This window comes from Litorivita sp. NS0012-18 (assembly GCF_040371945.1).
Taxonomy (GTDB): Bacteria; Pseudomonadota; Alphaproteobacteria; order Rhodobacterales; family Rhodobacteraceae; genus Litorivita.
Genome location: NZ_BAABWS010000001.1, coordinates 1,186,292 through 1,240,462, shown reverse-complemented (window position 1 = coordinate 1,240,462; position 54,171 = coordinate 1,186,292). Strand labels below are relative to the sequence as shown.

Here is a 54,171-nt window from a genome sequence, read left to right as displayed (position 1 = left end):
CGCATGGCGATGATCGACTACGGGCTGCGCATTCTGGCGCTCTCTGCGGTGATCTCTATCTTTACGGCGGTGTTGTTGTTTTTGGCGGTGCGGGCCTTTTTGGTCAAACCGATCAAGCGCTTGGTCGGCGATATGCAAGCCTATGCCGCCGCGCCCGAAGATGCGCGCAACATCCATGCGCCGCGCGCGGGGGTGACCGAATTGCGCGAGGCGGAGGAGGCGCTGTCGATGATGCAAACGCAGCTCACCGGCGCGCTCAAGCAAAAGGAGCGTTTGGCGCAATTGGGCGCGGCGGTTGCCAAAATCAGCCATGATTTGCGCAATATCCTGACGTCTGCGCAGCTTTTTACCGACCGGATCGAGATGAGCGAAGATCCCACTGTTCGGCGCATGGCGCCCAAGCTTGTCGGCTCGATCAGCCGTGCGGTCAGCCTGTGCGAAAGCACGTTGAAATTTGGCCGCGCCGAAGAGCCCGCGCCGAGCCTGAGCGAGATCAAGCTGTGGGATCTGGTCGATGATGTCTTCGAGGCAGAGCGCCTTGCAGTGGGCGAAGCCGAGATCAGCTTTGCCGAAGACATCCCCGCAAGCCTGATGCTGCGCGCCGATGCGGAGCAGCTTTACCGCGTGATCTCGAATTTGGTGCGCAATGCCCGTCAGGCGATCGAGGCGACGCGGCAGGCCGGAGAAATCGCCGTGCGCGCCCGCGAGGCCGATGGTCAATGGCTCATTGATGTGGCCGACACGGGGCCAGGCCTGCCGCCCAAAGCGCGCGAGCATCTGTTCACCGCCTTTCAGGGCGGCGCGCGCAAGGGCGGCGCTGGGCTGGGTCTTGTGATTTCCGCCGAACTGATCCGCGGCCATGGCGGGCGGCTTGACCTGCTCGAGACGGGCGAGGCGGGCACGACCTTTCGCATATGCCTGCCGATGGGCGATGCGGGCGATCCATAGCCCCCTAGCTCCGTGGCTTCCGGCAAACTCTGCGCAATTTGACGCCGTATTGCGGCCATGATCGCTTGATAATCTCGCGCAAAGCCTCGGGTTCGGGGCGTGGATGCGATTGCGCTATGGCGCAGGTGAGATCGCGAAGAGAGGGCGCAGATGTCTTTCGTTGTAAAACTTCTTGGCGCGGTGATGTTTCGCATCCTGACGCGTTTGATGATGATGCTGGTCTTGCTGGGCGCGCTGTCTTTTGCGGTGCGCTACGTGCCCGGGATGCAGGGGCGTATGCCCGATTTTGGCGCATTACTGGCCAATTACCGCATGATGATGACCGAACCGGAGGCGCTGAACTTCGGGCAAGATCCTGCGATGCAGGCCAGTGATGCACTGGCCTCGGCGCAGCACCTGCTCCTTGGGACGGGCGATGCGCCCTCTGCCGCCCTGCCGCAGGCCGCGCCTTCTACGGTTGGCGAGGGCGCGCCCGATGGCGGCGCGATGGCTGGGATCATGCAAATGGTGCTCAAGCTGGGCGCCGCAGGTGGGGTGCCCAGCGGCGCACCCAGCGGCGCGATGCCGGACTATGGCGCGGCTTTGGCCGCAGCGGCTGCCGGTTCGCAACAGATGCAAGCGGCGCCCGCGCAGGCGAAGCCTCTGACCGAGTTGCAAAAGCTGCGCCAGCGCAATTATCCGCGAAACGGGGTGAGCAATACGGTGCCGAGCACCACGATGAAGCGCGTGCGTGCGGTTCCGTCAGGTCATTGACGCGATCCCCTCCATAGAATGCGGGGAGGCGACGGGCTTCTTCGGCGAAAGCGGACTTTTTGCCAAAATAGCCCTTGCAAAGGCGCAGCGTGCCGACTACATCACGCCGCAACGGATTGGTAGCTCAGTTGGATAGAGTACTTGACTACGAATCAAGGGGTCGGGGGTTCGAATCCTCCCCAGTCCGCCACCTACCACTTTTGGTAATTTGCATCGGGCCGCTTTTAGCGGCCCTTTTGCATTTGTGGCGCAAACATTGCGTGGCCTTTTGAGTTTCGTTCGATGGTGCCTTGACGCATTCGAGGTGCGCAGCGTCGCGGCATGCGTCGAATGCGGATTTGTTCCGCTAGATGCAAAACCGACTTGTTTTCTCTACCTTCGACCTTTCGGCAGCTATCGCCCGCATTGCGGTTGCGTTAGGTATCAAGAAATTCTGGGAAGTGAGGACGAAACCTATGCAAATGAATGACCAACGCGATATCCGCGCCGATCGTGCCACCGTTTGGGCAGCTTTGCTCAACCCCGAGGTTCTGGCGCAATGTGTGCCGGGCACGCAATCGCTGACCGGCTCGCCCGAAGAGGGCTTTGAGGCCACGGTGGTGCAAAAAGTCGGCCCCGTGAAGGCGACGTTCAAAGGGGCGGTGACCCTGTCGGACATGGTGCCGCTTGAGAGCCTGACCCTGACGGGTGAGGGCAAGGGCGGCGCGGCCGGTTTTGCCAAGGGCGGCGCGAATGTGCGGTTGGAGGAAATCCCCGAAGGCACGCGGCTCATCTATGACGTCGAGGCCAAGGTCGGCGGCAAGCTGGCGCAATTGGGCAGCCGCCTGATCGACGGGTTTGCAAAGAAAATGGCGGATCAGTTTTTCTCCGATTTCCAAGCGGCCGTTGAAGGGCCAGAGGCGGCTGAGGCCGAAGCGCCCGCCGAGGCCGCAAGCGAGGAGGCTCCGGCCAAGAAGGGCTGGGTCAAGCGGTTGATTGGCGGCTAAGCCAAACCCCAGATGATGATGCGAAAGGGCCGTCCTCTTGGGGGCGGCCTTTTGCGTTCGGGGGCGAATTGAGGGTGCTTTTGGCCGCGATGTTTTGCCTGTGCGGTGGCGCAGAGGGGCTTGCGCGGGCGATGGCGCTGGCCCAATGGCGCGCGGCGCGGTAGTTTGCCTGCCTAACCAGAGCTTTAAAGGGCGCGCAGATGGCAGCGATTGTATCGGTAAAGGATCTTCGGAAAACCTATGAGGGCGGTTTCGAGGCGCTCAAAGGGGTGACCTTGGACATCGAAGAGGGCGAGATTCTGGCCCTGCTTGGGCCCAATGGCGCGGGTAAAACCACATTGATTTCAACGTTATGCGGCATCACCGTGCCCACAGGCGGCGCGGCCGCGGTGGGCGGGCATGACATCATCACCGCCTACCGTGATGCGCGGCGGCTGATCGGATTGGTCCCGCAAGAGCTGTCTTTGGAACCTTTTGAAAAGGTGATCAACTCGGTGCGCTTGAGCCGCGGCTTGTTCGGCTTGCCGCGCGATGAGGCGATGATTGAATCCATTCTGCGCAAGCTGTCGCTTTGGGACAAGCGCAACGAGCAGATCAAGGCGCTGTCCGGCGGGATGAAGCGGCGGGTGCTGATCGCCAAGGCGCTCAGCCATGAGCCGCGGGTCTTGTTTTTGGACGAGCCGACAGCGGGCGTTGATGTCGAATTGCGCCGAGACATGTGGCAGATCGTTGCGGATTTGAAAAAGCAGGGCGTGACCATCATCTTGACCACCCATTACATCGAAGAGGCCGAGGCGATTGCCGACCGCGTCGGGGTGATCACCAATGGCGAAATCCTGCTCGTCGAAGACACCGCGATCTTGATGCGCCAGATGGGCCGCAAGGAATTGCGCATTGATCTCAAAACGCCGGTCGAGGCGGTGCCACCCGCGCTGGGCGGTTATGATCTGGCGCTGGCGGCCAATGGCGCGGCGTTGATCTATAGCTATGACACAAACGCCGACGGCACGGGGATCACGGCGCTTTTGGGCGATCTGTCCAAAGCGGGGCTTGCCCTTGCCGATATCCAGACCAAACAATCCAGCCTCGAAGAAATCTTCGTCGGGCTTGTCCAACAGGAGGGCGCACAATGAACCTCAACGCTGTTCGTGCGATCTATTTCTACGAAATGCACCGGTTTTTCCGCACCATTTTGCAAAGCTTCATCTCGCCGGTGATCTCGACCTCGCTTTATTTCGTGGTCTTCGGCGCGGCAATCGGCAGCCGGATCGACCAAGTCGAAGGCGTCTCTTACGGGGCCTTTATCGTGCCGGGGTTGATCATGCTGTCGGTGATGACCCAAGGCATATCCAACGCCTCTTTTGGCATCTATTTCCCCAAATTCATCGGCACGATTTACGAGCTGCTCTCGGCGCCGGTGAATTTTCTGGAGATCGTTTTGGGATATGTCGGCGCGGCGGCGACCAAAGCCTTGTTCATCGGTGTGGTGATCTTGGCGACGGCCAGCCTTTTTGTCGATCTGCAAATCCAGCACCCGATTGCGATGATGGCGTTTTTGGTTCTGACCTGTGTTTCCTTTGCTTTGTTCGGCTTTATCATCGGGATATGGGCGCAAAATTTCGAGCAGTTGCAATTGATCCCGCTGTTGGTGATCACGCCGCTGGTGTTTCTGGGCGGCTCGTTCTACTCGATCAAGATGCTGCCGCCGATCTGGCAAACGATCACCTTGTTTAATCCGGTGGTCTACCTGATCTCGGGGTTCCGCTGGGCGTTCTTTGGCGTGCAGGACGTGGATATCGGGTTGAGCCTTTTGGCGATTGCGGGCTTTACGGCGATCTGCCTCGGGCTGATCTGGTGGATTTTCAAAACCGGCTACCGTATCCGCAGCTAATTGATGCGAATTGGCGGCGGGCGGCGGGTTTCTTTGGCCTGCTGCCCGCCCGCGTCTTGTTTGTCCTAGGGATGCGCTCTACATCCGAAGACATGAAACGTTTTCTTCCCTTTGTAAAAACGCCGCCTGTGGTGTCGCTCCTGCGCCTGTCGGGATCGATTGGCACGGGCAATCGCAGCGCGCTTTCTGACGAGGCCTTGGCCCCGATGATCGAGCGCGCGTTCCGGCGCGGTAAGCCAAGCGCTGTGGCGCTTTTGATCAATTCGCCTGGCGGCTCGCCGGTGCAGTCATCCTTGATCGGCGCGCGTATCCGCCGTTTGGCCGAAGAGAAAAATGTGCCGGTTCTGGCCTTTGTCGAAGATGTGGCCGCCTCGGGCGGCTATTGGCTCGCGGCGGCGGCAGACGAGATTTATGCCGACGAAAGCTCGATCCTCGGCTCGATCGGGGTGATCTCGGCAGGGTTTGGCGCCCATGTGTTTTTGGCCCGTCAGGGCATCGAGCGGCGCGTCTACACCGCAGGGACCAGCAAATCCATGCTCGACCCGTTCCGCCCCGAAAACCCCGAAGATGTCGAGCGGCTCAAATCCATGCTGCAACAAATCCACGGCAATTTCATCACCCACATCAAGACCCGTCGCGGCAGCAAGCTCAAAGAGGGCGAGGACCTGTTCAACGGGGATATCTGGGTGGGCGCGCAGGCCGTCGAGGCCGGATTGGCCGACGGGATCGCCCATATGATGCCGCATCTCAAGGAGCGGTTCGGCAAGGATGTGCGCCTGCGCCGTTACGGCCCGCGGCGCAGCATCATGCAACGCTTTGGCGCGCGGATCGTTGGCGATGCGCTTGGCGCGATAGAAGAGCGTGCCGATTTCGCGCGCTTCGGGCTTTGACGTGATTTTCAAGATTGTCACTCTGTTTTTGGTGGTCATGGGTGTGCTAGCCATGTTCGGCAAAGCGCGTTTTCCCGGTCAAAAACGGCTGGCGGCGGCGCGTTGTTCTAAATGCGGGCGCTACTCGATCGGCAAAGGCCCTTGTGGCTGCGAAAAGAATAAGGGCTAACGACGAATGGAATGGCTGCTCTCCGGTCTTGGATTGGTGATCTTGCTCTTGGCTGGCGACGCGTTGGTCAAAGGTGCGGTGAACATGTCGCTGCGCATCGGGATACCGGCATTGATTGTCTCTTTGACGATTGTCGCATTTGGCACATCCGCGCCCGAGCTTTTGATCGCCATCAGCGCCATTTTGGAGGACAAACCAGGCTTGGCTTTGGGCAATGTCGTGGGCTCCAATACGGCGAACATCTTGCTTGTTCTGGGGATTCCGGCGCTTTTGGCGGTGATGCATACCTCGCAATGCAATACGCGAAAATCCTTTGTTTTCATGATCGCAGCGACGCTCCTCTTCATTGGCCTGTGTTTCACGGGGACATTTACGGCCGTCTCGGGGCTAATCTTGCTCGGGGCTTTGTCCTTGGTTTTGCTTGACGCCTTTCGCGAGGCGGGTGCGCATCGCAAAGCGGGGGCGGCTGCGGCGCTTCTGGCCGAGCCGGAGGAGGACGTCGAGGGCGCCGATCCCGACATGCCGTGGTGGAAGATTGTGGTATTCTTGGTGCTAGGCCTGATCGGTTTGCCGCTTGGCGCGGATCTGTTGGTCGAGAATGCATCGATCATCGCGCGCGATTTTGGCGTCTCCGATACGGTCATCGGCTTGACCTTGGTGGCGATCGGCACCTCCTTGCCCGAACTGGCGACCACGGTCATGGCGGCGCTGCGCAAACAGGCGGATGTCGCTTTGGGCAATGTGATCGGCTCGAATATGTTCAACCTCTTGGCCATCATCGGCATCGCGTCCTTGGTCGGCCCGATCCCTGTGCCGCGCGAATTCCTCACATTCGATTTGTGGGTGATGCTGGGCGCGTCTCTTCTGTTGGTGCCCTTTGTCTTTTTCGGGCGTGATATCACGCGTATTTGGGGCATTATCCTGACGGCGCTCTATCTGGCCTATGTGGTGATCATTCTGGTCTGAGCGGCGAGCGGAGGAGGTAGAGATGACAACACAGGCGCAGCCAAGGGCTCTTGTCACGGGGGCAGGCAAACGGTTAGGCCGCGAGATGGCGCTCTATCTGGCGCGGCGCGGGTTTGATGTAGCGGTGCATTACGCCCGCTCGCGCGCCGAGGCCGAAGATGCGGTGCGCGAAATCCGCGATCTGGGCCGCCACGCCATTGCGATCAAGGCGGATTTGCTTGTGGAAGGCGAGATGCAGCATTTGCTGCCTGCGGCTGCGGCGGCCTTGGGCGGGCCGGTGACCTGCCTCGTGAACAATGCTTCGATTTTTGAGTATGACAACACCATGACCGCGACGCGCGCGGGGTGGGACCGGCATTTCGAAAGCAATCTACGCGCGCCTTTCGTGCTGACGCAGGCTCTCGCCAAGGCGATCCCTGACCCGATCAAGGATACGCATGGCGAGCCGGTGGCGCAGGGATTGGTGATCAATATGGTGGATCAACGGGTGCGCAAGCTGACGCCCGAATTCATGACCTATACTTTGGCCAAAATGGGGCTTTGGGCGATGACGCAGACCACGGCGCAGGCTCTCGCGCCGCGTGTGCGGGTCAATGCCATCGGTCCGGGGCCGACCCTGCGCGGCGCGCGTCAGAGCAAGGCGCATTTCGAAGGGCAGCGCGCGGCGACGGCGCTGCAGCGCGGCGCAAACCCCTCCGATATCAACGCCGCTTTGGGGTATTTTCTCGACGCGCCCGCGGTTACCGGACAGCTCATCTGCGTTGACGGCGGGCAGCATTTGGGATGGCAGACGCCCGATGTGTTGGGCGTCGAATAGCGATGCGGCGCAAAGGGCCGCGCAAAGTTGTGCACCTGCGGCCGGAAAGTTAATAAAGTGTTACAAAAACTTCAATGTTTTCAGTGTTTTGGCTGTCTTGAAATTATTTTCCGTTTGCTTTCAAGCCCCTAAGTAACTGCCTGTTTTTTGTGCAGGACGTGAATCTTGCCGAAAAAGAAGGGAAAATCCTCTCTCCCAGAGGACTGCACACAGAGTTATCCACATAAAACGTGGACAGGTTTATGGTTGCCCTTGAGGTGCGAAGATTGCAGGGGGGCCGCAAGAATCATATCTAGGATCACATGAGCGACCCATCAAACCATACGCCTGCGCCCGCATTGACCGGACATGAGCTGATTGCGGATTATCTCAAGCGGCTCGATAGCTCGCCGGGGGTTTATCGCATGCTCGATGCGCAGGCGCGCGTGCTCTATGTGGGCAAAGCGCGCAACCTCAGGGCGCGGGTGTCGAATTATGCGCGCATGACCGGCCACTCGGCCCGCATCGCACGGATGATCACCGAAACCGCCTCGATGATGTTCCTGACGACCAAGACCGAGACCGAGGCGCTCTTGCTTGAACAGAACCTGATCAAGCAACTCAAGCCGCATTACAACGTGCTGCTGCGCGACGACAAAAGCTTTCCAAATATCTTGCTGTCGCGCCATGACTATCCGCAGATCAAAAAGCATCGCGGCGCGAAACGCGAGAAGGGCGACTATTACGGCCCATTTGCCAATGCGGGGGCGGTGAACCGCACGCTGACGCAGTTGCAGCGGGTGTTCTTGCTGCGCAATTGCTCGGACAGCGATTTCGCCGGACGCTCGCGGCCCTGTTTGCAATATCAGATCAAGCGCTGCTCCGGCCCCTGCACGGGCAAGATTTCCGATGCGGATTATGCGCAAAGCGTGGCGGATGCCAAAGACTTCCTGTCTGGCCGCTCGTCGAAAATCCAAGGCCGCCTTGCCAAGGATATGCAGGCCGCGTCGGATGCGATGGAATTTGAGCGCGCGGCGGCATTGCGCGACCGGATCAAGGCGCTAACGGCCGTGCAGACGGTGCAGGGGATCAATCCGCGCACCGTTGAAGAGGGCGATATCATCGCGCTGCATATGGAGGGCGGGCAGGCCTGCGTGCAGGTGTTTTTCATTCGTGCCCATCAAAACTGGGGCAACCGCGATTTCTACCCGCGCATCGGGGCCGATATGGAGGCGCCCGAGGTCTTGGAAGCCTTTATCGGCCAGTTTTACGACGGCAAGGAGCCACCCAAACAATTGATCCTCTCGCATCCGATCGAGGATCTGGAATTGATGCAGGCGGCTTTGAGCGAGCGGCTTGGCCGGAAGGTCGAGATTTTGGTGCCGCAGCGGGGCGAGAAGGCCGAATTGGTCGACGGAGCGATGCGCAATGCGCGCGAAAGCCTCGCGCGGCGTATGGCCGAAAGCGCCACGCAGACCAAGCTGCTCAAAGGGCTGGCCGAGGCCTTCGGTCTGGACGCGCCGCCGCAGCGGATCGAGGTCTATGACAACAGCCATATCCAAGGCGCCCATGCGGTCGGTGCGATGATTGTCGCGGGGCCTGAGGGGTTGATGAAAAACCAATACCGCAAGTTCGACATTCGCGGCGATGACCTGACCCCTGGCGATGATTTTGGCATGATGAAAGAGGTTCTGTCGCGCCGGTTCAAGCGCCTCAAAAAGGACGACCCCGACCGCAGCGGCGGGCTTTGGCCCGATCTGCTGCTCATTGACGGCGGCGCGGGGCAGGTCTCGGCGGTGGCGGAGATCATGCGCGCGCATGGGGTTGAGGATATTGCGATGGTGGGCGTGGCCAAGGGCGTCGACCGCGATCACGGCAAGGAAGAATTCTACCGCATCGGGGCGCGGCCCTTTGCGCTACAGCGCAATGATCCGGTGCTCTATTTCGTGCAGCGCCTGCGCGACGAGGCGCACCGTTTTGCCATCGGCACCCACCGCGCCAAGCGCAGCAAAGCCATCGGCGCCACGCCGCTTGATGATGTGCCAGGGGTGGGCGCGGCGCGCAAACGCGCGCTTTTGGCGCATTTCGGCTCGGCCAAGGCGGTGAGCCGCGCGGGGCTGGCCGATCTCAAGGCGGTCAATGGCGTCTCGGCGGCTTTGGCCGAGACGATCTATGCCTTCTTTCACGAAAAGGGTTAGCCGCGCGGCGCAAGCTCGTCGGCAAAGCCGCGCTGTTTCAAGGTGCGGTCCTTGTTGCGCACCGCGAAGCCCTCTTGCACAGGCCATTCGGCATAGGGATCCTCGACCCCGCCAAGCGCCATGCGCGCGTGCAGCGGCCAATTCGGATCATCCATCGCGATCCGCCCAAGAGCGATCATATCGGCGCGTCCCGAGGCGATGATCTCTTCGCCCTCTTCGGGGGTGGTGATCAAGCCGACGGCCATGGTCGCCACATCCGCGCCCTTGCGCACCCCTTCGGCCAGCGGCACTTGGTAAAGCGGGCCCAGTTCGAACCGCGCGCCGACCATGCCGCCCGACGAGCAAACCACCATATCCGCGCCCAGCGCCTTGAGCCGTTTGGCGTATTCGACCGAATCCTCAAGGGTTACGCCGCCTTCGACCCCGTCCACCGCCGAGATGCGCACAAACATCGGCTTGTCCTCGGGCCAGACCGCGCGCACCGCCTCAAAGACGCTCAGCGGAAAGCGCATGCGGTTCTCGAAACTTCCGCCATACTCGTCGGTGCGTGTGTTGGCGATGGGCGAGAGGAATTGATTGAGCAAATAGCCATGGGCGCTGTGCAGCTCCAGCACATCGAACCCCGCTGCATCGGCGCGTTTTGCGCTGGCGACGAAGGCGTCGCGGACGGCGTCGATATCGGCGTGGGTCATGGCGCGCGGCTGTTTGAAGCCGGTGTCCACGGGGCCAATCGCCTCTTCGCCGGGGCCAATGGGTTGCCATTCCTCAAACGCCGCCTCGGCTTTCTCGGCCTCGGTTTCGTTAAAGCCGCCGCGCCACCAGACCGGCGTCGAGCCTTTTCGCCCCGCATGGGCGATCTGGATGCTGGCGGCGGCGCCTTGGCTTTGGATGAAACGGGCGATGCGGGCCAAGGGCGCGATCTGCTCGTCCTTCCACAGGCCGATATCACCATAGGAAATCCGCCCCTCGGGGGTTACGGCGGCGGCTTCGACGGTCACCGTGCCAAAACCGCCCATGGCATAGCGCGCCAGATTGGCAAAATGCCAATCATTGGGCATGCCATGGCGGGCGCTGTATTGGCACAGGGGCGACAGAACGAGGCGGTTTTTCATGGTCAGCCCGCGCAGGGTGATCGGCGATAGCATTTGGCTCATGGGTCTCCTCCCGCCCTCTTGGTAGAGGGCAAACGGGGCCGCGCAGCGTGCGATGCGCCTGCGGCCCCAATGTGTATCGCCCGCCAGCTTGCGCCATCTTCCCTCCGCCCGCAAGACGGGTTAGGAATGGGCTATGACATGGAACCTGCCCAATATCCTGACCGTGATACGGTTGCTGGCCGCCCCCGGGGTCGCCGTGATGTTTTTATATTTCACAAGGCCTTATGCCGATTGGTTCGCGCTGCTGCTTTTTGCGGGGGCGGCGATCACCGATTACTTTGACGGCTATCTGGCGCGCGCTTGGGGGCAGGAAACCAAGCTTGGCGCGATGCTGGATCCGATTGCCGATAAGGCGATGGTGGTCATCGCGCTGATGGTGATTGTTGGCTATTCGTCTATGTCGCCGTGGCTGGTGCTGCCTGCTACGGTGATCTTGTTCCGCGAGGTGTTTGTCTCGGGGCTGCGCGAGTATCTGGGCGATACGGCGGGCACGTTGAAGGTCACGAAACTGGCCAAATGGAAGACGACGGCGCAGATGCTGGCGATTGCGGTTTTATTCGCGCAAGGCGTGTTCGAGCATTATTTCGGCATGTCGATCTTTGGCATGGACAGCGCGATGGTGCGCGACATTCTGGACGGCCACGAAGAGGACCTGCTTGGCCTCAAGTGGAAAATGACGGGTATGATCTGGGCCGGTCATGCGGGGCTGTGGCTCTTGTGGATCGCGGCGTTTCTCACCTTTGTGACGGGGGTGGATTACATGCGCAAATCCCTGCCGTATTTGAAGGATTGAACGATGGACGTTCTTTATTTTGCATGGGTGCGCGAGCGCATCGGCCTGCCCAAAGAGCAGGTGGATACCGATGCCGCGACGGTGCGCGATCTGGTGGCCGAACTTACGGCACGCGAAGAGCGTTACGCGGCGGCCTTTGCCGATCTGAGCGCCTTGCGGGTGGCGCTGGACCAAGAGCTTTCGGATTTCGATGCGTCTTTGGCGGGCGTGCGCGAAGTGGCGTTTTTCCCGCCGATGACAGGCGGCTGAGCCATGAGCGAACAAGTCAGTGTGAAGGTGCAGGAGGCCGATTTTGATCTTGGCGCCGAGCTGGACGGATTTGGTGCGGGCTTTGCCGATATGGGCGCTGTGGTCAGCTTCACCGGCATTGTGCGCGACGTTGACGGCGGGCTTGAGGCGATGGAAATCGAGCATTACCCCGGCATGACCCTCAAGGCGCTCGAAGAGATCGCGGCGCAGGCGATGGCGCGCTGGAGCCTTGGCGGGGTGAAGGTCATTCACCGGTATGGGCGGCTCGTGCCGAGCGATCGGATCATGATGGTCGCCACCGCGTCGCGCCACCGCAAGGATGCGTTTGAGGCGGCGGAATTCTTGATGGATTACCTCAAGTCGCGTGCGCCGTTCTGGAAGAAAGAGCACCTCAAAAGCGGCGCGCAATGGGTCGCGGCGCGCGATGAGGACGAGGCGGCGCTGGAGCGCTGGTAGCGCGCGCCCTGCCACACGCCCTGCCGCGAGGGCAGGCTTTTCCGACCTGTTAACTTACCTGCGATATTGCTAGTTGCCCAAAGGCGGCGCGTGGCCGCATAGGACCGGATCGGAGCAGGACATGAACCCCGTTTTACAAGAGGCGATCGAGCTGTTGACCCCCAAGGTGAGCGGCATCCTTGAGGGGCGCGTGCGCCTGATCATCAAGGACGAGGGCGCGCTGTTGTTGACCCGTGAGGGCGCGAGCGTCGATGCCGATCCAGATGCCGCCGTTGATGTCACGATGACCGCCTCCGAGGCCGTGTTTCGCGGCATTTTCAGCGGCGATACCAATCCGGTGGTCGCGGCCATGACGGGGCGATTGAAGCTCAATGGGTCAATGGCGCGGGCGCTCAAGGTCGGCGAGATCATGACCGGCTGACAGGCGGCGGTGCCACAACCCAATCCGCAATGAGGTCGCCGGACCGGCGCAGGCCTGCCGCTTTGGGGCGGTTAGCCCATATTGTTCTTCTCGATCCACGCGCGCAGCTCTTCGGCCTCATGGCGCGCATCGCGCAGGCCTTCCATTGCGGCGGACAATTCGGCTTCGGTCTGTGCCAACTGGTTGCTCAGTTCCGCTTCGCGTTGCTGCAAATACAAGATCGCCTGATCGCGGGTCTCTTCGGCTTCATGCAGGTCTTGGGCCATTTTCTCCAGCTCGCCCATGTCGGATTTCGACACGCGGGTAAAGCGGTGGATCACCCAATAGGCAAACCAGCCCATGCAAAAGGCCACAAAAAGAATGATCGCGGTGGCGATGATGAATTCGGTTCTGTTCATGTCTGACCCTTGGTCCTGCCTGATCTTGCCCTGACTGCGCCGCCCAATACGAGCGAAAACTGCGCCTCAGAGGTGTTTTCTATGTGCCTGTGGCGCTAATTTCCGCCGCTGGCTTGGGCCTCTGTGCTGTCTTCGCTGGTCGGGGCATCCTCGTCGCCAGAGCCGTTATCGTCCAGCCCGTCGTCTTGGGGTGTTGCTTCCTCGGCGGCGTCGCTTGCGTCGGGCGTGTCTTGCGCACCGGCTTCGGCGGCCTCAAGCGCGGTTTGCTTGGCGACAACGGGTTCGGGGCGGATCAGGCGGAATTCGATCCGGCGGTTGGCCTCGCGCCCCTCTTCGGTGCCGTTGTCGGCGATGGGGTTGGTTTCACCGTAGCCTTTGGCGGAAAAGCCGGAGGTGAGCAGGCGCCGCGCGCGCAGGTCATTGAGAACCGCTTGCGCGCGCTGTTGCGACAATTGCTGGTTCATCGTCTCGCGCCCTTGGCTGTCGGTATGGCCGCCGATTTCCATTTTAATCTCGTCGCCGCAGCGCTCGAGCACGGCGGCGATATCTTGCATGATCGCGCTGGCCGAAGCGTCCAAAGTCGCCGATCCAGGTTCAAAGTTGAGCTTGCGCGCGGCAAGGATGTCTTTGATCTCGGTTTCGCATTCGTCCGGCGTCGGCAGGCCAAGCACGGGATCGAGCTGTTTTTTGTAGGTCACGTTGATGGAAAAATCGCCGCCCTCGCCGATCTTGTCGGCCAAGAGGCGCGAGATTTCATCGCTGGCGGTCTGGTTGCCGGTGTTGCCCGACACGGTGATGGTTTGCGGGGTGACCGTGACCGCGCCGTTCGACAGTTTCGACAAGGCTTCGATCCCTGCCAACACGCGCAGCGCCCAGCCGCGCGGCAGGCTGTCGTCAAGGCGGGCGGCGGAATAGACCGAGGCCGAGCCAAAGCGCGCCTTGGCGAAACTGTCGGCGATGGTGCGGGTCTGTTCGTCGCTGACGCGCCCGCGCAGTTGCACAAGGCCCTCTGGGCTGCGGGTGGCGACAAATTCGGGCGGGCCTTGATCGCCTGCATTCGGGGTCGGCGTCAATGTGGCATTGAGCGCAAAGACCTCCGGCAGGGCGGCTTCCATTTCGCCAACGATGCGGTCAAAGGCGGCTTGGTCCGTGCCCTGCGCAGCGATCAACGAAATATCCGCATCCGCCATGGTCAGGCTGCCGCCGCCCAATTCGGCCAAGGCCTTGATGCCGGTTTCGGCCGCACGCGCCCAGCGCGGCGATGGCACGCCAAGGCCGATGGTGCAATCGGGCGTGCCGGAGATGCCCGCCTCTTTGGCGGCGCGCAGGATACGCTCTTTGGCTTCGGCGGTGTCGGCGGCGCAGGCGTCAAAGCTCGGGCCGGTCTCGTCGATCAGGAAGCGCAAGGTGAAGGGCGTGATCACGGGGCGCGGCGCGGAAATCGCCAGATCAAGCTTCAATCCGCTGGGTAAACGGCGGCGCAGATCGGTTTCGATCTTGCGTTTCTCGATGGCGCTGTCGGACATGGCGGTGATCGCCACACGGTCCGCATTCACCGAGATTTTCGCGCGCGGCAAGCTTTTCAGCGCCCGCTCGGCATAGCTCAGCGCATCGTCCCATCCGTCCGGCGTCGGGTAATCGGCGGTTTCGAGAAGGTCGGTGACGGTGCCCTCGACCCCTGCAAGCGTGGTCACGGTTTTGACCAAAGCGTCGCGATTCGTGCCCGCCGGAACGAGGCCGATCAGCGACACGCCGCTATCGTTGCGCAATATCTCGATCGAGAAATGCGGCGCGGCGAGTTTGCGCGTTGCCGTGACCTCGATATTGTTGATCACACGGGCGGCATCCACGACGCCCGAAGCCGCAGTTTGCGCGCTCAGGCGGGAGACCTCGGACGGGGAGGTGCCGGTCAGATAGACCTGCAACCCGTCCGCATGCACCTCGGCCCAAGACATATTCGCCCCGTCAAGCGCATCGCGCACGCCGATCTCGGAACTGTCTTCGATCAAGGTCACGGCAAAGCTGGCCGCGACCAGACATGCACCAGCCGCCACAGCAAAGGCGGAGGAGAAGACAATCATCGAAGATAGGCGCATCAGATCAGGCTTCCAAATTGATATATCGTTACTTACGCCGCGGGCGGGCGGGTTTCAATCACACGACAAGCGCAGCGGCGAAAAACAGCACGGCAATCAGCCCCGCGTCGCGGTTGGTCCGAAACAGCATGAGCAGCACGGCGCTGTTGTCGGCGTCGAATTTGCGCATCTGCCACACCATATGCCACCCCATCGCCCAAGGCCCGCCAAGCGCGATGATCAGCGCCAGCGGGCTGAGCGAGGCCATGCCGGCAAGCAAGATCGCCAACCCCATCAGGGCGACGGTGAGGACCAAGAACCGCGCCAGCCAGCGCGGGGTTTGCCCGCCAAACAGCCGCGCGGTGCTTTTGACCCCGATCAAAGCGTCGTCTTCGGTGTCTTGATGGGCGTAGATCGTGTCGTAAAACAAGGTCCACGCCATGCCCGCAAGGTAGAGGATCACCGCAGGCAGGCCGAGGGATCCGGTATGGGCCGTCCATGCGAGCAGCGCGCCCCAGTTGAAGGCAATCCCGAGGAAAACCTGCGGCCACCATGTGAACCGTTTGGCAAAAGGATAGATCGCCACCGGCAAAAGCGACAACACCCCCAAGGCGATGGCCGCGCCGTTGAAACTCAGCAGGATGGCAAAGGAGATGAGCGCCTGCGCGCCCATATAAAGCGCGGCGGCTTTGGCGCTGACCTGCCCCGATGGGATCGGGCGCGAGCGGGTGCGCTCGACGCGGGCGTCGATCTCGCGGTCGGTGATGTCATTCCACGTGCAGCCCGCCCCGCGCATCAACCACGCCCCCAGCGCGCAGCCAAGGGCGATCCATGCGTCTTCCCAGCGCGCTTGCCCGTCGTGCAGCATCGCCAGCAGCAGCCCCCACCAACACGGCAGCAGCAAAAGCCATGTGCCGATGGGTCGGTCCGCACGGCTGAGCCTCAGGTAGGGGCGGGTGGCGGCAGGGGCATAGCGATCCACCCAATTGCCGCGCACCGCATCGGCGACTTGGCCCTTCGGCGCGGCCGCGGCCTGATCGGCTGCGTGTTTGTCGTTCAACTCTGGCATCTGCCCCGCCTCGCTCTTACATTGCGCCTCATGACAGACGCGAAAATCAGGCTCTATGTAGAGCAAGCCCTAAGCGAGGGGCAATCGGTTCCTTTGACGCGGGAGGCGGCGCATTACCTTTTTGGCGTGATGCGGCGCGGGGTCGGGGACGGCGTGCTCTTGTTCGACGGGCAAAACGGCGAATGGCTGGCCGAAGTGGTCGAGGCGGGCAAACGCGGCGGCACGTTGGAAGTGCGCAGGCAGACCAAGCCGCAACAGATGCCGCCGGACCTGTGGCTGGTCTTTGCACCGATCAAAAAGGCCCGCACGGATTTTATCGTCGAAAAGGCGGCCGAAATGGGTGCGGCGAAAATCCTGCCCGTGCAAAGCGAGTACACCAATTCCGAGCGTATCCGCCAAGACCGCTTGCAAGCCCATGCGGTCGAGGCCGCCGAGCAATGCGGCGGCACCTATGTGCCCGAGGTGAGGGAATTGACCAAGCTCTCGGCGCTGCTTGATCATTGGCCCGCCGAGCGGCAATTAATGTTTTGCGACGAGGCGATGGTCGGGCAGGCCTCGGTTTTGCACAGCGCCGCGCAGGCGGGGGCGCCTTGGGCCATCCTTATCGGCCCCGAAGGCGGATTTTCGGAGGCCGAGCGCAAGCGCCTGCACGCCTTGCCCTTCGCCCATCCGGTCAGCCTCGGCCCGCGCATTTTGCGCGCCGACACGGCGGCGGTGGCGGCGATGGCCCTGTGGCAAACGGCGATGGGGGATTGGGGATGAGCCTTATCCGGCCGGAGGCACAGGCGGTTTTGACCCGCTGGCGCGATGTGATCATCGGCGGGGCGATGATGGTTTGTGCTTTGGTCTGGGGGTTCGGCGCGGCGGGGCTGGTCTGGCTTATGGCGGCGCTGTTGTTTGTGTTGGGCGCGGGATTGGCCATCACGGGGCTCCAGCGGGCGCGGATCGCGGCGCGCGGGGGGGATGGCCATGCGCCGGGTCTGGTGGAACTGGACGAGCGGCAGCTGAGCTATTACGCGGGCGAGGGCGGCGCGATTGTGATCCTCGCCGAGGTCAGCCGGATCGAGATCGAGATTTCGGGCGCGAGCGAGGACGCGCGCGTCGACGACATGCGTTGGGTGTTTCACCGCGCGGGGCAAGCGCCGGTGCGTATTCCCGCCGATGCTTTGGGGGCGGACCGATTGATCGATGCGCTGGCCGGATTTTCGGGTGCGTCTTACGAAAACGTGATCCGCGCCTCGCATAGCGCGGCCCCCGCACAGGGCAAGGCGCAGTTCCTCGTATGGCAGCGCCCCGCGCCGCAAGCGCCAAAATCCCGCCCGACCCTGCATTGACAGTCGCGATTTTTCGCGGCACCTCTTTACGTTCCGGAGCGGTTAGCCACATGGCCGACGCTTCGCGATGATGATGACGATTGCCTGACGTTCAACGGATCAACACCCCCAGCGCCCCAATACGGAGACCTGCCCCATGTCCATTCCACAATCCGGTGGCGGCCTCATCGAGGATCGATCGCAGCTTGCTGAATACCTGTCGTCGGGGTGCAAGCCCAAGGACGATTGGCGCATCGGCACCGAGCACGAGAAATTCGGCTATTGCAAGGACAGCCTTCTGCCGATCCCCTATGAGGGCGAGCGCTCGGTTCTGGCGGTGCTGCAAGGGCTGCGCGACGGGCACGGATGGACCCCCGTCGAGGAAGGCGGCAAGCTGATCGGGCTGGAGAAAAACGGCGCCAATGTCAGCCTTGAGCCAGGCGGGCAATTGGAGCTTTCGGGCGCGCCGCTCACCTCGATCCACGAGACCTGCGACGAGGTGAACGCGCATCTCAAGGACGTCAAAGACATCGCCGATAAGGTCGGTGTCGGTTTTATCGGCCTTGGCGCAGCGCCCGTGTGGACGCATGAGCAAATGCCTCTGATGCCCAAGGGCCGGTATAAATTGATGGACAGCTATATGGGCACGGTCGGCACCATGGGCACCTCGATGATGCGCCGCACCTGCACGGTGCAGGTGAACCTCGATTTCGCCTCCGAGGCCGATATGGTGCAAAAGCTGCGCGTGGCTTTGGCCTTGCAACCCGTTGCCACGGCGCTTTTCGCCAATTCGCCCTTCTTTGACGGCAAGCCCAACGGGCATAAATCATGGCGCTCGCGCATCTGGCGCGATCTGGACGACAGCCGCACGGGCACCTTGCCCTTTGTTTTCGACGAAGGCTTCGGCTTTGATCACTATGTCGATTACGCCCTCGATGTGCCGATGTATTTTGTCTATCGCGACGGAAAATATATCAATGCGCTGGGCCAGTCGTTCCGCGATTTCCTGCGTGGCGCATTGCCCGCATTGCCGGGTGAAAAGCCAACGCTCAGCGATTGGGCCGATCATCTGACCACCTGTTTCCCCGAAGCGCGGATCAAGAAATATATGGAAATGCGCGGCGCGGATGGCGGCCCGTGGCGGCGGCTTTGCGCGCTTCCGGCGCTTTGGACGGGGCTTATGTATGACCAAAACAGCCTTGATGCGGCTTGGGATCTGGCCAAGGGCTGGGATCTGGAGACGCGCGAGGCGCTGCGGATCGCGGCCTCTGTCGACGGGCTGCAAGCGGACACGCATGGCGTCAATATGATGGATCTGGCGCGCGAGGTTGTCGCCTTGTCTGACGCGGGGCTGAGGGCGCGGGCCAAGCAAGGCGCGGGCGGGTTGATCCCCGACGAGACGCATTTCCTCAACACGCTGAACGAAAGTCTGGACAGCGGCAAGACGCCCGCTGATGAATTGCTGGATCATTATCACGGCGATTGGAACGGCGATTTGAGCCGGATTTACGCCGAATATTCTTACTGATCCACCGCCCGATAATATGAAAAAGGCCCCGATGATCTTCGGGGCCTTTTGCGTTCTCTTCGGGGCTCGCCCGGGCGCTTATGCGGGCGCTTTATCGGGGGATTGACCGGATGCGGGGGCATTGGCGGGCGCGTCCCACGGACCTTTGGGATGGGCGGTTTGGGCGGGTGCGGGCATCATCAACCCGCGCAGCAAAGTCACCGCATGGGTGAAGCCCAGCCCGAGGCAAAGCGCGCCGAGGCCAAGCGCCGACAGCAACGCCACAACATGCGGCGCATTCACACCAGCCAGAGCGCCGCCGATCGCCATCAATCCGCCCAAACCAATGGCGATGAAACCGGTCGAGATCGACAGCGCCGCCGCGCGCAATCCGGCGCGTTGTCCGGCCTCCATATCGGGGCAACCGGCCAGGGCATTCGCGACGCGGGTGATGGCATGGGCCAGCCATCCCAAAAGGGCGAGGCTCACGGCAGTGTAGATGGCAATATAGATCAACATTTGATGTCTCCTTTCAAAGAGGCGGGTGGGCTATTGCATGGCGTCGCGGTAGAGCGGGTTCATGAAGGCCCGATAGAGATGGGCAAAGGTGGCGCCCCAGATCGGGGCAAAGATCAGGCCAAAGGCGAGCAGATATGGTATGCTTTCGTCTATGGTGCCTCGCGGCGCGAACTGTTTGAGGCCAAAGGCGAGGATCAAAAGGGCGAGGTCAGCTGCAAAGGCGAGGCAGGCGATGTCGCCGGCACGGGCGGGGCGGCGCGACAGATGCCAAAGCAGCAGGGGCGTGCCGACCATCACGTAGACCGGCGCGCCAAGGATCAGTGCGAAAACGGGCACCACCAGAAAGAAGCTAAGCACGGTCACGAGCAGCGGCGCCGCGATCAGCGCTCCGAAAAACGCGATGATGTCCACGGCGTAGTGCGGGCGAGTATCTGTATGTTCGATGTTTTCTGTCATGAGAGAAATCCTTGGGCAAATTTTTTTTAGAGCATCACCCGTCCTTGCCCGATTTGGGCAAGAAGCGCGCGATGCGGGCGCCGAGCTTGAGCATCGCCAATTGCGTGCCGCGCGGCAGGCGAGCGATTTCGCCATACCAGTGGTCAAACATCTCCATCGTATCGAGCGTTTCCTTGAACCGCGCTTTGACGGCGGCGGGGGTGGCGTCGGCCTCGGCCTCGGCTTGCACGTCGCGCAGGGCGGCGATGGTGGGGGCGAATTCGCGCTCGCGGCGGCTTTCGACCACGGTATTGACCAAATCGAACATGTCGCGGATCGAATGGAAGTGATCGCGGCGATCGCCCAGCTTGCGCGAGGATTTCACCATGCCGAGGCTTTGCAATTCCTTCAGGCCGGTCGAAACGTTGGAGCGGGCCAGCGACAGCGTCTCGCTGATGTCTTCGGCGGTCAACGGATCGGGCGAGATATGCAAAAGCGCGTGGATTTGCGCGACCGAGCGGTTGGTGCCCCATTTCGCGCCCATCTCTCCCCAGTGGAGGATAAAATTCTGCATGGCGGGGGTCAGGTGCATGGGGTGACTCGCATCATTAATTTCTGTATAGACAGAAATAGCAGAAATTGATGTCTTGTCAATTCGTAGCCTTCGAGGATTTGACAGGCCAGCTGCGATTGGCCATGTAGCGCCGATGGTTAATATGTAAGGAGTTCATACCATGAGAAATTTCTTTATTACTTGGTCGGAAAAGCTCGTTGCGGTTTTGATGGTGCTCTTGATCCTCGGGGTGATCGCTGGCGCGGTTGCGATGTCTCTTTCGCCCGAGCCAGGTGCGATGATCGCGGCCGTCGCGCTTTTGGCTTTCGGTGGGCTCTATGTCATCATGATCGGCGGGGTGCTCTATTTGGGCTTCGGGATCTACCACAATACCCGCCGCACGGCAGAGGCGCTTGAGGCGCAAAACCAAACCGGCGGCGGTCTTTAACGAAGGCAGCTTTGCGCAAGATAAGCCGCTCCCTTGGGGCGGCTTATCTTGGCTCTGGGGCGTCTGCGGCGTTACTTTTTTCCGATCTTCGGCTCCGTGCCTTGGCGCAGGCGGGCGATATTGGCGCCGTGGCGCCAAAAGATCAGCGCCGCCAGAACTGCGGCCAGCGCTGCCCCCTCGGGCGCGCCCAAAAGCGCCATCCAAACCGGCCCGAGCAGCGCCGCGACCAAGGCCGACAGAGACGAAATCCGCGAAAGGATCGCGGTTGCCAGCCATGTCGCACAGGCGGCCAGCCCCGCAGGCCAGAACAGCGCCAGCAGCAAGCCAAGGAAGGTCGCAACGCCCTTGCCGCCCTTGAAGCCGAGCCAGACCGGAAAGCAATGACCGATGAAGGCCATAAGGCCGGCCAGTTGCGCCGCATCCTCGCCCGCGAGGGCGCGCGCCAAAAGAACCGCCACCGCACCTTTGCCCCCGTCCAAGATCAACGTCGCCGCCGCGGCTTTTTTCGATCCGGTGCGCAACACATTGGTTGCGCCGATATTGCCCGATCCGATCTCGCGCAGGTTTCCCAGCCCCATTACCCGTGCCAGAACCATGCCGAAAGGGATCGAGCCAAGCAGATAGCCCAGCACCGCCCATAGGCCCAAAATGCCGATTGTGCTGGTCAGATCAGGCAACATCACAGGTCTCCAAATACAAGGGCACCGCCGACCAATGTGGCCCGAACGCGGCCTTGCATCCGCTGTCCGTCAAAGGGGGTGTTTTTGGATTTCGAGTTGAGGTCGAAGCGGTCGAGGACAAAGGGCGCATCGGGGTCGAAGACGATCAAATCCGCAGGCGCGCCTTTGCTCAAACGGCCCGAGGCCAACCCCAGCCGCTTGGCCGGATTGAGCGCCATGGCGCGGAACAGTTGCGGCAGGCTCAATTGCCCCGCGTGATAAAGGCGCAAAGCGGCGGGCAGGAAGGTTTCGAGCGCCACCGCACCGGAGGCGGCCTCCTCGAAGGGCAGGCGTTTGCTTTCCTCGTCTTGCGGCGTGTGCATCGAGGAGATGATATCGATCAACCCTTCGCCCACCGCTTCGACCGTGGCGATCCGGTCCTCTTCGGCGCGCAGCGGCGGTTTGACCTTAAAAAAGGTGCGGTAATCGGCGACGTCCAATTCATTGAGCGTCAGGTGATGGATCGAGGTGCCCGCCGTGATGTCGAGCCCGTTGGATTTGGCGCGCGCCAAGGCGGGCAGGGCGCGGCGGGTGGTGATTTGATCGGCGTGATAGCGCGCGCGGGTCATCTCCAGCAGGGCAATGTCGCGGTCCAGCCCCATGCGCTCGGCCATGGGCGAGACGGCGGGCAACCCGCGCAGCGAGGCGAATTTGCCGGAGGTCACACAGGCGCCTTTGGACAGGATCGGCTCTTGCGGGTGGGCGATGACCAGCGCGCCGAGGCTGCGCGCATAGGTCAGCGCGCGGCTCAGAACCTTGGTGTTGGTGGTCACGCGGTCGCCATCGGAGAACCCGACCGCCCCCGCATCCATCAAGAAGCCGAACTCGGTCATCTCCTTGCCGTCGCGCCCTTTGGTGAGGGCGGCGAGGGAATGCACGCGCACGGGGGCGGCCTCATTGGCGCGGCGGGTGGCGAATTCCAGAACTTCGGGGCTGTCGATGACGGGCAGTGTGTCGGCGCGGGTGACCATTGTGGTGATGCCGCCCGCCGCTGCGGCCATGCCCGCCGAGCGAAAGCTCTCCTTGTGCCGCTCGCCAGGCTCGCCGACTTTGACGCCGATATCCACAATGCCGGGGGCAAGGCATTTGCCGCCCAGATCATAGGTGGTCTCGGCCTCGGGCGGCTCGCCCGTGCCCGTGGCCGCGATGGTGCCGTCCGCCGCAATCAACAGCCATCCGGCAGCGTCAGTTTGCGCATCGGGGTCGATCAGGCGGGCATGGGTCAAAAGCGTGGTTCGGGCGGGCGTCATGGGGATGGGGTGTCCTCTTGATGGGGGCGCGGCGCGGCGGTGACTGCGGCGATAGAAGGCTTGGCAAAACAGGTCATGTCAGGCTCCAGATCAAGGCCGTGACCGCCAGCCCGCAGATGACCAAAAGCCCCAGCCACCGGCGCAGCAGGCGCAGGTTTTCGCCCCATTGCGCGACGGTGCCTGAGGCATCGGCGGCGGCGGCGGGGGTCAGAATGCCTTCGGTGGAACTGCTGTAGATTTTCTCGAAACTCAACTGCGCGCGCTCTTCGTGTAGCAAGGCGGCAAGGCGCAGGCCTTCGATGGGGGCAAGCTGCGCCGGTCCTGCGACCGCACCTGCGCGCAGCAGCAAAACATAACCCGCTATATTGCCAAGCGCCTTGCTGTTCTCCGCGATCTGCTCCTCGGCGATGCCCAGCCCCTCGTGCAGGTAGCGGCCAAGGCCCAGATCGCCAAGGCTGGCCACGTCGAACATCTCGGTGCGCGCGGCGTCGGCCAAGGGCACGCCGAGGGCGCTTTCGCGTTCAAAGGGCAGGCTGGCGAGTTTGGTCGCCAAAGCGTCCGGCAAATCCACGTCGAACACCCGCAGCGTGCCGTGCTCGCCGGCTCTGATCTGCAAGGGATCGGGCGCTATGGGGGCGGTTGTCATCAGACCAGAGTGCCCATCGCGGCGCGGGCGTTGAAGCGGCGCGCGCGCAGGTTGCGCGCCAAGGCGTCCATCGCGGCCATGCGCACCGCGACGCCCATTTCGACCTGTTCTTGGATCACCGAGCGGTTGATGTCATCGGCGATGGTGCCGTCAATCTCGACCCCGCGGTTCATCGGACCGGGGTGCATGACGATGGCGTCTTCCTTGGCATAGGCGAGCTTTTCCGCGTCCAATCCGTAGCGGTGGTAATATTCGCGCTCCGACGGGATGAACCCGCCGTCCATACGCTCTTTTTGTAAGCGGAGCATCATCACAACATCGACGCCGTCGAGCCCCTCTTTCATGTCCTCATAGACCTCGACCCCGAATTCGGAGATTTGCGAGGGCATCAAGGTGGGCGGGCCGATCAGGCGGATGCGGTTTTCCATTTTGCCCAAAAGCATGATGTTGGAACGGGCCACGCGGCTATGGGCGATATCGCCGCAAATCGCGATGTTGAGCCGGTGAAGGCGGCCCTTGGCGCGGCGGATGGTCAGCGCATCAAGCAGCGCCTGTGTGGGGTGTTCGTGCCGCCCGTCGCCCGCGTTCAACACCGCGCAATTCACCTTTTGCGCCAAAAGGTCCACCGCGCCGGAATGCGGGTGGCGCACGACCAGAAGATCGGGGTGCATCGCGTTCAGCGTCAGCGCCGTATCGATCAAGGTTTCGCCCTTTTTGATCGAAGAGGCCTGCATCGACATGTTCATCACATCCGCGCCCAGCCGTTTGCCCGCAAGCTCGAAAGAGGCCTGCGTGCGGGTGGAATTTTCAAAGAACATATTGATTTGCGTTAGCCCCGCCAGAACGTTGGAACGCTTTTCTTCGGAGCGGTTGAGATCGACGTAGGTATCGGCAAGGTCGAGAAGGGAGGTGATGTCGGATTGGCTCAGCGGCTCGATCCCGAGAAGATGCGATTGCGTAAAGCTCATGTTCCGCCCCCATGTGGTTGTGCCACGCTTATAAGTAGGCGGCGCGCGGGGGGCAAGCTGGGACATGGCGCGGCGATAGGGCCTGCAAAGCCGTTTGCCCAAGGGGGGCGGGCAAGGGTAGGGTGGCGCTTATGGAATCGGCACTAGAATATGATATCGCATTGGCGCAATTGGCGTGGCAGGTCGAGATGGGCTGCGCCGAGGCGACTTGCGAGGCGCCCGTCGACCGGTTTGCCGCCGAGATCGAGGCGCGCGCGGCAGCGGCGGCCCGCGCTCAGGCGCCTGCCGCCAGTGCTCATGCGCCTGCCGTAAAGGGCGGCGGCGCACCCGCGCCGGTCATGGCCGAGCCGCAGATCGATCCCGTTGCCGAGGCCGCGGCCTTGGCCAAGGGCTGCGCCGATCTGGCCGCTTTGGAAGCGGCGATGGCAAGCTTTGCCCATTGCGATTTGCGGCGCGGCGCGCGGCGCATGTGTTTTGCGGCGGGCCATCCGGCGGCGCGGGTCATGGTGATCGGCGAGGCGCCTGGGCGCGAGGAAGACCGCAGCGGCGCGGTCTATGAGGGGCCAGCGGGTCGGCTTTTGGATAGAATGCTGGCGGCGATTGATTTGAGCCGCGATGCGCAGGTTTCGGCGCAGGGGGCCTATCTGACCTATGCTTTGCCGTGGCGGCCGCCGCAGGGCCGCGATCCGCATGAGGGCGAGATTGCCTGTATGGCCCCTTTCGTGCGGCGTCATGTCGAGCTTGTCGCGCCTCAGGTGTTGCTTTTGCTCGGGGATGTCGCGGTGCAATCGCTGTTTGGCGCGGCGCGAGATAAAGGGATCGGCAAAGGCTGGGCCGAGGCCTGCGGGCGGCCCGCTTTGGCGATCACCGCACCGGAGTATCTGCTCACCCATCCGGCGGGAAAACGCGGTGCGTGGCATGATCTGTTGACCTTCAAAGCGAGGCTCGCGGCGCTATGAGGGCGCGCGCGCGCGCCCTTTGCACGTCCCTTTTCATGATACTTTGCGCGGGCGCGGCGCAGGCCCAAGGCGCGGGGGGCCTGTCAGGCCATGACTATGCAGGGCTGTTTGAACGCTATGTGGATCAGGTCGAGCAGCCTGCGCCGGATCAACGTATCCTCGAACTTGACGGGCCGGTGATCCTTCGCGAAGTGCGCCGCGCGGACGGGCGCCTGCGCTACACGGCGGTTGATCAAAGCAGCGGCGGCGCGGCCGGATGTTTGCTCAGGGTCTTGGCCGAGGCAAGCGCAGTGGTCAAATCCTGCCCCGATGTCTTGCCCAAGGCGGCAGGCTTGCGGCTCAATGCCTCCTTGCGGCGCGCGGCGCAGTTTTATGCCGAGAATGCCTACCCCAAACGCGCACTTCCGGTGCTTGAGGCGCAGATCGCGGCATTTATCGACGGGCGCACATCCGCTTCGATCTGCAGCGCGCTCAAAGACGACCAGATGCAATTTCTCGAGGCCTTGTCGAGCCCGTCGTCACAGCGCAGCATTGAAAAATCGCTGGCGCAGCCGCGCCTGCCGGTGATGGCCCCTTGCCTTTGAGCGCGGCCATCTGCCCTCTGGACCTTTGAGGCGCGTGCTGGCAGCGTGGCGCAAACAGCCAAAGGAGCGCAAATCATGGCCGGTATCGACGAGAGCAAAGAGTTTTTGGCGCTGCGCATCGCGGTTATGGCCGTTTCGGACAGCCGCGGATTGGCCGAGGATCGCTCGGGCGATACGCTGGTCCAGCGGATCGAGAGCGCGGGGCATAGTGTGGCGGCGCGGGTGATCTTGCCCGACGAGCGCGGCGAGATTGCCGATCAATTGCGCGTATGGATCAATGATGCCGAGATCGACGTGGTGATTTCCACCGGCGGCACCGGATTGACGGGGCGCGATGTCACGGTCGAGGCGCATCGCGACGTTTATGAAAAAGAGATCGACGCTTTCGGCACGGTGTTCACCATGGTTTCGATGCAAAAAATCGGCACATCGGCGGTGCAAAGCCGCGCGACGGGCGGCGTGGCGGGGGGCACCTATCTGTTTGCCCTGCCCGGAAGTCCCGGCGCCTGCAAGGATGCTTGGGACGAGATCCTGCGCTATCAACTCGATTACCGGCACCGCCCGTGTAATTTCGCCGAGATCATGCCGCGGCTCGAAGAGCACAAACGGCGCAAATAAGAGCCGCCGGCGCGATTTATGCGACGGAAATCGCGCCGCGCTTCGTATCATTGCATAACGCCATTGTGGCTTGTCCATTCGCCGCGCGCGGATAGAGTGCTATGTTGGAGAGATAACGCGCGTGGCGGCGCCGCTTGGGGGATGGGCGGGCGCTGCGCGGTGATCAGGAAGTGAGCGAACATGCGGTTTTTGCGCCGAGGGCTGACCGGCCTGTTTTTGATGTCTGTAACGCTGGGGCTGATGCTTTGGGCGGGGGTGATTGTGTTCTCGGCGGTCCAAGAGCGCCTGGGCCGCGAGGCCCAAGACACGCCTGCGCGCGAGCGGGTGTTTGCGGTCAATGTCGTGACCGCACGCGCGGCCGATATCGTGCCGGTGCTAGAGGCCTTTGGCGAGGTCACAAGCCGCCGCTCTTTGGAGGTGCGCGCCGCCGTGGGCGGGCGGGTGATCGAATTGGACGAGGCTTTTGTCGAGGGCGGGCGCGTGCGCGCGGGGCAGCTTTTGGCGCGGATCGATCCGGCGCAGGCGCAATCGGCGCTGGAGCGGGCGCGCTCTGATCTGTCGGACGCCGAGGCCGAGGCGCGCGATGCGGCGCGCGGGTTGGAACTGGCCCGCGACGAGGTGGCCGCCGCGCAGCAACAGGCCGATCTACGCGCCCGCGCTTTTGATCGTCAAAGCGATTTGCAATCGCGCGGCGTGGGCACGGCGGCGGCGGTCGAAGCGGCCGAACTGACCGCATCGTCGGCGCGCCAAGCGGTGCTTTCGCGCCGTCAGGCATTGGCCACCGCCGAGGCGCGTGTCGATCAGGCGGCGACCGCCCTGTCGCGGGTCAAACTGGCGCTCGCGCAGGCCGAGCGCGATCTGGTCGATACCGAAATCACCGCGGCCTTTGACGGCGCGCTCAGCGCGGTCAATATTGCGCGCGGCGGGTTGGTGTCGGTCAATGAACGGCTGGCCACTTTGATCGATCCCGAGGCTTTGGAGGTCTCGTTTCGTGTCTCGACCGCGCAATATGCGCGATTGCTGGACCGTGACGGGCGGCTGGCCGATACGCCGGTCGAGGTGCGCCTTGATCTGGGCGATGCGGTTTTGACCGCGCGCGGGCGGATCGTGCGCGAAAGCGCCGCTGTTGCCGAGGGGCAAACCGGACGTTTGATCTATGCGCAGCTGGACGGGGCGGGCGGCTTGAAACCCGGTGATTTCGTGTCGGTCCATATCGAAGAGCCGCTTTTGACCTCGGTCGTGCGCCTGCCGGCTTCGGCGATGGACGCCACGCGCACGGTTCTGGCCGTGGGAGCCGATGACCGGCTTGAGGCCATTTCGGTCACGCTTTTGCGCCGCCAAGGTGATGCGATCCTCATCGCCGCGACCGGTGCGGAGGGGCAGGCGCTGGACGGGCGCACGATTGTGGCCAAACGCTCGCCGCTTTTGGGCGCGGGCATCAAGGTGCGCGCTCTGGCCGCGCCCGACGAGAGCGGCGCCGCGCCCGAGCCGCAGGGCGATGCGATGCTCGCGCTGACCGACGAGCGGCGCGCGCGGCTGATGGCCTTTATCGAGGCCTCCGAGCGTTTGCCCGACGAGATGAAAACCCGCATTCTGGGCAAGCTCAGCCAGCCGACCGTTCCCGCCAGCATGGTGGAGCGGATCGAAGCGCGTATGGGGGGCTAGGCCATGGTGCGCGCCATCCCTCCGGCGGCGGGCGGTATCCTGTCCTATTTCACCCGCCACCGCACGGCGGCGAACCTGCTTTTGGTGGTGCTCTTGGTGCTGGGCACCGCTGCCGCACCGCGTATGCGCGCGCAATTCTTTCCCGATGTGATCGTCGATACGGTCTCGGTCAGCGTCGCGTGGGACGGGGCGGGGGCCGAGGATGTGGATGCCGGTATCGTGCAGCCATTGGAGCCTGCGCTTTTGGCGGTGGAGGGGGTCGAAAGCGCTTCGAGCACCTCGCGCGAAGGGCGCGCCACGATCAGCCTCGAGTTCGAGCCGGGTTATGAAATGAGCCGCGCCGCCGATGATGTGCAATCGGCGGTGGATGCGGTCACGACCTTGCCCGAAGAGGCCGAAGAGCCTTCGGTCGTGCGCGGCGCGTGGCGCGACCGTGTGACCGATGTGGTGATCACGGGACCTGTCGGGACGGCGCAATTGGGCCTCTTCGCCGATGAATTGGTCACGCGGCTGTTTGCCGAAGGCGTCACCCGCACCACCATACGCGGCGTCGCCGCGCCGCAAACCATTATCGAGGTCACCGGCGCCAGCCTGATCGAGCACCGCATCACCATGGCCGAGATCGCCGCTGCCATCGCCGAAGAGGTCGATGCCGATCCGGCGGGCGATGTGGACGGGGCCAATGCGCGGCTGCGCACCGGCGTCGAGAAACGCACGCCCGAGGCCATCGCGGGCATTATCTTGCGCACGGGCGCGAACGGATCGACCCTGACGGTGGCGGATGTCGGCCATGTGCGCCTTGAGGGGATCGACCGCAACCGCAGCTATTTCGTCGGGGACAATCCCGCCATGTCGGTGCGCATCGACCGCTCGGCGCGCGGGGATGCGATCGGGATCCAGCACACCGTCGAAGAGGTGGCCGCCGAATTGGAGAGCACCCTGCCCGAAGGGGTGAGCATCGATTTGATCCGCACGCGGGCCGAAGCGATTTCGGCGCGGCTCAATATCTTGCTCGACAACGGGTTGATGGGGCTGGGGCTTGTGGTGGTCTTGCTGTTCCTCTTCCTCAATGCGCGCACGGCGTTTTGGGTGGCGGCGGGGATCCCCGTGTCGATGCTCGCCGCGATTGCGATGATGTATATGATGGGGATGACGATCAATATGATCTCGCTGTTTGCGTTGATCATCACCCTCGGGATCGTGGTCGATGATGCCATCGTTGTGGGCGAACATGCCGATGCGCGGGTGCGCGATTACGGCGAGGGGCCGGTCGTGGCCGCCGAGACGGCTGCCAAACGCATGGCCTTGCCGGTGTTTTCCGCCACGCTGACGACGATCATCGCGTTTTTCGGGCTGACGGCGATCGGCGGGCGCTTTGGCGATTTGATCGGCGATATCCCGATCACCGTGATCGCCGTTCTGGCCGCGAGCCTTGTGGAATGTTTCCTCATTCTGCCCAACCACATGAGCCACGCTTTGGTCTCGGCGGGAAAGGATCATTGGTATGACTGGCCCTCGCGCACGGTGAACCGCGGCTTTGAATGGGCGCGCTCGGCGCTGTTTCGCCCTGCGATGAAAGCCGTGGTGATGTTTCGGTATCCGGTGATCGGCGTGGTGCTTTTGCTGCTGGCCAGTCAGGTGTCGCTCCTGATCGGCGGCGAGGTGAAATGGCGGTTCTTCAATGCACCCGAGCGCGGTTCGGTCACCGGAAATTTCGCCATGCTGCCCGGTGCGACGCGCGATGATACTTTGGCGATGATGCGCGAGATGCAGCGCGCCACCACGCAGGTTGCCGCCGAATATGAAGAGAAATACGGCACCAGCCCGATTGATTATGTGATCGCCGAAGTGGGCGGCAATTCGGGCCGCCCCTTGGCCAGCGCGGATACCAAGGATGCCGATTTGCTGGGCGGGATCGCGATTGAACTGATCGATGCGGACCTGCGCCCCTATTCGAGTTTTGTCTTTGTTGCCGATTTGCAGGACGCGGTGCGCAATCACCCGCTTGCCGAAGAGGTCAGCTTTCGCGGCTGGCGCTCCGGTCCGGGCGGCGAGGCTTTGGACGTGCAATTCTACGGGGCCAGCGCCGAGGCGCTCAAATCCGCGGCAGAGGCCTTGAAAGAGGCGCTTTTGCCCTTTGCCGAAGTCTCGGCGGTCGAGGACAACCTTGCCTATGACAAGGAAGAACTGATCCTTGATCTGACCGCGCAGGGGCAGGCCTTGGGCTTTACCATCGACGGGCTTGGCCGGGTGCTGCGCGCCCGCGTCGGCGGCATCGAGGCGGCGACCTACCCCGACGGGCCGCGCTCGGCCTCGATCCGCGTGCAATTGCCCGAGGGCGAATTGACCGCCGATTTCTTGGAGCGGATGCAAATGCGCACGGCGGCGGGCGAATATGTGCCCTTGGCCGATATCGTCAAGGTCACGCGGCGCGACGGGTTTTCCACGGTGCGGCGCGAAAACGGGCTGCGGCTGATTTCGGTGACGGGGGATATTTCCGAGGATGATCCGGCCCGCGCCGAAGAGATATTGCGGCAACTGGAAACCGAGATTTTGCCCGAGATTGCCGCCAAGCATCAGGTCGATTGGCGTTTGTCGGGGCTGAGCGAGCAGGAGGACGAATTTCTCAACGATGCGATGCTGGGCCTGACGCTGACCTTGACGGGGATTTACTTGGTGCTGGCTTGGGTCTTCTCAAGCTGGACACGGCCGGTGGTGGTGATGGCGATCATTCCCTTCGGCCTTGTCGGGATGATCTGGGGGCATTGGATTTGGGAGGTGCCTTTGTCGATGTTCTCGGTCGTGGGGGCATTGGGCATGACGGGAATTATCATCAATGATTCCATCGTCTTGGTTACCACGATTGACGAATATTCGGAGAAACGCGGCCTTGTTCCGGCGATCATTGACGGCGCGGCCGACCGCTTGCGCCCTGTGATGCTTACGACGATGACGACGGTTCTGGGCTTGGCGCCCTTGCTTTACGAGCAATCGCAGCAGGCGCAGTTTCTCAAACCCACGGTGATCACCTTGGTCTATGGCCTCGGCTTTGGCATGGTTCTGGTGCTTTTGGTGGTGCCGGCGCTGATGGCGATGCAATCGGATCTGCGCCACCAGATCGACGCTTTCAAACGGGCGCTGCGCCTGCGGCGCGCGGGCATGGCGGGGCTGCGCGGGGCGGCGGTTTTGGGCGTCGCGGTGATGGCCATATGGCTGGGCGCGACCATGGGCGCGGTGGCGGTTTGGGGGCAGATGGCAGGGCCGTTGGGCGGGCTGCTTCCGGTCTCGGGTCTGGGCGGGGCCTTTATGGTGTTTATCGCCGGTATGGCGCTGTTCTTGCTGCTGGCCTATGCGGTGATGGCCCTGCGCACGCTGGGGCGGCATCGGGCATAAGATATTGATTTAAATCAGTTTCCGGCGCAGCCTTGGATGTCCACCGCGCGCTCGCGGCCCAGAACGGTAAAGCGCAATCCCGCACGGTCCAAAGCAAAAGCCGCGCCGGTCATATGGATCAAATCCGCCGTGGCAGTCAGCGTGGCCCCATTGCGTTTTGTCTGCGCCTCGGAGACCCAGATTTGCGGATCGCGGCTTTCGATAATCGCATGTTCGGGCGCGCCGGTGGAGGGCAGCGGCATTTGCGCCGTCAGCCGCAAACCGCCGTCGATGACCTGCACGGCGCAGCGCACCTTGCCCGCGCCCGCGCGTTTGGCGCTGAGCGGTTGGTCGGCGATGGCGGCGTGAATGCGCGGATCGGAGTTGCCAACGGCGGGCAGATTGGCGCGCAGCTTCAGCGTGACCGGCACGCAGATATCCTTGCAAACGCCGATCTGCAGCGTGCCGTTGATCTGTGCCTTGCCGCCCTCTTGGACCTTGATCCGCAGCGGTAAAACCACATCACCATGATAGCCGATGGAGGTCATGCCGTTTTGGTCGATCACCTCGGGTGTCGGCCAAATGATTGATATTGTGTCAATATTTTGGGATTCTTGCCAATGCAGCACGGGCGGCAATCCCGCATCCCCCGGTGCGCGCCAATAGGTTTTCCACCCCTCGGCCAGTATCAATTGCAAGGCGGCGATATGTTCGTTTCCGTCGCTGCGCCAGCCGCGCAAAATCCGCAGTTCGACGTTTTGCGCATAGGGGTTTGCGGGGGCGGGCAATGGTGCGAGCGCCGCGCAGCCGGCGGCGATCACAACACTCAATGCGGTCAGGGACGGGCGTTTTATCATAGAAAACACATGCCTTTTGCTGCACGGATTGCCAACTCACTTTGTGGCGAGGGCGGTGAAATATCCCCGAGCCGCGCGGGATTTTCAGGCAAAGTGCCGCGATTTGGGGTGCAATTTTATTGCGGGGCTTGCCGTGGCGCATCTGGCGCTACATTCTATTAAACATGCGCAGGTATAAGAACCGCTAACACGAGCGCGCGCAGCGACTTGGGCCAATAAAACAAGGGTGTTGATCCGGATATGACGATCCGAATGGAAGAGAACCTGACGGGTAAACTGCTGATCGCCATGCCGGGCATGGGGGATCCGCGGTTCGAGGGCAGCGTGATCTATCTTTGCGCCCATTCCGACGAGGGGGCGATGGGGTTGATCGTCAACAAACCCACCCCCGATTTGCGGCTCGAAGACCTGCTGGAGCAGCTGGGCATCGATGCGCCCGCCGGATCGTCGCGGCCCAAGATGATCCGCCTTCCGGTGCATTTCGGCGGCCCTGTCGAGCATGGGCGCGGCTTTGTTTTGCACTCTGCCGATTACGGCACGGACGAGGGCACTTTGGAGGTCAACGACGAGTTCGGCATGACCGCCACGATGGATATTTTGCACGATATTGCAATAGGTTGCGGCCCGCATCAGGTGGTGATGGCCTTGGGCTATGCCGGATGGGGTCCGGGGCAACTGGAGGCCGAGATCGCCGCCAATGGATGGCTGTCGTGCGATGCCAGCCCCGAGCTTGTCTTTGCCGCCGAGGATGGCGAAAAATGGGGCGCGGCGCTCAAGACTTTGGGGGTCAGCGCCTTGGCCCTGTCGAGCACGGCGGGCCATGCCTAAAGCCTCGGGCTGGGGCGGGCGATCATCTGGACATCGGGATTTGCGGCGGCCTTTGCGCGGCGCAATAGCGGCGTATTTTCGCTGTCGGTAACACGTCGGTATTTTGTCGGTATTGCGTCGGTGCGAAAACCGCGGGCTTTGGCAGCGGTTGGCGCGCGGTCTTTGCCTGTGCGCTTCGCCCGCGCCGTTCGCTTTATCCGGTTGCCTTGCTTCCCTATCCGCGCGGGGCGGCGGCGCGGGCGAGCCGGTCGTTGATCGCGGCGCCAAGGCCCTGCATCGGGACGGGCGCGACGGCGATGCCGGTGGGGGCGGGATCGCGGGCCTTGGCCATGGCGTCCAGCGCGTGCAGATGGGCAAACAGATTGGCCGCCGCCTCGCGCAGATCGCCGCGCGCCGAGAGGGTCAGATCGCCCGCCACCGCGCCAAATCCGAGCATCAATTCGCCTTCGCGCGGCGCATCGGCACCCAGCCGCACGGGCAGGGCGGGCGCGTAATGCGATTGCATCTGCCCAGGGGCGGTGATGGCACCGGCCTGGGCGGCGGTGCGGTCCAACAGCGGCGCGCCAAGCGCGGCCTCGATCTCTTCGCGCGCCACGCCGCCCGCGCGCAACAGAACCGGCGCGCCGTCGCTGCCAAATCCGATGATGGTCGATTCGACCCCAACGGCGCAATTGCCGCCGTCCAGAACCGCTTCGATCCGCCCGTCCAGACCGGCCAGAACATGGGCCGCGCTGGTGGGGCTGATCTTGCCGGAGGGATTGGCCGAGGGCGCGGCCACCGGCCCGCTAAAGGCGCGCAGCAAAGCCTGCGCCGCCGGATGGGCGGGCACGCGCAGCCCGACGCTGGGCAATCCGGCGGTCACCAGATCGGACAGGCCGTGCCCCGCGCGCAGCGGTAATACCATGGTCAGCGGCCCAGGCCAGAAGGCGCGCGCCAGTGTTTCGGCCTGATCGCTCCACGTAGCGTATTTGCGCGCCTCGGCGGCCTGCGCCAGATGCACGATCAGCGGGTTGAAGGCGGGGCGGTCCTTGGCTTCGAAAATCGAGGCGACCGCCGCCCCGTTGCGCGCATCGGCCCCGAGGCCAAAGACGGTTTCGGTCGCAAAGGCCACGCGTCCGCCGCCTTGCAAAATGGATGCAGCTGCAGCAATTCCGGCTGCGTCAAATTCTAGCACTTTGGTCTTGGTCATTCGCGGTTTCCCGTGACGCGGCGTTTCGGTTGTCCGCCTCTCGCATGGCTATAGGATATTCCGCAAAGTGGAATTTCAAGAGCCGGCGGCCGGATCGGGCCGCATTCGGAGGAGACAGACATGCCTTACCGCGCCCCCGTTGCCGACTACAAGTTCATCTTTGAGCATATCGTCGGCCTCAATCAGGTCGCCGCAACCGAGAAATTCGCCGAAGCCAGCGCCGATGTGACCGATGCGATTCTCACCGAAGCGGGGCGGATGTGCGAAGAGGTTCTGGCGCCGCTCAACCGCAATGGCGATTTGTATCCGGCCAAGGTGGAAAACGGCGTTGTGCGCACCTCCAAAGGGTTCGATGGCGGATTTCGCGCGATTGCCGAGGGCGGCTGGGTCGGGATTTCGGCCGATCCCGAATACGGCGGCATGGGCTTGCCGATTGCGATGACCACGGCGCTCAACGATATGATGAGCGCAAGCTGCATGGCGCTGGGCCTCAACCCGCTGCTCACGCAAGGGCAGATCGAGGCGCTCGAACATCACGCCAGCGACGAGATCAAGGCGATGTATCTGCCCAAGCTGATCAGCGGCGAATGGACCGGCACGATGAACCTGACCGAGCCGCAGGCCGGATCGGACGTCGGCGCGCTGCGCTCCAAGGCCGAGCCGAAGGGCGACGGCACCTATGCGGTGTCGGGGCAAAAGATTTTCATCAGCTGGGGCGATCATGATTTCGGCGGCAATGTGTGCCACCTTGTTCTGGCGCGTCTGCCCGACGGGGCCGAGGGCACGCGCGGCATCAGCCTGTTCATGGTGCCCAAATATATTCCCAATGCCGACGGCAGCCTTGGCGAGGCCAACAGCCTGCGCGTGGTGAGCCTCGAGCATAAGATGGGCATTCACGGATCGCCCACGGCGGTGATGGAATTTGACGGCGCGACCGGATGGCTTGTCGGGGCCGAGCATAAGGGCATGGCGGCGATGTTCACGATGATGAACAACGCGCGGCTGGCCGTTGGCGCGCAGGGCATCGGGATTTCCGAAGGCGCCTATCAACATGCGCTGGCCTATGCATTGGACCGAAAGCAGGGGCCGACGCCAGTGGGCGACAAGAGCGGCACCATCGTCGATCACGCCGATGTGCGCCGGATGCTTTTGACCATGAAAGCCGATACATTCGCGGCGCGTTCGATCGGGCTGGCCTGTGCGGTGGCGATTGATATGGGCAATGCGACGGGCGATGCGGAATGGAAAGCGCGCGCGGCGTTTTTGACCCCGATTGCCAAAAGCTTTGGCACCGATACCGGCATTCGCGTGTCCGAAATGGGCGTGCAGGTCCATGGCGGCATGGGCTTCATCGAGGAAACCGGCGCGGCGCAATACAGCCGCGATGTGCGCGTGACCTCGATCTACGAGGGCACCAACGGCATTCAGGCGATGGACCTTGTGGCGCGCAAGATGATGGATGGCGGCGAGGCGGCCTACCGTTTCCTTGACGAGATCGAAGCCGATGTGGAAAACGCCCGCGCGCTTTGCCCCGAATTGGGCGATGCGGTGTGGGAGGCCTGCGAGACCCTGCGCGAGACCACCGAATGGTTGGTGGCGCAAGACGATCTGAACAACCGTTTCGCTGGCGCCGTGCCCTATCAGGCCGGATTTGCGCGGGTTCTGGGCGGCTATTACCATCTCAAGGCCGCCTTGGCCGCCAATGGCAAGGGCGCGCGCGCGAAACTGGCGCGCTTCTATATCACGCGGCTTTTGCCCGAACATGCCAGCCTGCTTGAGCAGGCGATGCAGGGCGCAAGCGGGCTTTATTCGATGAGCCTTGAAGAGCTGAGCGCGTGAGCCGCCAAGGCCTCAGCCCCCTGTTGATGCCATGGGACGCGCCGCCGCAAACCGGCGCGGCGATCGAAGTGGCCGAAGGGGTGCTTTGGCTGCGCATGCCGTTGCCGATGGCTTTGGACCATGTGAATGTCTATGCGCTTGATGATGGCGACGGCTGGACCTTGGTCGATACCGGCGTTTATTCCAAACGCGCCGTGGCGATTTGGGAGGAGATCCTCCAAGGCCCCTTGGCGGGCAAGCCGGTGACGCGCGTCCTGCTCACCCATCACCATCCCGACCACGTCGGCATGGCCGGATGGTTCCAAGAGCGCGGGGCCGAGATCGTCACCTCGCGCACTGCCTATCTGATGACGCGGATGTTGATCCTCGATGTCGAGACCGAAGCCTCGCAGGCGGCGAAAACCTTTTGGCGCCGCGCGGGGATGGAGGCGCAGATTTACGACAAACGCGCCAATGAGCGCCCGTTCAATTTCGCCGATATCGTGCATCCTTTGGGCATCGGCTATCGGCGTTTGCAACAAGGCGACACTTTCGAGGCGGCGGGGCGCATTTGGGACGTGCATATGGGCAATGGCCATGCGCCCGAACATATCACCCTATGGAGCCGGACCGGCGATCTGGTCCTCGCGGGGGATCAGATTCTCAGCTCGATCAGCCCCAATATCGGCGTGCATCCCACCGAGCCGGAGGCCGATCCGGTCGGCGAATGGATGGAGGCCTGCGAGCGGCTGGAGGGCTTTGCGCGCGAGGAGCATCTGGTGCTGGGCGGGCATAAATTGCCCTTCACGGGCCTGCCGATCCGCATGCGGCAATTGATCGAAAACCACCACGGCGCGCTCAAACGGCTGCTCAAACATCTGCAAACGCCGCAAACGGCCTGCGACTGTTTCCCGCCGCTGTTCAAGCGCAAGATCGACGGCGGCACTTATGGTTTGGCGATGGTCGAGGCCTATGCCCATCTCAACCACCTCTACCACTTGGGGCTGGTGACGCGCGAATTGCGCAGCGACGGCGCCTATCTGTGGCAAGCGGTGCAAGAGGCGTGACCCCATCCGCGCAGGCGCGAGGCGGGTTGAACCTTTGGCGCTCTTGGCCCCATGATGAACCTTGTGAACAGAGAGGGCAGGACCCAGATGGACGATAAGATCGAAACCGCAGCCGAGGCCCATGAGGCCGCCGCCCTGCCGCGCCGCCACGAGGTCCACGCCGACCCCGAGGCGCAGGCCAAGCAAACCGGCGATTTGCCCAAAACCCTCAACGACAAACCGGTGGAGCGCAAAAGCGCCGCCGAATGGGCCTATGAGCGGCTGATTCTCTATATCAAGAACTTCGAAGAGCAACTGGACGAAGAGCATGAGGTCGCCATGGGATTTGCGGGCGGCGATGCGGGCGTGTTGCGCATCGAGGGGATGGGGTTTTTCGATCCCGACATCGTGACCTTTTACGGATCGGATGCGGGTGGCGCAAAAACCCAGCTTATCCAACATGTTACGCAGCTTAGCGTGATGCTGCGCGCCCTGCCCAAAGAGGTCGAAGAAGTCGCGCCCAAACGCATCGGTTTTCGGCTGGCGGCGGATCTGGCCGCCGGTTGAGCGCCGCGGGCCGCGCCGCAGCAGGGGCAAGCCAATCACGCGCGGCGGAGCAATATGCCGCATCTGGCGGGATGACAGGGGGCGCAAAATGCTCTATCGAGACCGCGAAACGACTAACATGAGGACCAAGAAAAATGGCCGAACATAAACATGGCGAAATGGACATCGAAGTTCAGGAAAAAACCTTTGAAGGCTTCATGAAGGCTTCGGCTTGGGTGGCAGGCGCATCGGTCTTCATCCTGATCATCTTGGCTTTGTTCAATAGCTGATCACCTATGTGATCGCGCAAGTGATCATGCGGCGCGCGCGGGCCTTTGCCCTTGCGCGCTCTCCCAAAGGGCACCCCTCCCATGATCCGCAAAACGATTTTGCTTGGCGCTGCTTTGGCGCTGCTTGGTTTGTCGGCCTGTGGCCGCCCACCGGTTCAATATGTCTCTGACGATGTGGCCGAGCGGGTGACCTACCGCCATAACGGCCCGCCGCGGTTGACGCTGTTTACGATGATCAACAACGACAGCGGCGCGGGGGCGCATAGCGCCTTGATGATCAACGCCTCGCAGCGGGTGATTTTCGACCCCGCCGGAACGGTCTCGCATCCGCAAATTCCCGAACGCCACGATGTGATCCTCGGGGCCAATCCGCATCTGGTGGACGCCTATACGCGCGCCCATGCGCGATCGACCTATCATGTTGTGTTGCAAGAGTTTGACGTCTCTGCCGAGGTGGCCGAACTGGCGCTGCAAAAAGCCTTTGCCAACGGACCGGCCAATAGCGGCACCTGCTCGCTGACGACCTCCGGCCTTTTGGCCAGCCTGCCGGGCCTTGAGGGTATCCGCACCACATGGTTCCCCAAGGCCTTGATGGAAGATTTTGCCAAGCTGCCGAATGTGCGGCGCAGCGAATTGTTCGAATATGACGATCCGGACAAGACCGTGGCCCTGCGCGCCTATGTGCCCGCCGAGGTCGCCGCATCGCGCGCCCGCAAGGCCGCCGCCAAGGACAGCGCCGCGCAAGTCGCCGCCGCCGAATAAGGCGCCGCGCCTTGGCCTTGGCCTTGGGCCTCTAGCCCAGCAAATACAGCCCCGCATAGAGCGTGCCCGCGCCGCCCAGAACCGCATAGAGCACATTGCGCGTCAGCACGCCGATGGCCACAGTCGCCGCCGCCGCCATCAACCGCGCCGGATCGGGCGCGCCTCCCGTGGCGGCGGGCATGAAGACCGCCGGTGCAATCAACCCCGGCAGGACCGCCACCGAGGTATAGCGCAGATGCCGCAGCACCCATTCGGGCAAGGGGCGGTTGCCGATCAATCCGGTGAACATGAAGCGCAGCCCGAAGCTGCCCAGCCCCAAAAGTGCGATCACGGTCCAAAGCGTCGTGCGGTCGATGCCCGCGGCGGTTTCGACGGCGCCGGTCATGCCTGCATCTCCTTGCTGCCATCTCCCCCGCCGCCGCGCCGCGTCAGGACAAGCTCCACCTGCGCGCCGACCAATAGCGCCGCAAGCGCCGCAATGAGCAGCCCGAGGTTATAGGGCAAAAACGCGAAAACCAGCGCCAGAACCACCGAAGTCAGCGCCGCTGCCACATGCGGCAAGGAGCGCAGCGCCGGTGCGATGATGGCCAAAAACGTGATCGGCACCGCGAAATCGAGCGCCAATCCCTCGGGGATCGCCTCGCCCGCCCATGCGCCCGCCACAGTCGCGATATACCACAGCGGGCAGACCGGCGTGACCACCCCCGCGAAATAGCGCAGCTTTTGCGAAAGCGTCCAATCGGGGTTCTTTTGGTAAGCCACATCGGCGCAGGCAAAGCTTTGATCCACGGTGAAATAGGCGATCAGGGCGCGTTGCCACAGGGGCGCCGATCCCACATGCGGGGTCAGGGCCGCCGAATACATCGCCATGCGCAAATTCACCGCCAAGGCCGAGATCAGAACAATCACCGTCGGCGTGTTCTCGACCATCAATTGCAATGCGGTGAATTGCGCCGCCCCCGCGATCACCACCACCGAAAAGCTCAGCGCCTCAAAGACGTTGAGCCCCGCTTCGGTCGCCACCACCCCGAACACGAGGCCAAAGGGAATGATCACCAAAACAAAAGGCAGCGCATCGCGCATCCCTTGGCCAAAAGGCGAAACCGGTGATTTGGCGATGGAGGACGCCATGAAACCTCACTATCATGTCGGGCAAACCCGCCAAGGCGGGACAGATCATGCCTAACAGGTTGCGCCGCAGATGCAATTGAACGCCCTATCAATTCTTGTGATTGCCGCCCATCGCGCTTTGCTATGGGCGCGATCTGGGCGATGTGCGCACCGTGGGCACCGTGGGCAGCGTGGCCGATGGGGGCAGCGCGGGCCTTTGCACGGCCTCGGCGCTGCATGCGGGTTTGGCAGATGATTGCCGGATTGATCCTTGCGGGCGGGCAGGGGCGGCGCATGGGCGCGCAGCCGGCTGCCGCTGCGGATGCTGCTCCGGATGCCGGTCAGGATTCGCGGCCCCACGCTGGACCGCCCTCGGGCACCGACAAAGCCCTGCTCACGCTGGGCGGGAACACGCTTGTGGCGCTTTGCGCAAAACGCCTTGGCGCGCAAACGGCGCGCTGCGCGATCTCGGCCAATGGCGATCCGGCGCGCTTTGCCGCGCTAGGCCTGCCGGTGCTGCCCGACCCGCCCGAGGCCCAAGACGCAGGGCCTTTGGCAGGCGTGCTTGCGGGGCTTGATTGGGCCGCCTCCATCGGCGCGCAGGGCCTCGTCAGCGCGGCGGTCGACACGCCGTTTTTTGCCCCCGATCTGGCAGCGCGGCTGAGCGCGCAGAGCGGCTTTGCCATCGCCAGCGCCGAAGGCCGCCTGCATCCGACCTTCGGCTATTGGCCCGCCGCTTTGCGCGCGCCGCTTGCCGCCTATCTCGCCCAAGGTCACCGCCGCTTGCAAGGCTTTGCCGAGGCGCAGGGCGCGCGCGGCGTGGTCTTTGCCGAGGCCGCAGCGTTTTTCAACATCAACACCCCCGAGGATCTGGCCCGCGCCAAGGCCCGTCACGCAGGAGCGCCGCTTTGAATATCTATGGCATCACAGGGTATAAAAACGCCGGAAAAACCGGCCTGACCGAACGGCTTGTGGCGCATTTCACCGCGCGCGGCTTGCGCGTTTCGACGGTCAAACACGCCCACCACAGCTTTGATCTCGACCGCCCCGGAAAAGACAGCCACCGCCACCGCGCGGCGGGCGCGGGCGAGGTGATGCTGGTGTCGGGCAACCGCTGGGCCTTGCTGCACGAACTCAAAGACGCGCCCGAGCCGCCGCTCGAAGAGCTGCTGGCCAAAATGGCGCCTTGCGATCTGGTGCTGGTCGAAGGGTTCAAATCCGGCCCGCAGCCGAAAATCGAATGCTGGCGCGCCGAGGTGGCCCATCCGCTGCTCTATCCCACTGACCCGTCGGTGCGCGCGCTGGCCTGTGACGCCCCGCCGCCCGCTCCGCATGACGATAAGGCGCGCGCCGTTATGCGGCTTGATCTCAATGACACCGGCGCCATCGCCGATTTCATCGCCGCCGATCTCGGGCTTTAACGCGCCCGCTTTGCAGGTTCCAAAAATATCCCCGCCGGAGGCATCCGCCGCGCGCACAACGCGCCGCTCGCGCGCGGCTTAATCGAAGGTGCCTGCCACCCGCCCCAAAAGCATGAAGGCGCGCGCCGTGCGCGTGTCCGACAGGGCCGAGATTTCCGAATCCGTTGCGCCATCGGCAAATTCGGCAAAGGTCTGGTCAAAGCGGCGCAAGAAGTGATGGGCCACGTCGCGGAAGATCGGGTCTTGGCGCATGCGCCCTGCGGTCAGCGCCAAAGACGAGCGGTCGCGCACCCCGCCAAGCGCCGCGACCGACCGACCGCGCTCGCCGCTGGCGAATTTGCGCCACACTTCGGGGCGCGCCATATCGGGGTTCAGATCGTCCATATAGATGCCGTCTTGGCTCAGCAGCGTCAGGATATCTTGGGCTGCTTGGATCAATTGTTTGGCGTGGCGATCCGCCAAGGCGCGGCGTAGCGCGTCAAAACCAGCCTTGTCCTCGGCGGTTTCGGGGAAATTGATGGCGCGGATGAAATCGGCCCGCTCCAGCGGCGGCGCCATGTCTTCGGAGGGCGTGCCCAGCGGCAAGGCGACCTGTTCCTCCGCCTCGCCCGCATCACTTTTCTCGCTCGGGGCGGGCAGCGCCTTGCGCGCGGCAATCGCCTCGCGCTCGCGCCCTGCCGACAGATTGGCCAATGTGGTTTCGGTCTTGCGCTGCGCCTCGGCGATCTGGTCAAGCTTGCGCGCCACGGTGCTCACATCGGGGGCCGATTGGCGGCCCGCTTGCGCTTGCGAGACATAGCTTTGGCGAATGGCGTCGATGGCGGCCTGCAGGCGCTGGCTTTCTTCGCGCATCACGCGGCTGGAGCGCGCCGCCGTGGCCGCCACCCAGATCATTGCCACCGGCATGAAAATCGCCAGCATGGTCACCAAAAAGCGCAGCCCGCCCAGATTGCCCGCCTCGACGGCATTGGCGCTGCCCATGGTGAGGAAAAACACCACCGCGCCCAGCATCCAGACGAGCGAAAGCGCCAGAGCGATGATCTCGACGCTGGTGATATTCTTGCCCTTGGGCTTGTCGTAGATGCCCAAGGATGTGGGCCGTGTCGGAGGAGTCTCAGCCATCGGTATGTGCCAATCCAGACATGTTGCGCAGCGCGGGCGCGTCCTGCGCCCGCCCGCTTGCTCAGATATAGGCGATTTTAAGAATTTCGTAAGCCTTCTCACCGCCCGGCGTGCGCACTTCGACGCTATCGCCCTCTTCCTTGCCGATCAAGGCGCGGGCGATGGGCGATTTGATGTTCAAAAGGCCCTTTTCGATATTGGCCTCATGCTCGCCGACGATCTGCCACGTCTTTTCCTCGTCGGTGTCCTCGTCCACCACCGTCACGGTGGCACCGAATTTGATCGCCCCCGAGAGGGTTTTGGGGTCGATCACCTCGGCCAGCGAGATCACCGCTTCCAATTCCTTGACGCGGCCCTCGATAAAGGAGTGCTTTTCGCGCGCCGAATGGTATTCGGCGTTCTCGGACAGGTCGCCATGATCGCGGGCTTCGGCGATGGCGGCAATAATGGCGGGGCGCTCAACGGTTTTGAGCTGCTTCAATTCGACTTCCAGCGCGGTGTGACCGGCGCGGGTCATTGGGATCTTTTCCATCTACTCTTTCCAAAACGATCAAGGAGCCGCCGCCGGTTTCGGGGGGCTCGGGGATTTTCGGGTTGAGATACCTGACCCAAAGGGGAGGGGCAATGCAAGCCGTCTGTGGCGGATGTGGCAAGTTTTCTCTTGCGCGGGCGCAAGATGGCCCCCCTTGCGGGTGATTTTAACGTACCGTAGCAATTGACGGGCGATGCTGCACTGCGGTATCCACGGCGAAATATTATTGCGCGCGGCGCGTGTGCGGGGCAACATCGCCCTCAGCTAACCTCAAGGAGCCACCCAGATGAGCGAGATCGAGCGGGAAGCAATGGAATATGACGTGGTGATCGTCGGCGCGGGCCCTGCGGGCCTGTCGGCGGCCATCCGTCTCAAGCAACTTGATGCGGAAATCAATGTTGTGGTGCTGGAGAAAGGCTCTGAAGTGGGCGCGCATATCCTGTCGGGTGCGGTTCTGGACCCGTCGGGTTTGACCCGTCTGATGCCCGATTGGAAAGAAAAGGGCGCACCGCTCAACACGCCGGTCAAAGAAGATAATTTCTATGTTCTGGGCGAGGCAGGGCAAATCCGCCTGCCCAATTTCATCATGCCGCCCTTGATGAATAACCACGGCAATTACATTGTCTCGATGGGCAATGTGTGCCGCTGGATGGCCGAACAGGCCGAAGCCATGGGCGTCGAGATTTTCCCGGGCATGGCGTGTTCCGAATTGGTTTTCGGCGACAAGGGCGAGGTCAAAGGCGTGGTCGCGGGCGAGTTTGGCCGCAATCCCGACGGCACCGCCGGTGACGGCTACGAACCGGGCATGGAGTTGCACGGCAAATATGTCTTCCTCTCCGAAGGCGTGCGCGGATCGCTGTCCAAAGAGGTTTTGGCCAAATATGATCTGGCGGCCAATTGCGATGTGCCCAAATTCGGCATCGGCATGAAAGAGATTTGGGAAATCGATCCCGAGAAGCACAACGAAGGCGAAGTGACCCATACGATGGGCTGGCCTCTCGGCTTCAAAAACAGCGGCGGGTCGTTCATCTATCACCTTGAAAATAACCAAGTCTACATTGGTTACATCATGGATCTGAACTACAAGAACCCCTATCTTTTCCCCTATATGGAATTCCAAAAGCTCAAGCATCATCCGAAGATCGCCAAGCTCTTGGAAGGGGGCAAACGCGTGGCTTATGGCGCGCGCGCGGTGACCAAGGGCGGCTTCCAATCGATCCCGCAATCGGCCTTCCCGGGCGGTGCGCTGCTCGGATGTTCGGTCGGTTTGGTGAACCTGCCGCGCATCAAGGGCAACCACAACGCGATGCATTCGGGCATCGAGGCGGCCGAGGCGGCCTTTGCCGCGATCCAAGCGGGCCGGTCGGGCGATGTGCTTGAAGAGTATGACGCCGTCTTGCGCAGCGGCGCCGTCGGCAAGGACCTCAAACGGGTGCGCAACGTCGCACCGTTTAACGGCAAATTCGGCCCCTTGGGCGGTTTGGCCTTGGGCGGCTTTGACATGTGGTTCCAGACCATCTTCAGATTCTCGCTCTTTGGCACGGTCAAGCACGGCAAAACCGATGCGCAATCGACCGAAGAGGCCAGCAAGCACAAACCGATCGATTATCCCAAACCCGATGGCAAGCTCAGCTTTGACCGGCTTACCAACGTCAGCTTTGCGATGACCAACCACGAAGAGCAGCAGCCGTGCCATTTGCGTCTGACGGATGATCAGGTGCCGGTCTCGGTCGATCTGGCGAAATATGCCGGACCTTCGGCGCGCTATTGCCCTGCGGGGGTTTACGAATTTGTCGAGGAAGAGGGCAAGGAGCCGCGCTTCGTCATCAACTTCCAAAACTGCGTGCATTGCAAAACCTGTGATATCAAGGACCCCGCGCAAAACATCACATGGACCACGCCCCAAGGCGGCGACGGGCCGAACTATCCCAATATGTGATCCGCGCCCGCGCGGGCGGGGCATCCACGACACGATCAAAGGGGCGGCTTTCGGGGCGCCCCTTTTTTGCGCGCCGCGCCTGCGCTCGGCCCCTTTCGGGCGCCTTGGCGGCGGGCGAAGCCTTGCTGCTCGCTTAAACTTGACGCGCTCGTGCATTGCACCTGCGCGCCCGCGCGATTAGGCTTTGGCAAAAGCGGCGCATTGACTTGGCCGCAGCAAAATAAGGGGCCGAGCCGTGATCTTGAGCAAACTGCGTATTTGGACGTCCACTTTGGCCCTTGCGGCGGGGATGGCGGCGGCGTTGCCCCCCGTCATGGTGCAGGCCGACAGCCTCTCGGGGGCCTATCTGGCCTCGCGCCAAGCGCGCTATGGCTCCGATTTCGCGGCGGCGGCGCAATATCTGTCGATGGCTCTGGCGCGCGATCCGTCAAACCCGCTCTTGCTCGACAGTGCGGTGCAATCCTTTGTTTCTCTTGGTAAAATCGACTTGGCCCTGCCCATCGCGCGCAAGGCCGAGGCAGACGGCATCGCCAGTCAGGCCGGACGGATGGTTCTGGCCGCTTCCGAGGCCAAGCAGGGGCAATTCGAGGCCTTGATCGCGCGGGCCGAGGGCGAAAAAGGCTCTGGTCCCTTGGTGGACGGGTTGATGATCGCATGGGCCAAGGTGGGGCTGGGCGATATGTCGGCGGCGCTCAAGGCCTTTGATGCGGTGGGCAAAGAGCGCGGATTGTCGAATTTCGCGCAGTATCACAAGGCTTTGGCCCTCGCCTCGGTGGGCGATTTCGAAGCCGCCGAAGAGATTTTCGCCGCAGGCGGCGCAGGGGCCTTGCAAGGCACGCGGCGCGGCATGATCGCGCGGCTGCAATTGATGAGCCAGATCGAGAAAACCCAAGAGGCCGTGGCCTTGGCCGATCAGGTTTTTGGCAATGATCTCGACCCCGAATTGCGCCAGATGCGCGAGGATTTGAAGGCCGGCAAGGCCTTGCCCTTTACCTTGGCGCGCGGCGCCGAGGACGGGATGGCCGAAGTGCTCTATTCCATCGCGGGCGCCTTGATCGAAGAGGCAAACCCCGATTACACCCTGCTTTACACCCGCGCGGCGCTTTATTTGCGGCCCGATCATACCGATGCGGCGCTGCTGACGGCGGAGCTTCTCGAAGACCTCAAGCAGCATGATCTGGCCGTCGAGGTTTACCGCTCTGTCCCGCAAAGCGATCCGGCCTTTCACGCCGCCGAATTGGGTCGTGCGGCGGCCCTGCGCGCGGCGGGCAGGGACGAGGCAGCCTTGGAGGTGCTCACGCAACTGGCGCGCACCAATCCCGATCTGCCCGCCGTGCATGTCACGATTGGCGATTTCCTGCGCGCCAAGGAGGATTATAAGGGCGCGGTGGCCTCTTATGATCGCGCGATGGCGCTTTATGACGACACCGGCGGCGCGCAATGGTTCCTCTATTACGCGCGCGGCATCGCCTATGACCAGATGAAAGACTGGGCCGGATCAGAGGCCGATTTTCGCAAGGCGCTCTCGCTCAATCCCGACCAGCCTCAGGTGCTCAACTATCTGGGCTATTCGCTGGTCGAGCGCGGCGAGAACCTTGACGAAGCGTTGGGGATGATCGAACGCGCAGTCGCGGCGCGGCCCGACAGCGGCTATATCATCGACAGCCTCGGATGGGTTTTGTTCCGGCTGGGCCGCTATGACGAGGCGGTCGGCCATATGGAACGCGCCGCCGAACTGGTCGCGGTCGATCCGATCGTGAACGACCATCTGGGCGATGTCTATTGGTCGGTCGGGCGCAAGCTGGAGGCCGAATTCCAATGGCACCGCGCCCTGTCATTCGACCCCGAAGAGAAGGAAGCCATCCGCATCCGGCGCAAGATCGAAGTCGGGCTGGACGCGGTTCTGGCCGAGGAAGGCGCGGCGCCTTTGAAGGTGGCCAATGGCGGCAATTGAGGTCTTTGCGCCGGCCAAGGTCAATCTGACGCTTCATATCACCGGACAGCGCGCGGACGGCTATCACCTGCTCGACAGCCTTGTGAGCTTTGCCGATGTGGGGGATGTGTTGCGCATCGAAACCGGCGCGGGGCAGGGCACGGGGCAGAGCGCGGGAAACGGCGCCGAGGCCTTTGCCATGACGGTGGAGGGGCCGGAGGCGGGCGATGTGCCTTTGGGGGGCGATAATTTCATCACGCAGATGGCCGCGCGGCTTTGGACCGGCGGCCCGTTGCGCTTTCATCTGACCAAAAACCTGCCCGTGGCGGCGGGGATCGGCGGCGGCTCTGCCGATGCGGCGGCCTGTTTTCGCGGGCTGTCCTTTCTGGCGGGGGGGCTGGACGCGCAAGAGCCGCGTATCCGCGCGCAACTGGTAGAGTTGGGGGCCGATGTGCCCATGTGCGTGCGCAGCGCGCCGGTGCATGTGGGCGGCATTGGCGAGGATCTGATCCCCGTGCCGCAGATGCCGTGTTGGCCGGTCCTCTTGGTCAATCCGCGCGTGTCCGTGCCCACGGGGCCGGTATTCAAGGCCTTGGTGCAAAAGAGAAATTCTCCGATGGCGGCCCTGCCTGCGGATGTCAGTGACGGGCCGAGGATGCTTGAGTATCTCGCAGCGCAGCGCAATGATCTGGAGCCGCCCGCCCGCGCGATTGCGCCGCAAATCGGCGCGGCTCTGGCGGCAATCTCGGCGACGCAGGGATGCGCTTTGGCGCGTATGTCCGGCTCTGGCGCGACCTGTTTCGGGCTGTATGAGCAGGCGGCAGAGGCCGAGGCGGCCGCCGCGCAAATCCGCGCCGCGCATCCAGATTGGTGGGTCTGCGCCACGCGGCTTGGTGGCGCCGCGCGCGCCGCGCCTCAGTTGATCCGCGCGACCACGTAATCGGCGATATCGAGCAGCATGGATTTGATCTCATGTTCGGGCAGGGGGGCGAGCGCCGCTTTGGCCTGCGCGGCCCATGCGAGGGCGTCGTCGCGGGTCGCCTCCATCGCGCCGTGACGCGCCAGCAGGCGCAAGGCCTCGTCAAGATCGCCCTCGTCTTGGCGTCCGCGCGCGATGGTGCGGGTCCAAAAGGCGCGCTCTTCCTCATCCGCTTTGGCGATGGCCTTGATCACCGGCAGGGTCAGTTTGCGCTCGCGAAAATCATCGCCGATGTTTTTGCCCGTGGCGCTGGCATCGCCGCCGTAGTCGAGAAGGTCATCGACGATCTGGAAGGCAATGCCAAGCGCATCGCCGTAATCATAAAGCGCTTTGACATGGGTGTCCGGCGCGGCGCAAATCACCCCGCCGACCTCGCAGGCGGCCGAGAAAAGCGCGGCGGTCTTGCCGCGCACGACCTGTAGGTAAATGCTTTCGGTGGTTGCCAAATCCTGCGCGGCGGTGAGTTGCAGAACCTCGCCCTCGGCGATGGTGGCCGAGGCATTGGCGAGGATTTCGAGCACCCGCATATTGCCGGTTTCGGTCATCAGTTGGAAGCTGCGCGCAAAGAGGTAATCGCCGACCAACACGCTCGATTGATTGTCCCAAAGCAGGTTGGCCGTGGGCCGCCCGCGCCGTTGCTCGCTCTCGTCGACCACATCGTCATGCAGCAGCGTGGCGGTGTGGATAAATTCGACCGTGGCGGCCAGATGGATGTGGTAATCGCCCTCATATCCGCACAAACGCGCCGCCGCCAGCGTCAGCATCGGGCGCAGCCGTTTGCCGCCCGCTTCGACCAGATGCGCCGTAACCTCGGGGATGCGCGGCGCGTGTTCGGAGGCCATGCGCGCACGGATCAAAGCGTTCACCGCCGACAGATCGTCGGCCAGATGCGCGGCCAGCATTTCATGCGGTTTGGTCGGAGTGTCCAAGCTCATGGCCTCATCTGTCTCTTCACGTGGCCCGCGCCCTGCGTTGCATTTGCCTCGACAGGCTCAGGCGGATGGCATTAACTGCGTTGATATGAAACACCTCTTGCGAACCACCGACCCCACCGAGATCGCCTTTGCCCGCGCGTTGCTTTCAGGCGAGGGTATAGACTGCTTTGAATTGGACGTAAATATGAGCATCCTCGATGGCGGCATCGGGGCCTTGCCGCGGCGTTTGATGGTGGCCGATCGTGACCATGCGGCGGCCTATCGCGCGCTGCGCGACAACGGGCTTAGCCCTTTGGACGAATAGGGCGGTTTTGGGCCATGCCGGAGCAGATGATCGCCGGATGGACGGCGCAAAATCTCAGCGATGACAAGTATTTAGACGGGCGATTGCGGATATGGCAACCGCGCGCGGGCTATCGCGCGGGGGTCGATCCGGTGCTTTTGGCGGCGGCGGTGAACATCCGCGCGGGGCAAAGCGTGCTGGAGCTTGGCTGCGGGGTGGGCACCGCGTCGCTATGCCTCAAGGCGCGGGAGGCGGATGTGCGGCTGACAGGGCTTGAGCTACAGGGGGATCACGCGGCTTTGGCGGCGCAAAACGGGCGGCGCAACGGGATGGACTTCGAGGTGATCACCGGCGATCTGGCGGCGATGCCCGCAGCCCTCAAGGCGCGGCAATTCGATCACGTCATCGCCAATCCGCCCTATTTTGACCGCGCGTCTTCGACCGCCTCGGAGCATGGTGCGCGCGAGACGGCGATGGGCGAGGCGGTGCCGCTCGCGGTCTGGATGCAGGCGGCGGCGAAACGCTGCGCGCCCAAGGGCTATGTGCATATGATCCACCGCGCCGAACGCCTGCCCGATCTGCTTGCGGCGGCGCGCGGCTGTCTTGGCTCGGTCGAGGTGTTGCCGCTCATTGCGCGGGCGGGGCGTGCGGCGGGTTTGGTGATTTTTCGCGCGCGGCGCGGCGGGCGCGCAGATTTTCGCCTTTGGGACGGGGTGGTGATGCATAAAGGGGCAGCGCATCAGCGGGACGAAGAAAGCTATACCGATCAGATGGTTAACGTGCTGCGCCATGGGGCGGCTTTGGAGTTTTCCGGCGCGCCTTAAGGGTTTGGAAACAATTTTCCGATCACTCTTTGTATCAGTCGCGTGACAGGCGCGAAAATTTGTGCTGGACTGAACTGGCACATTTCAACCTACACAGAGGAGACTACCCAATGAGTTTGACGTCCCATGTTGAGGAGCTGAAAAAGCGACACGCCACTTTGTCGCAAAAGGTCGAGGCAGAGCAGCGATCTCCCGGGTCGAATGATTTGGCGATCGCGGAGTTGAAAAAGCAAAAGCTTCGTTTGAAAGAAGAGATTTCGCGGCTCAGCGTATTGGCTTAGCCCGCCTTGGGCGGGCGTTGAGCCGCCAGACTGGCGCGCGCGGCCAGACCCGCGCCGCCGGTGATCAAGAGGGCGGCAAGGCCCAGCTTGAGACTAGGCGCGGCGATGCCCGCCAGCACCAAAATCAGCGTCGATAAAAGCGGCGCAGCGTAGGAGGCGACACCCAATAGCTGGATGTCGCCTTTTTTGACGCCGATGTCCCAGACATAAAAGGCCAGCCCCACAGGCCCGAGGCCCAATCCGATCGCCGCGCCCCATCCCGCCGCGCCCACGGGCCAGACGGTGTCTTCGAGCGCGAGATGCAGCAGTGCCGAGAGCAGCGCCGTCGCAAGGCAGAACACCGCCACGCTTTCGGTCGGGGCCGTGCCCAAACGGCGCGAGAGCACCGAATAAGCCGACCACGTCAAGGCGCAGGCGATGGCCAGAAGATAGCCCAGCAGATAAGCCCCGCTCAGCCCTGTCCCATCCGCGATCAACAGCCCCGCGCCCAAAAATCCAAGCGCGCCGCCAAGGATATGGCCCTTGGTCAACCGCTCGCCTGGCAAGAGGCCGGAGAAGAGCACGATCAGCAGCGGCCACAGATAGGCGATCAGCCCCGCTTGTGCGGCAGGGGCAAGGCGCAGGGCGCTGAAATACAGCGCGTGGTATCCGAAAAGCCCAATTGTGCCAAAGAGATAGATGCGCCAACTGACATGGCGCAGCACGCCAAGCCGCCCCGTCACAGCGGCCCAGATCATGCCCAATGTGCCGCCCACGGCAAAGCAGATCGCATTAAGCAGCAGCGGCGGCGCGGGGGCCGTCGCCACGGTAAACAGCGCCAAAAGCGCCCAAAGCAGGATGGCGATAAAGCCGGTGAAAGTGGCGCTGCGCGAAGTCATCATGGCGGCAGGCTAGCGCGCGTTTGGCGCGGGCGAAAGCGCAACCGCGCGGGGCCAAGCAAAAAAGGCCGGCGCAATCCGCACCGGCCTTTCGTGATTTTGGCGATCCGCGCCGGATCAGGTCATATATTGACCGCCATTCGCCGTCAGGGTCGCACCGGTGATGAAACCTGCGTCGTCCGAGGCGAGGAACACCACCGCGCGGGCGATGTCTTCGGGTTCGCCCAAACGGCCCACGGGGATGGTGGCGATGATCGATTCGCGCACTTTTTCCGGCACGGCCATGACCATATCGGTCGCGATGTAACCGGGGCAGATGACGTTGACGGTGATGCCCGCGCGCGCCCCTTCTTGGGCCAAGGCTTTGGTAAAGCCGATGTCGCCCGCTTTGGCGGCCGAATAGTTGGCCTGTGCGAATTGGCCCTTTTGCCCGTTGATCGAAGAGATCGAGATCACGCGGCCGAATTTACGCTCGCGCATGCCGGGCCAGAGCGGATGGGTCATGTTGAACAGGCCCGACAGGTTGGTGTCCATCACTTGGGTCCACTGTTCGCGGGTCATTTTGTGGAAGGGCGCATCGCGGGTGATGCCCGCGTTGTTGACGAGAATCTCGACAGGGCCGAGGTCCGCTTCGACCTTTGCGATGCCTGCGGCGCATTCGTCGTAATCGGCCACGTTCCATTTGTAGGTCTTGATGCCGGTCTCTTTGGTGAAGGCGGCGGCGGCTTCATCATTGCCCGCATAGGTCGCGGCAACGTCGTAACCGGCCTCTTTCAAAGCGATGGAAATGGCCGCGCCGATGCCGCGCGATCCGCCTGTGACGAGTGCTGTTCGTGCCATGGTGTCCTCCCAATTGGCAAAATTGACTTGGTAACTGTATTACGCAATGCCGCCCCGATGCGCAATAATGTTGCGCAAAGAATTTTGCTATTGCGCAGCATTTTTTTCGGCAGGAGCGGCGTAATCCTGTGCCAAACAAAGAAAAAGGGGCGCTTTGGGGCGCCCCTTGAGGCAGGTGCGGAATTTCTGCACCTGCAAAGAATCGGTTTGACCCGCTTAGGGGCGCTCAAGGCACATGGCCACGCCCATGCCGCCGCCGATGCACAGGGTTGCGAGGCCCTTTTTGGCGCCGCGACGCTGCATTTCGAACAGCAAGGTGTTGAGGATACGCGCGCCCGAGGCGCCGATCGGGTGACCGATGGCAATGGCGCCGCCGTTGACGTTGACCACGGCCGGATCCCAACCCATGTCCTTGTTCACGGCGCAGGCCTGCGCGGCAAAGGCTTCGTTGGCTTCGACAAGGTCGAGATCCTCGGGCTTCCAGCCGGCTTTCTCCAGCGCCTTGCGCGAGGCGTGGATCGGGCCGACGCCCATGATCGACGGGTCGAGGCCCGCAGTGGCGTAGGAGGCGATGCGCGCCAGCGGGGTGATGTCGCGCTTTTCGGCGTCATCGGCCGACATCAACAAGGCACCGGCGGCACCATCATTGAGGCCCGAGGCATTGGCCGCGGTGACCGAACCGTCTTTGGTAAAGGCGGGGCGCAGTTTTTGCATGGCTTCCATCGAGGCGCCGTGGCGGATGTATTCGTCGGCATCGACCACGGTCTCGCCCTTGCGGGTCTTGATGGTGAAGGGGACGATTTCGTCGGCGAATTTACCGGCCTTTTGCGCGGCCTCGGCCTTGTTTTGCGAAGCGACGGCGAATTCGTCCTGCTGGTCGCGGCTGATCTGCCATTGCTCGGCGACGTTTTCGGCGGTCTGGCCCATGTGGTAGCCGTTGAACGCATCCCACAGACCATCGCGAATCATCGTGTCGATATATTTGACATCGCCCATTTTGTGGCCCGCGCGCAGGTGCGCGGCGTGGGGGCTGAGCGTCATGTTCTCTTGGCCGCCTGCGGCAACGATGGAGGCATCGCCAAGCTGGATGTGCTGGGCCGCCAAAGCGACGGCGCGCAGGCCGGAGCCGCAGACCTGATTGATCGACCAAGCGGCAGCTTCTTTGGGCAGGCCAGCGTTGATATGGGCTTGGCGTGCAGGGTTTTGGCCCTGTGCGGCGGTCAGAACCTGACCCAAAATGGTTTCGGACACTTCCGAAGGGTCGATGCCCGCGCGGGCGACGATCTCGGCCAAAACGGCAGCGCCCAAATCATGCGCGGGCGTGTTGGCGAACGAGCCGCCAAAAGAGCCGACAGCCGTGCGGGCTGCGGATGCGATAACTACGTTGGTCATGTGTGTTCCTCCACCAGATTGCGCGGCATTTGCGCGACCCTAACGCCCGTTCCGGTCGTCCTCGGCGCGCGCCGGTCGATGGATGGATAGAGGATTTGCCGCGCTGCGGCAAGGAATTCGCGGATGCGACGTTGCGCGTTATGCCAAAGTCGCATGCCGCGCGGCGGCTGTGCAGGGCCGCGCGCTCCGGTGCGCCTAGGCGCTGGAGCGCATGGCGTCACGGGTGATCCACGACGGATTTGTCGTGGGGGCGCCAAAGAAATAGCCTTGCAAACAATCGATCCCCAGCGAGGTCAGATAGGCCGCATCGGGGCCGCGTTCGACGCTTTCGGCGACGGTAAACATATCGAATTGCTGTGCGATCGACAAAAGCGCCTTGGTGATCACCTGATTATCGGCATTGTCATCGATGCCGCGAATGAATTGCCCGTCTATCTTGAGGATATCAAAGTAGAAATCCTTGAGATAGCGAAACGAGGTGAAGCCCGCGCCGAAATCATCAAGGGCAAAGGAAATCCCGCGTCTTTGCAGGTTGGTCATGAATCCGACGACCAGTTCGGGCACCAGCATGGCGCTGCTTTCGGTGATCTCCAAAATC

58 protein-coding genes and 1 tRNA gene (2 of these 59 only partly in view) are annotated in these 54,171 nt (G+C 62.8%); 37 read left to right on the top strand and 22 right to left on the bottom strand.

Translation table 11 applies throughout. The features are described from left to right. From ABWV64_RS05940 to uvrC, 10 genes are all read left to right on the top strand, one after another. Positions 1–948: the 3' portion of a sensor histidine kinase gene (locus tag ABWV64_RS05940; RefSeq protein ID WP_353343347.1), read on the top strand. 441 nt of this gene lie to the left of the window's left edge; the window shows 948 of its 1,389 coding nt (coding positions 442–1,389); the start codon falls outside the window, past its left edge; its stop codon occupies positions 946–948. A 150-nt stretch (positions 949–1,098) separates the two neighbouring features. After that, positions 1,099–1,701, top strand: a complete 603-nt coding sequence (locus ABWV64_RS05935) for a hypothetical protein (protein ID WP_353343346.1) — start codon at positions 1,099–1,101, stop codon at positions 1,699–1,701. Positions 1,702–1,814: 113 nt separating this feature from the next. Further along, a tRNA-Arg gene (locus tag ABWV64_RS05930) sits at positions 1,815–1,891 on the top strand. A 265-nt stretch (positions 1,892–2,156) separates the two neighbouring features. Continuing rightward, on the top strand, positions 2,157–2,687 hold the full coding sequence (locus ABWV64_RS05925) for an SRPBCC family protein (protein ID WP_353343345.1): 531 nt from the start codon (positions 2,157–2,159) through the stop codon (positions 2,685–2,687). 200 nt (positions 2,688–2,887) lie between these two features. Then, positions 2,888–3,820 carry an ABC transporter ATP-binding protein gene (locus ABWV64_RS05920; protein WP_353343344.1) on the top strand — a complete coding sequence of 311 codons (933 nt, stop codon included), beginning with the start codon at positions 2,888–2,890 and terminating at the stop codon, positions 3,818–3,820. Then, complete coding sequence (locus tag ABWV64_RS05915) at positions 3,817–4,578, top strand: ABC transporter permease (protein WP_353343343.1); 762 nt, start codon at positions 3,817–3,819, stop codon at positions 4,576–4,578. The genes ABWV64_RS05920 and ABWV64_RS05915 overlap by 4 nt, the downstream gene beginning before the upstream one ends. 92 nt (positions 4,579–4,670) lie before the next feature. Continuing rightward, positions 4,671–5,468 carry a S49 family peptidase gene (locus ABWV64_RS05910; protein ID WP_353343342.1) on the top strand — a complete coding sequence of 266 codons (798 nt, stop codon included), beginning with the start codon at positions 4,671–4,673 and terminating at the stop codon, positions 5,466–5,468. 175 nt (positions 5,469–5,643) lie between these two features. Next, the gene (locus ABWV64_RS05905; protein ID WP_353343341.1) at positions 5,644–6,603 is read left to right on the top strand and encodes a calcium/sodium antiporter; all 960 of its coding nucleotides are present in this window, start codon (positions 5,644–5,646) and stop codon (positions 6,601–6,603) included. 22 nt (positions 6,604–6,625) lie between these two features. Beyond that, complete coding sequence (locus ABWV64_RS05900) at positions 6,626–7,420, top strand: SDR family oxidoreductase (protein WP_353343340.1); 795 nt, start codon at positions 6,626–6,628, stop codon at positions 7,418–7,420. 302 nt (positions 7,421–7,722) lie between these two features. Continuing rightward, complete coding sequence (gene uvrC / locus ABWV64_RS05895; protein ID WP_353343339.1) at positions 7,723–9,597, top strand: excinuclease ABC subunit UvrC; 1,875 nt, start codon at positions 7,723–7,725, stop codon at positions 9,595–9,597. Here uvrC and ABWV64_RS05890 read toward each other — a convergent pair. After that, the gene (locus ABWV64_RS05890; RefSeq protein ID WP_353343338.1) at positions 9,594–10,751 is read right to left on the bottom strand and encodes an NADH:flavin oxidoreductase/NADH oxidase; all 1,158 of its coding nucleotides are present in this window, start codon (positions 10,749–10,751) and stop codon (positions 9,594–9,596) included. The genes uvrC and ABWV64_RS05890 overlap by 4 nt on opposite strands. Before the next feature lie 133 nt (positions 10,752–10,884). Between ABWV64_RS05890 and pgsA the strand changes: the two genes are divergently transcribed. The 4 genes from pgsA to ABWV64_RS05870 all read left to right on the top strand — a co-directional run bounded on the left by pgsA (position 10,885) and on the right by ABWV64_RS05870 (position 12,670). Continuing rightward, positions 10,885–11,544 carry a CDP-diacylglycerol--glycerol-3-phosphate 3-phosphatidyltransferase gene (pgsA, locus tag ABWV64_RS05885; protein WP_353343337.1) on the top strand — a complete coding sequence of 220 codons (660 nt, stop codon included), beginning with the start codon at positions 10,885–10,887 and terminating at the stop codon, positions 11,542–11,544. 3 nt (positions 11,545–11,547) lie between these two features. Continuing rightward, complete coding sequence (gene moaD, locus ABWV64_RS05880; RefSeq protein ID WP_353343336.1) at positions 11,548–11,793, top strand: molybdopterin converting factor subunit 1; 246 nt, start codon at positions 11,548–11,550, stop codon at positions 11,791–11,793. 3 nt (positions 11,794–11,796) lie between these two features. Beyond that, on the top strand, positions 11,797–12,249 hold the full coding sequence (locus ABWV64_RS05875) for a molybdenum cofactor biosynthesis protein MoaE (protein WP_353343335.1): 453 nt from the start codon (positions 11,797–11,799) through the stop codon (positions 12,247–12,249). A gap of 121 nt (positions 12,250–12,370) precedes the next feature. Then, positions 12,371–12,670 (top strand): SCP2 sterol-binding domain-containing protein, encoded by a 300-nt coding sequence (locus tag ABWV64_RS05870; RefSeq protein ID WP_353343334.1) that lies wholly within the window; start codon positions 12,371–12,373, stop codon positions 12,668–12,670. A gap of 71 nt (positions 12,671–12,741) precedes the next feature. Here ABWV64_RS05870 and ABWV64_RS05865 read toward each other — a convergent pair whose 3' ends face one another. From ABWV64_RS05865 to ubiA, 3 genes are all read right to left on the bottom strand, one after another. Further along, the gene (locus tag ABWV64_RS05865; RefSeq protein WP_353343333.1) at positions 12,742–13,068 is read right to left on the bottom strand and encodes a hypothetical protein; all 327 of its coding nucleotides are present in this window, start codon (positions 13,066–13,068) and stop codon (positions 12,742–12,744) included. A gap of 95 nt (positions 13,069–13,163) precedes the next feature. Further along, positions 13,164–15,164 (bottom strand): OmpA family protein, encoded by a 2,001-nt coding sequence (locus tag ABWV64_RS05860; RefSeq protein WP_353343332.1) that lies wholly within the window; start codon positions 15,162–15,164, stop codon positions 13,164–13,166. Between the two features lie 58 nt (positions 15,165–15,222). Further along, positions 15,223–16,212 (bottom strand): 4-hydroxybenzoate octaprenyltransferase, encoded by a 990-nt coding sequence (gene ubiA / locus ABWV64_RS05855; protein WP_353343331.1) that lies wholly within the window; start codon positions 16,210–16,212, stop codon positions 15,223–15,225. 30 nt (positions 16,213–16,242) lie between these two features. Here ubiA and ABWV64_RS05850 point away from each other — a divergent pair, with 30 nt between their 5' ends. From ABWV64_RS05850 to ABWV64_RS05840, 3 genes are all read left to right on the top strand, one after another. Next, positions 16,243–16,974, top strand: coding sequence for a 16S rRNA (uracil(1498)-N(3))-methyltransferase (locus ABWV64_RS05850; protein WP_353343330.1), 732 nt, complete (start codon positions 16,243–16,245; stop codon positions 16,972–16,974). Next, a complete protein-coding gene (locus tag ABWV64_RS05845) occupies positions 16,971–17,546 on the top strand; it encodes a hypothetical protein (RefSeq protein WP_353343329.1) in 576 nt (191 codons plus the stop codon). Before ABWV64_RS05850 ends, ABWV64_RS05845 begins: the two co-directional genes overlap by 4 nt. Before the next feature lie 136 nt (positions 17,547–17,682). Further along, complete coding sequence (locus ABWV64_RS05840) at positions 17,683–19,053, top strand: glutamate--cysteine ligase (RefSeq protein ID WP_353343328.1); 1,371 nt, start codon at positions 17,683–17,685, stop codon at positions 19,051–19,053. Between the two features lie 78 nt (positions 19,054–19,131). On the opposite strand, the gene ABWV64_RS05835 is transcribed toward ABWV64_RS05840, so the two are convergent. From ABWV64_RS05835 to ABWV64_RS05825, 3 genes are read right to left on the bottom strand one after another with little or no spacing between them, the layout of a single operon-like run. Next, complete coding sequence (locus tag ABWV64_RS05835; RefSeq protein ID WP_353343327.1) at positions 19,132–19,551, bottom strand: hypothetical protein; 420 nt, start codon at positions 19,549–19,551, stop codon at positions 19,132–19,134. Positions 19,552–19,581: 30 nt separating this feature from the next. Continuing rightward, positions 19,582–20,007: a hypothetical protein gene (locus tag ABWV64_RS05830; RefSeq protein ID WP_353343326.1), complete on the bottom strand. Its 426-nt coding sequence runs from the start codon at positions 20,005–20,007 to the stop codon at positions 19,582–19,584. A gap of 34 nt (positions 20,008–20,041) precedes the next feature. Beyond that, on the bottom strand, positions 20,042–20,560 hold the full coding sequence (locus ABWV64_RS05825; RefSeq protein ID WP_353343325.1) for a GbsR/MarR family transcriptional regulator: 519 nt from the start codon (positions 20,558–20,560) through the stop codon (positions 20,042–20,044). A 160-nt stretch (positions 20,561–20,720) separates the two neighbouring features. Here ABWV64_RS05825 and ABWV64_RS05820 point away from each other — a divergent pair, with 160 nt between their 5' ends. Beyond that, a complete protein-coding gene (locus ABWV64_RS05820; RefSeq protein WP_353343324.1) occupies positions 20,721–20,987 on the top strand; it encodes a hypothetical protein in 267 nt (88 codons plus the stop codon). A gap of 71 nt (positions 20,988–21,058) precedes the next feature. Here ABWV64_RS05820 and plsY read toward each other — a convergent pair whose 3' ends face one another. The 4 genes from plsY to ABWV64_RS05800 all read right to left on the bottom strand — a co-directional run bounded on the left by plsY (position 21,059) and on the right by ABWV64_RS05800 (position 24,570). Then, positions 21,059–21,667: a glycerol-3-phosphate 1-O-acyltransferase PlsY gene (plsY, locus tag ABWV64_RS05815; RefSeq protein ID WP_353343323.1), complete on the bottom strand. Its 609-nt coding sequence runs from the start codon at positions 21,665–21,667 to the stop codon at positions 21,059–21,061. Next, on the bottom strand, positions 21,667–22,956 hold the full coding sequence (gene pyrC / locus ABWV64_RS05810; RefSeq protein WP_353343322.1) for a dihydroorotase: 1,290 nt from the start codon (positions 22,954–22,956) through the stop codon (positions 21,667–21,669). Before pyrC ends, plsY begins: the two co-directional genes overlap by 1 nt. Before the next feature lie 73 nt (positions 22,957–23,029). Further along, complete coding sequence (locus ABWV64_RS05805; protein WP_353343321.1) at positions 23,030–23,602, bottom strand: hypothetical protein; 573 nt, start codon at positions 23,600–23,602, stop codon at positions 23,030–23,032. Next, the gene (locus ABWV64_RS05800; protein WP_353343320.1) at positions 23,602–24,570 is read right to left on the bottom strand and encodes an aspartate carbamoyltransferase catalytic subunit; all 969 of its coding nucleotides are present in this window, start codon (positions 24,568–24,570) and stop codon (positions 23,602–23,604) included. Before ABWV64_RS05800 ends, ABWV64_RS05805 begins: the two co-directional genes overlap by 1 nt. Before the next feature lie 131 nt (positions 24,571–24,701). Between ABWV64_RS05800 and ABWV64_RS05795 the strand changes: the two genes are divergently transcribed. The 5 genes from ABWV64_RS05795 (at position 24,702) to ABWV64_RS05775 (ending at position 31,789) form a co-directional block, all read left to right on the top strand. Next, the gene (locus ABWV64_RS05795) at positions 24,702–25,529 is read left to right on the top strand and encodes a uracil-DNA glycosylase (protein WP_353343319.1); all 828 of its coding nucleotides are present in this window, start codon (positions 24,702–24,704) and stop codon (positions 25,527–25,529) included. A 35-nt stretch (positions 25,530–25,564) separates the two neighbouring features. After that, the gene (locus tag ABWV64_RS05790; RefSeq protein WP_353343318.1) at positions 25,565–26,113 is read left to right on the top strand and encodes a hypothetical protein; all 549 of its coding nucleotides are present in this window, start codon (positions 25,565–25,567) and stop codon (positions 26,111–26,113) included. 75 nt (positions 26,114–26,188) lie between these two features. Continuing rightward, positions 26,189–26,731, top strand: a complete 543-nt coding sequence (gene moaB, locus ABWV64_RS05785; protein WP_353343317.1) for a molybdenum cofactor biosynthesis protein B — start codon at positions 26,189–26,191, stop codon at positions 26,729–26,731. 180 nt (positions 26,732–26,911) lie between these two features. Further along, positions 26,912–28,396: an efflux RND transporter periplasmic adaptor subunit gene (locus tag ABWV64_RS05780; RefSeq protein WP_353343316.1), complete on the top strand. Its 1,485-nt coding sequence runs from the start codon at positions 26,912–26,914 to the stop codon at positions 28,394–28,396. 3 nt (positions 28,397–28,399) lie between these two features. After that, on the top strand, positions 28,400–31,789 hold the full coding sequence (locus ABWV64_RS05775) for an efflux RND transporter permease subunit (RefSeq protein ID WP_353343315.1): 3,390 nt from the start codon (positions 28,400–28,402) through the stop codon (positions 31,787–31,789). 14 nt (positions 31,790–31,803) lie between these two features. Here ABWV64_RS05775 and ABWV64_RS05770 read toward each other — a convergent pair whose 3' ends face one another. Beyond that, positions 31,804–32,625, bottom strand: coding sequence for a protein-disulfide reductase DsbD domain-containing protein (locus ABWV64_RS05770; protein WP_353343314.1), 822 nt, complete (start codon positions 32,623–32,625; stop codon positions 31,804–31,806). Between the two features lie 240 nt (positions 32,626–32,865). Between ABWV64_RS05770 and ABWV64_RS05765 the strand changes: the two genes are divergently transcribed. Further along, positions 32,866–33,453, top strand: coding sequence for a YqgE/AlgH family protein (locus ABWV64_RS05765; RefSeq protein WP_353343313.1), 588 nt, complete (start codon positions 32,866–32,868; stop codon positions 33,451–33,453). A 214-nt stretch (positions 33,454–33,667) separates the two neighbouring features. On the opposite strand, the gene ABWV64_RS05760 is transcribed toward ABWV64_RS05765, so the two are convergent. Next, positions 33,668–34,642 (bottom strand): L-threonylcarbamoyladenylate synthase, encoded by a 975-nt coding sequence (locus ABWV64_RS05760; protein WP_353343312.1) that lies wholly within the window; start codon positions 34,640–34,642, stop codon positions 33,668–33,670. 120 nt (positions 34,643–34,762) lie between these two features. Here ABWV64_RS05760 and ABWV64_RS05755 point away from each other — a divergent pair, with 120 nt between their 5' ends. The 5 genes from ABWV64_RS05755 (at position 34,763) to ABWV64_RS05735 (ending at position 39,104) form a co-directional block, all read left to right on the top strand. Next, a complete protein-coding gene (locus tag ABWV64_RS05755) occupies positions 34,763–36,481 on the top strand; it encodes an acyl-CoA dehydrogenase (RefSeq protein ID WP_353343311.1) in 1,719 nt (572 codons plus the stop codon). 26 nt (positions 36,482–36,507) lie between these two features. Beyond that, a complete protein-coding gene (locus ABWV64_RS05750; protein WP_353344536.1) occupies positions 36,508–37,527 on the top strand; it encodes an MBL fold metallo-hydrolase in 1,020 nt (339 codons plus the stop codon). A gap of 87 nt (positions 37,528–37,614) precedes the next feature. Next, entirely contained in the window at positions 37,615–38,073 is a 459-nt protein-coding gene (locus tag ABWV64_RS05745; RefSeq protein ID WP_353343310.1) for a DUF6173 family protein, read from the top strand. Positions 38,074–38,207: 134 nt separating this feature from the next. Then, a complete protein-coding gene (locus ABWV64_RS05740; protein ID WP_353343309.1) occupies positions 38,208–38,342 on the top strand; it encodes an aa3-type cytochrome c oxidase subunit IV in 135 nt (44 codons plus the stop codon). Positions 38,343–38,423: 81 nt separating this feature from the next. Continuing rightward, a complete protein-coding gene (locus ABWV64_RS05735; protein ID WP_353343308.1) occupies positions 38,424–39,104 on the top strand; it encodes a hypothetical protein in 681 nt (226 codons plus the stop codon). Between the two features lie 31 nt (positions 39,105–39,135). Here ABWV64_RS05735 and ABWV64_RS05730 read toward each other — a convergent pair whose 3' ends face one another. Continuing rightward, entirely contained in the window at positions 39,136–39,489 is a 354-nt protein-coding gene (locus ABWV64_RS05730; protein WP_353343307.1) for an AzlD domain-containing protein, read from the bottom strand. Further along, positions 39,486–40,235, bottom strand: a complete 750-nt coding sequence (locus ABWV64_RS05725; RefSeq protein ID WP_353343306.1) for an AzlC family ABC transporter permease — start codon at positions 40,233–40,235, stop codon at positions 39,486–39,488. The genes ABWV64_RS05730 and ABWV64_RS05725 overlap by 4 nt, the downstream gene beginning before the upstream one ends. Before the next feature lie 216 nt (positions 40,236–40,451). On the opposite strand from ABWV64_RS05725, the gene mobA reads away from it, so the two are divergent. Further along, positions 40,452–41,126, top strand: coding sequence for a molybdenum cofactor guanylyltransferase (gene mobA, locus ABWV64_RS05720; RefSeq protein WP_353343305.1), 675 nt, complete (start codon positions 40,452–40,454; stop codon positions 41,124–41,126). Then, positions 41,123–41,635 (top strand): molybdopterin-guanine dinucleotide biosynthesis protein B, encoded by a 513-nt coding sequence (gene mobB / locus ABWV64_RS05715; RefSeq protein WP_353343304.1) that lies wholly within the window; start codon positions 41,123–41,125, stop codon positions 41,633–41,635. Before mobA ends, mobB begins: the two co-directional genes overlap by 4 nt. 78 nt (positions 41,636–41,713) lie before the next feature. On the opposite strand, the gene ABWV64_RS05710 is transcribed toward mobB, so the two are convergent. Beyond that, a complete protein-coding gene (locus ABWV64_RS05710) occupies positions 41,714–42,757 on the bottom strand; it encodes a hypothetical protein (protein WP_353343303.1) in 1,044 nt (347 codons plus the stop codon). 61 nt (positions 42,758–42,818) lie between these two features. Continuing rightward, complete coding sequence (gene greA, locus ABWV64_RS05705; protein WP_353343302.1) at positions 42,819–43,289, bottom strand: transcription elongation factor GreA; 471 nt, start codon at positions 43,287–43,289, stop codon at positions 42,819–42,821. Positions 43,290–43,575: 286 nt separating this feature from the next. On the opposite strand from greA, the gene ABWV64_RS05700 reads away from it, so the two are divergent. From ABWV64_RS05700 to ABWV64_RS05690, 3 genes are all read left to right on the top strand, one after another. After that, on the top strand, positions 43,576–45,228 hold the full coding sequence (locus tag ABWV64_RS05700; protein WP_353343301.1) for an electron transfer flavoprotein-ubiquinone oxidoreductase: 1,653 nt from the start codon (positions 43,576–43,578) through the stop codon (positions 45,226–45,228). A 235-nt stretch (positions 45,229–45,463) separates the two neighbouring features. Beyond that, the gene (locus ABWV64_RS05695; RefSeq protein WP_353343300.1) at positions 45,464–47,182 is read left to right on the top strand and encodes a tetratricopeptide repeat protein; all 1,719 of its coding nucleotides are present in this window, start codon (positions 45,464–45,466) and stop codon (positions 47,180–47,182) included. Then, the gene (locus ABWV64_RS05690) at positions 47,169–48,101 is read left to right on the top strand and encodes a 4-(cytidine 5'-diphospho)-2-C-methyl-D-erythritol kinase (protein WP_353343299.1); all 933 of its coding nucleotides are present in this window, start codon (positions 47,169–47,171) and stop codon (positions 48,099–48,101) included. Before ABWV64_RS05695 ends, ABWV64_RS05690 begins: the two co-directional genes overlap by 14 nt. On the opposite strand, the gene ABWV64_RS05685 is transcribed toward ABWV64_RS05690, so the two are convergent. Beyond that, a complete protein-coding gene (locus ABWV64_RS05685) occupies positions 48,077–49,075 on the bottom strand; it encodes a polyprenyl synthetase family protein (protein ID WP_353343298.1) in 999 nt (332 codons plus the stop codon). The two genes, ABWV64_RS05690 and ABWV64_RS05685, sit on opposite strands and share 25 nt — an antisense overlap. A gap of 85 nt (positions 49,076–49,160) precedes the next feature. Between ABWV64_RS05685 and ABWV64_RS05680 the strand changes: the two genes are divergently transcribed. From ABWV64_RS05680 to ABWV64_RS05670, 3 genes are all read left to right on the top strand, one after another. After that, positions 49,161–49,379, top strand: coding sequence for a putative signal transducing protein (locus ABWV64_RS05680; protein WP_353343297.1), 219 nt, complete (start codon positions 49,161–49,163; stop codon positions 49,377–49,379). 14 nt (positions 49,380–49,393) lie between these two features. Continuing rightward, positions 49,394–50,182 carry a tRNA1(Val) (adenine(37)-N6)-methyltransferase gene (locus ABWV64_RS05675; protein ID WP_353343296.1) on the top strand — a complete coding sequence of 263 codons (789 nt, stop codon included), beginning with the start codon at positions 49,394–49,396 and terminating at the stop codon, positions 50,180–50,182. 110 nt (positions 50,183–50,292) lie between these two features. Then, positions 50,293–50,463 (top strand): YdcH family protein, encoded by a 171-nt coding sequence (locus tag ABWV64_RS05670; protein ID WP_353343295.1) that lies wholly within the window; start codon positions 50,293–50,295, stop codon positions 50,461–50,463. Here ABWV64_RS05670 and yddG read toward each other — a convergent pair. From yddG to ABWV64_RS05650, 4 genes are all read right to left on the bottom strand, one after another. Next, complete coding sequence (gene yddG, locus ABWV64_RS05665; protein WP_353344534.1) at positions 50,460–51,341, bottom strand: aromatic amino acid exporter YddG; 882 nt, start codon at positions 51,339–51,341, stop codon at positions 50,460–50,462. The genes ABWV64_RS05670 and yddG overlap by 4 nt on opposite strands. 117 nt (positions 51,342–51,458) lie before the next feature. After that, the gene (locus ABWV64_RS05660; RefSeq protein WP_353343294.1) at positions 51,459–52,181 is read right to left on the bottom strand and encodes a beta-ketoacyl-ACP reductase; all 723 of its coding nucleotides are present in this window, start codon (positions 52,179–52,181) and stop codon (positions 51,459–51,461) included. Positions 52,182–52,397: 216 nt separating this feature from the next. Further along, positions 52,398–53,573, bottom strand: a complete 1,176-nt coding sequence (locus ABWV64_RS05655) for an acetyl-CoA C-acetyltransferase (RefSeq protein WP_353343293.1) — start codon at positions 53,571–53,573, stop codon at positions 52,398–52,400. A 195-nt stretch (positions 53,574–53,768) separates the two neighbouring features. Then, positions 53,769–54,171 carry the final stretch of an EAL domain-containing protein gene (locus ABWV64_RS05650; protein WP_353343292.1) on the bottom strand. It continues 497 nt past the right edge of the window, so 403 of the gene's 900 nt are visible here — the last part of the coding sequence; its start codon lies off the right edge, out of view — the gene reads right to left on this strand; the stop codon is at positions 53,769–53,771.

Bases quoted from the DNA above. Each gene is read 5' to 3' on its own strand.
- ABWV64_RS05780 (WP_353343316.1), top strand. From the start codon at position 26,912: ATGCGGTTTTTGCGCCGAGGGCTGACCGGCCTGTTTTTGATGTCTGTA.
- ABWV64_RS05750 (WP_353344536.1), top strand. From the start codon at position 36,508: ATGCCATGGGACGCGCCGCCGCAAACCGGCGCGGCGATCGAAGTGGCC.
- ABWV64_RS05655 (WP_353343293.1), bottom strand. From the start codon at position 53,573: ATGACCAACGTAGTTATCGCATCCGCAGCCCGCACGGCTGTCGGCTCT.
- ABWV64_RS05685 (WP_353343298.1), bottom strand. From the start codon at position 49,075: ATGAGCTTGGACACTCCGACCAAACCGCATGAAATGCTGGCCGCGCAT.
- ABWV64_RS05825 (WP_353343325.1), bottom strand. From the start codon at position 20,560: ATGCAGAATTTTATCCTCCACTGGGGAGAGATGGGCGCGAAATGGGGC.
- plsY (WP_353343323.1), bottom strand. From the start codon at position 21,667: ATGTTGCCTGATCTGACCAGCACAATCGGCATTTTGGGCCTATGGGCG.
- ABWV64_RS05820 (WP_353343324.1), top strand. From the start codon at position 20,721: ATGAGAAATTTCTTTATTACTTGGTCGGAAAAGCTCGTTGCGGTTTTG.
- moaD (WP_353343336.1), top strand. From the start codon at position 11,548: ATGGACGTTCTTTATTTTGCATGGGTGCGCGAGCGCATCGGCCTGCCC.
- ABWV64_RS05805 (WP_353343321.1), bottom strand. From the start codon at position 23,602: ATGACAACCGCCCCCATAGCGCCCGATCCCTTGCAGATCAGAGCCGGC.
- pyrC (WP_353343322.1), bottom strand. From the start codon at position 22,956: ATGACGCCCGCCCGAACCACGCTTTTGACCCATGCCCGCCTGATCGAC.
- ABWV64_RS05730 (WP_353343307.1), bottom strand. From the start codon at position 39,489: ATGACCGGCGCCGTCGAAACCGCCGCGGGCATCGACCGCACGACGCTT.
- ABWV64_RS05850 (WP_353343330.1), top strand. From the start codon at position 16,243: ATGACAGACGCGAAAATCAGGCTCTATGTAGAGCAAGCCCTAAGCGAG.
- ABWV64_RS05700 (WP_353343301.1), top strand. From the start codon at position 43,576: ATGAGCGAGATCGAGCGGGAAGCAATGGAATATGACGTGGTGATCGTC.
- ABWV64_RS05845 (WP_353343329.1), top strand. From the start codon at position 16,971: ATGAGCCTTATCCGGCCGGAGGCACAGGCGGTTTTGACCCGCTGGCGC.
- pgsA (WP_353343337.1), top strand. From the start codon at position 10,885: ATGACATGGAACCTGCCCAATATCCTGACCGTGATACGGTTGCTGGCC.
- ABWV64_RS05755 (WP_353343311.1), top strand. From the start codon at position 34,763: ATGCCTTACCGCGCCCCCGTTGCCGACTACAAGTTCATCTTTGAGCAT.
- greA (WP_353343302.1), bottom strand. From the start codon at position 43,289: ATGGAAAAGATCCCAATGACCCGCGCCGGTCACACCGCGCTGGAAGTC.
- ABWV64_RS05725 (WP_353343306.1), bottom strand. From the start codon at position 40,235: ATGGCGTCCTCCATCGCCAAATCACCGGTTTCGCCTTTTGGCCAAGGG.
- ABWV64_RS05795 (WP_353343319.1), top strand. From the start codon at position 24,702: ATGGAATCGGCACTAGAATATGATATCGCATTGGCGCAATTGGCGTGG.
- ABWV64_RS05765 (WP_353343313.1), top strand. From the start codon at position 32,866: ATGACGATCCGAATGGAAGAGAACCTGACGGGTAAACTGCTGATCGCC.
- ABWV64_RS05875 (WP_353343335.1), top strand. From the start codon at position 11,797: ATGAGCGAACAAGTCAGTGTGAAGGTGCAGGAGGCCGATTTTGATCTT.
- ABWV64_RS05870 (WP_353343334.1), top strand. From the start codon at position 12,371: ATGAACCCCGTTTTACAAGAGGCGATCGAGCTGTTGACCCCCAAGGTG.
- yddG (WP_353344534.1), bottom strand. From the start codon at position 51,341: ATGACTTCGCGCAGCGCCACTTTCACCGGCTTTATCGCCATCCTGCTT.
- ABWV64_RS05900 (WP_353343340.1), top strand. From the start codon at position 6,626: ATGACAACACAGGCGCAGCCAAGGGCTCTTGTCACGGGGGCAGGCAAA.
- ABWV64_RS05790 (WP_353343318.1), top strand. From the start codon at position 25,565: ATGATACTTTGCGCGGGCGCGGCGCAGGCCCAAGGCGCGGGGGGCCTG.
- ABWV64_RS05910 (WP_353343342.1), top strand. From the start codon at position 4,671: ATGAAACGTTTTCTTCCCTTTGTAAAAACGCCGCCTGTGGTGTCGCTC.
- ABWV64_RS05745 (WP_353343310.1), top strand. From the start codon at position 37,615: ATGGACGATAAGATCGAAACCGCAGCCGAGGCCCATGAGGCCGCCGCC.
- ABWV64_RS05800 (WP_353343320.1), bottom strand. From the start codon at position 24,570: ATGAGCTTTACGCAATCGCATCTTCTCGGGATCGAGCCGCTGAGCCAA.
- ABWV64_RS05860 (WP_353343332.1), bottom strand. From the start codon at position 15,164: ATGCGCCTATCTTCGATGATTGTCTTCTCCTCCGCCTTTGCTGTGGCG.
- ABWV64_RS05775 (WP_353343315.1), top strand. From the start codon at position 28,400: ATGGTGCGCGCCATCCCTCCGGCGGCGGGCGGTATCCTGTCCTATTTC.
- uvrC (WP_353343339.1), top strand. From the start codon at position 7,723: ATGAGCGACCCATCAAACCATACGCCTGCGCCCGCATTGACCGGACAT.
- ABWV64_RS05920 (WP_353343344.1), top strand. From the start codon at position 2,888: ATGGCAGCGATTGTATCGGTAAAGGATCTTCGGAAAACCTATGAGGGC.
- mobA (WP_353343305.1), top strand. From the start codon at position 40,452: ATGCGGGTTTGGCAGATGATTGCCGGATTGATCCTTGCGGGCGGGCAG.
- ABWV64_RS05680 (WP_353343297.1), top strand. From the start codon at position 49,161: ATGAAACACCTCTTGCGAACCACCGACCCCACCGAGATCGCCTTTGCC.
- moaB (WP_353343317.1), top strand. From the start codon at position 26,189: ATGGCCGGTATCGACGAGAGCAAAGAGTTTTTGGCGCTGCGCATCGCG.
- ABWV64_RS05735 (WP_353343308.1), top strand. From the start codon at position 38,424: ATGATCCGCAAAACGATTTTGCTTGGCGCTGCTTTGGCGCTGCTTGGT.
- ABWV64_RS05835 (WP_353343327.1), bottom strand. From the start codon at position 19,551: ATGTTGATCTATATTGCCATCTACACTGCCGTGAGCCTCGCCCTTTTG.
- ABWV64_RS05760 (WP_353343312.1), bottom strand. From the start codon at position 34,642: ATGACCAAGACCAAAGTGCTAGAATTTGACGCAGCCGGAATTGCTGCA.
- ABWV64_RS05690 (WP_353343299.1), top strand. From the start codon at position 47,169: ATGGCGGCAATTGAGGTCTTTGCGCCGGCCAAGGTCAATCTGACGCTT.
- ABWV64_RS05840 (WP_353343328.1), top strand. From the start codon at position 17,683: ATGTCCATTCCACAATCCGGTGGCGGCCTCATCGAGGATCGATCGCAG.
- ABWV64_RS05675 (WP_353343296.1), top strand. From the start codon at position 49,394: ATGCCGGAGCAGATGATCGCCGGATGGACGGCGCAAAATCTCAGCGAT.
- ubiA (WP_353343331.1), bottom strand. From the start codon at position 16,212: ATGCCAGAGTTGAACGACAAACACGCAGCCGATCAGGCCGCGGCCGCG.
- ABWV64_RS05770 (WP_353343314.1), bottom strand. From the start codon at position 32,625: ATGATAAAACGCCCGTCCCTGACCGCATTGAGTGTTGTGATCGCCGCC.
- ABWV64_RS05830 (WP_353343326.1), bottom strand. From the start codon at position 20,007: ATGACAGAAAACATCGAACATACAGATACTCGCCCGCACTACGCCGTG.
- ABWV64_RS05935 (WP_353343346.1), top strand. From the start codon at position 1,099: ATGTCTTTCGTTGTAAAACTTCTTGGCGCGGTGATGTTTCGCATCCTG.
- ABWV64_RS05670 (WP_353343295.1), top strand. From the start codon at position 50,293: ATGAGTTTGACGTCCCATGTTGAGGAGCTGAAAAAGCGACACGCCACT.
- ABWV64_RS05915 (WP_353343343.1), top strand. From the start codon at position 3,817: ATGAACCTCAACGCTGTTCGTGCGATCTATTTCTACGAAATGCACCGG.
- ABWV64_RS05710 (WP_353343303.1), bottom strand. From the start codon at position 42,757: ATGGCTGAGACTCCTCCGACACGGCCCACATCCTTGGGCATCTACGAC.
- ABWV64_RS05905 (WP_353343341.1), top strand. From the start codon at position 5,644: ATGGAATGGCTGCTCTCCGGTCTTGGATTGGTGATCTTGCTCTTGGCT.
- ABWV64_RS05890 (WP_353343338.1), bottom strand. From the start codon at position 10,751: ATGAGCCAAATGCTATCGCCGATCACCCTGCGCGGGCTGACCATGAAA.
- ABWV64_RS05925 (WP_353343345.1), top strand. From the start codon at position 2,157: ATGCAAATGAATGACCAACGCGATATCCGCGCCGATCGTGCCACCGTT.
- ABWV64_RS05740 (WP_353343309.1), top strand. From the start codon at position 38,208: ATGGCCGAACATAAACATGGCGAAATGGACATCGAAGTTCAGGAAAAA.
- ABWV64_RS05660 (WP_353343294.1), bottom strand. From the start codon at position 52,181: ATGGCACGAACAGCACTCGTCACAGGCGGATCGCGCGGCATCGGCGCG.
- ABWV64_RS05865 (WP_353343333.1), bottom strand. From the start codon at position 13,068: ATGAACAGAACCGAATTCATCATCGCCACCGCGATCATTCTTTTTGTG.